The sequence below is a fragment of the Mesorhizobium sp. M0833 genome (assembly GCF_040319905.1).
GTDB lineage: Bacteria > Pseudomonadota > Alphaproteobacteria > Rhizobiales > Rhizobiaceae > Mesorhizobium.
On the sequence record NZ_JAMYOQ010000001.1, the window covers coordinates 228,350 to 283,584 of the forward strand.

59 protein-coding genes and 2 tRNA genes (2 of these 61 running past the window's edge) are annotated in these 55,235 nt (G+C 62.0%); 28 read left to right on the forward strand and 33 right to left on the reverse strand.

Features of this window, described 5'->3' with window-relative positions; genetic code table 11:
* From NKH98_RS01045 to ggt (NKH98_RS01055), 3 genes are all read left to right on the forward strand, one after another.
* A protein-coding gene (locus NKH98_RS01045) for a bifunctional rhamnulose-1-phosphate aldolase/short-chain dehydrogenase (RefSeq protein ID WP_352895995.1) crosses the window boundary here: on the forward strand, positions 1 to 2,078 show its 3' portion. 25 nt of this gene lie to the left of the window's left edge; 2,078 of the gene's 2,103 nt are visible here — the last part of the coding sequence; the start codon falls outside the window, past its left edge; the stop codon is at positions 2,076 to 2,078.
* Positions 2,079 to 2,192: 114 nt separating this feature from the next.
* The gene (gene rhaI, locus NKH98_RS01050; protein WP_352895998.1) at positions 2,193 to 3,485 is read left to right on the forward strand and encodes an L-rhamnose catabolism isomerase; all 1,293 of its coding nucleotides are present in this window, start codon (positions 2,193 to 2,195) and stop codon (positions 3,483 to 3,485) included.
* A 282-nt stretch (positions 3,486 to 3,767) separates the two neighbouring features.
* A complete protein-coding gene (gene ggt, locus NKH98_RS01055) occupies positions 3,768 to 5,504 on the forward strand; it encodes a gamma-glutamyltransferase (protein WP_352896000.1) in 1,737 nt (578 codons plus the stop codon).
* 88 nt (positions 5,505 to 5,592) lie between these two features.
* Here the strand turns inward: ggt (NKH98_RS01055) and NKH98_RS01060 are convergent, their stop codons facing one another.
* The 3 genes from NKH98_RS01060 to NKH98_RS01070 form a co-directional block, all read right to left on the reverse strand.
* Entirely contained in the window at positions 5,593 to 5,937 is a 345-nt protein-coding gene (locus NKH98_RS01060; protein WP_254820014.1) for a hypothetical protein, read from the reverse strand.
* A gap of 175 nt (positions 5,938 to 6,112) precedes the next feature.
* Entirely contained in the window at positions 6,113 to 6,562 is a 450-nt protein-coding gene (locus NKH98_RS01065; protein WP_352475897.1) for a hypothetical protein, read from the reverse strand.
* A gap of 138 nt (positions 6,563 to 6,700) precedes the next feature.
* Positions 6,701 to 7,000 (reverse strand): DUF1236 domain-containing protein, encoded by a 300-nt coding sequence (locus NKH98_RS01070; protein WP_352475896.1) that lies wholly within the window; start codon positions 6,998 to 7,000, stop codon positions 6,701 to 6,703.
* 418 nt (positions 7,001 to 7,418) lie between these two features.
* On the opposite strand from NKH98_RS01070, the gene NKH98_RS01075 reads away from it, so the two are divergent.
* From NKH98_RS01075 to ggt (NKH98_RS01110), 8 genes are all read left to right on the forward strand, one after another.
* A complete protein-coding gene (locus NKH98_RS01075; RefSeq protein ID WP_254820019.1) occupies positions 7,419 to 7,610 on the forward strand; it encodes a DUF3606 domain-containing protein in 192 nt (63 codons plus the stop codon).
* A 102-nt stretch (positions 7,611 to 7,712) separates the two neighbouring features.
* Complete coding sequence (locus NKH98_RS32975) at positions 7,713 to 7,979, forward strand: DUF6894 family protein (RefSeq protein ID WP_502894180.1); 267 nt, start codon at positions 7,713 to 7,715, stop codon at positions 7,977 to 7,979.
* 638 nt (positions 7,980 to 8,617) lie between these two features.
* A complete protein-coding gene (locus tag NKH98_RS01085; RefSeq protein WP_352800556.1) occupies positions 8,618 to 8,995 on the forward strand; it encodes a VanZ family protein in 378 nt (125 codons plus the stop codon).
* 543 nt (positions 8,996 to 9,538) lie between these two features.
* Positions 9,539 to 10,210: a GntR family transcriptional regulator gene (locus NKH98_RS01090; RefSeq protein WP_352475893.1), complete on the forward strand. Its 672-nt coding sequence runs from the start codon at positions 9,539 to 9,541 to the stop codon at positions 10,208 to 10,210.
* Positions 10,211 to 10,293: 83 nt separating this feature from the next.
* Positions 10,294 to 11,139: a transporter substrate-binding domain-containing protein gene (locus NKH98_RS01095; RefSeq protein ID WP_352896005.1), complete on the forward strand. Its 846-nt coding sequence runs from the start codon at positions 10,294 to 10,296 to the stop codon at positions 11,137 to 11,139.
* Positions 11,140 to 11,208: 69 nt separating this feature from the next.
* On the forward strand, positions 11,209 to 11,922 hold the full coding sequence (locus NKH98_RS01100; protein ID WP_352644271.1) for an ABC transporter permease: 714 nt from the start codon (positions 11,209 to 11,211) through the stop codon (positions 11,920 to 11,922).
* Positions 11,919 to 12,638: an ABC transporter permease gene (locus tag NKH98_RS01105; RefSeq protein ID WP_352896324.1), complete on the forward strand. Its 720-nt coding sequence runs from the start codon at positions 11,919 to 11,921 to the stop codon at positions 12,636 to 12,638. Before NKH98_RS01100 ends, NKH98_RS01105 begins: the two co-directional genes overlap by 4 nt.
* 21 nt (positions 12,639 to 12,659) lie before the next feature.
* Positions 12,660 to 14,252, forward strand: coding sequence for a gamma-glutamyltransferase (gene ggt, locus NKH98_RS01110; RefSeq protein ID WP_352896008.1), 1,593 nt, complete (start codon positions 12,660 to 12,662; stop codon positions 14,250 to 14,252).
* Positions 14,253 to 14,402: 150 nt separating this feature from the next.
* Here ggt (NKH98_RS01110) and NKH98_RS01115 read toward each other — a convergent pair whose 3' ends face one another.
* On the reverse strand, positions 14,403 to 15,287 hold the full coding sequence (locus NKH98_RS01115) for a sigma-70 family RNA polymerase sigma factor (protein ID WP_352896011.1): 885 nt from the start codon (positions 15,285 to 15,287) through the stop codon (positions 14,403 to 14,405).
* Between the two features lie 106 nt (positions 15,288 to 15,393).
* Between NKH98_RS01115 and NKH98_RS01120 the strand changes: the two genes are divergently transcribed.
* Positions 15,394 to 15,867 (forward strand): hypothetical protein, encoded by a 474-nt coding sequence (locus NKH98_RS01120; protein ID WP_352800565.1) that lies wholly within the window; start codon positions 15,394 to 15,396, stop codon positions 15,865 to 15,867.
* Between the two features lie 74 nt (positions 15,868 to 15,941).
* Here the strand turns inward: NKH98_RS01120 and NKH98_RS01125 are convergent, their stop codons facing one another.
* Complete coding sequence (locus NKH98_RS01125; RefSeq protein WP_352896014.1) at positions 15,942 to 16,307, reverse strand: VOC family protein; 366 nt, start codon at positions 16,305 to 16,307, stop codon at positions 15,942 to 15,944.
* A 120-nt stretch (positions 16,308 to 16,427) separates the two neighbouring features.
* Between NKH98_RS01125 and NKH98_RS01130 the strand changes: the two genes are divergently transcribed.
* Positions 16,428 to 16,622, forward strand: a complete 195-nt coding sequence (locus NKH98_RS01130) for a hypothetical protein (protein ID WP_352896017.1) — start codon at positions 16,428 to 16,430, stop codon at positions 16,620 to 16,622.
* A 29-nt stretch (positions 16,623 to 16,651) separates the two neighbouring features.
* Here NKH98_RS01130 and NKH98_RS01135 read toward each other — a convergent pair.
* The 10 genes from NKH98_RS01135 to NKH98_RS01180 form a co-directional block, all read right to left on the reverse strand.
* Positions 16,652 to 16,727 (reverse strand) — tRNA-Phe (locus NKH98_RS01135).
* Positions 16,728 to 17,046: 319 nt separating this feature from the next.
* Complete coding sequence (gene yacG / locus NKH98_RS01140; protein ID WP_352475887.1) at positions 17,047 to 17,235, reverse strand: DNA gyrase inhibitor YacG; 189 nt, start codon at positions 17,233 to 17,235, stop codon at positions 17,047 to 17,049.
* Positions 17,232 to 17,861, reverse strand: a complete 630-nt coding sequence (locus NKH98_RS01145; RefSeq protein ID WP_352475886.1) for a Maf-like protein — start codon at positions 17,859 to 17,861, stop codon at positions 17,232 to 17,234. The genes yacG and NKH98_RS01145 overlap by 4 nt, the downstream gene beginning before the upstream one ends.
* Positions 17,862 to 17,886: 25 nt before the next feature.
* Positions 17,887 to 18,105 (reverse strand): translation initiation factor IF-1, encoded by a 219-nt coding sequence (gene infA / locus NKH98_RS01150; RefSeq protein ID WP_006200926.1) that lies wholly within the window; start codon positions 18,103 to 18,105, stop codon positions 17,887 to 17,889.
* 89 nt (positions 18,106 to 18,194) lie between these two features.
* Complete coding sequence (locus NKH98_RS01155) at positions 18,195 to 18,662, reverse strand: arsenate-mycothiol transferase ArsC (RefSeq protein ID WP_292663983.1); 468 nt, start codon at positions 18,660 to 18,662, stop codon at positions 18,195 to 18,197.
* A 1-nt stretch (position 18,663) separates the two neighbouring features.
* Positions 18,664 to 19,149 carry a UPF0262 family protein gene (locus NKH98_RS01160; RefSeq protein WP_352475885.1) on the reverse strand — a complete coding sequence of 162 codons (486 nt, stop codon included), beginning with the start codon at positions 19,147 to 19,149 and terminating at the stop codon, positions 18,664 to 18,666.
* 2 nt (positions 19,150 to 19,151) lie between these two features.
* Positions 19,152 to 20,444, reverse strand: coding sequence for a histidinol dehydrogenase (gene hisD, locus NKH98_RS01165; RefSeq protein ID WP_352475884.1), 1,293 nt, complete (start codon positions 20,442 to 20,444; stop codon positions 19,152 to 19,154).
* Between the two features lie 4 nt (positions 20,445 to 20,448).
* Positions 20,449 to 20,880 carry a DUF2948 family protein gene (locus tag NKH98_RS01170; RefSeq protein WP_254820565.1) on the reverse strand — a complete coding sequence of 144 codons (432 nt, stop codon included), beginning with the start codon at positions 20,878 to 20,880 and terminating at the stop codon, positions 20,449 to 20,451.
* 93 nt (positions 20,881 to 20,973) lie between these two features.
* A complete protein-coding gene (gene murA / locus NKH98_RS01175; RefSeq protein WP_352475883.1) occupies positions 20,974 to 22,266 on the reverse strand; it encodes a UDP-N-acetylglucosamine 1-carboxyvinyltransferase in 1,293 nt (430 codons plus the stop codon).
* Between the two features lie 157 nt (positions 22,267 to 22,423).
* Entirely contained in the window at positions 22,424 to 22,624 is a 201-nt protein-coding gene (locus NKH98_RS01180; RefSeq protein ID WP_352475882.1) for a hypothetical protein, read from the reverse strand.
* A gap of 175 nt (positions 22,625 to 22,799) precedes the next feature.
* Here NKH98_RS01180 and NKH98_RS01185 point away from each other — a divergent pair.
* A tRNA-Thr gene (locus tag NKH98_RS01185) sits at positions 22,800 to 22,874 on the forward strand.
* 144 nt (positions 22,875 to 23,018) lie between these two features.
* Here NKH98_RS01185 and NKH98_RS01190 read toward each other — a convergent pair.
* On the reverse strand, positions 23,019 to 24,116 hold the full coding sequence (locus NKH98_RS01190) for a tetratricopeptide repeat protein (protein WP_352896022.1): 1,098 nt from the start codon (positions 24,114 to 24,116) through the stop codon (positions 23,019 to 23,021).
* A 301-nt stretch (positions 24,117 to 24,417) separates the two neighbouring features.
* Positions 24,418 to 24,801 carry a hypothetical protein gene (locus NKH98_RS01195; RefSeq protein ID WP_352644254.1) on the reverse strand — a complete coding sequence of 128 codons (384 nt, stop codon included), beginning with the start codon at positions 24,799 to 24,801 and terminating at the stop codon, positions 24,418 to 24,420.
* A 220-nt stretch (positions 24,802 to 25,021) separates the two neighbouring features.
* Between NKH98_RS01195 and NKH98_RS01200 the strand changes: the two genes are divergently transcribed.
* Positions 25,022 to 25,297 carry a hypothetical protein gene (locus tag NKH98_RS01200; RefSeq protein ID WP_352644252.1) on the forward strand — a complete coding sequence of 92 codons (276 nt, stop codon included), beginning with the start codon at positions 25,022 to 25,024 and terminating at the stop codon, positions 25,295 to 25,297.
* Positions 25,298 to 25,969: 672 nt separating this feature from the next.
* Here NKH98_RS01200 and NKH98_RS01205 read toward each other — a convergent pair.
* Positions 25,970 to 26,587 carry a cupin domain-containing protein gene (locus NKH98_RS01205; RefSeq protein WP_352896025.1) on the reverse strand — a complete coding sequence of 206 codons (618 nt, stop codon included), beginning with the start codon at positions 26,585 to 26,587 and terminating at the stop codon, positions 25,970 to 25,972.
* 1,136 nt (positions 26,588 to 27,723) lie between these two features.
* Positions 27,724 to 27,906 (reverse strand): hypothetical protein, encoded by a 183-nt coding sequence (locus NKH98_RS01210; RefSeq protein ID WP_352475879.1) that lies wholly within the window; start codon positions 27,904 to 27,906, stop codon positions 27,724 to 27,726.
* A gap of 135 nt (positions 27,907 to 28,041) precedes the next feature.
* On the opposite strand from NKH98_RS01210, the gene NKH98_RS01215 reads away from it, so the two are divergent.
* A complete protein-coding gene (locus NKH98_RS01215) occupies positions 28,042 to 28,587 on the forward strand; it encodes a group I truncated hemoglobin (protein ID WP_352896028.1) in 546 nt (181 codons plus the stop codon).
* Between the two features lie 97 nt (positions 28,588 to 28,684).
* Here the strand turns inward: NKH98_RS01215 and NKH98_RS01220 are convergent, their stop codons facing one another.
* The 5 genes from NKH98_RS01220 to NKH98_RS01240 form a co-directional block, all read right to left on the reverse strand.
* Positions 28,685 to 29,278, reverse strand: a complete 594-nt coding sequence (locus NKH98_RS01220; RefSeq protein WP_352896031.1) for an SOS response-associated peptidase — start codon at positions 29,276 to 29,278, stop codon at positions 28,685 to 28,687.
* Between the two features lie 83 nt (positions 29,279 to 29,361).
* A complete protein-coding gene (locus tag NKH98_RS01225; RefSeq protein WP_352803997.1) occupies positions 29,362 to 29,619 on the reverse strand; it encodes a hypothetical protein in 258 nt (85 codons plus the stop codon).
* A 270-nt stretch (positions 29,620 to 29,889) separates the two neighbouring features.
* Positions 29,890 to 30,417: a hypothetical protein gene (locus tag NKH98_RS01230; RefSeq protein WP_352803999.1), complete on the reverse strand. Its 528-nt coding sequence runs from the start codon at positions 30,415 to 30,417 to the stop codon at positions 29,890 to 29,892.
* Positions 30,418 to 30,922: 505 nt separating this feature from the next.
* Positions 30,923 to 31,123 (reverse strand): CsbD family protein, encoded by a 201-nt coding sequence (locus tag NKH98_RS01235; protein ID WP_023677416.1) that lies wholly within the window; start codon positions 31,121 to 31,123, stop codon positions 30,923 to 30,925.
* A gap of 191 nt (positions 31,124 to 31,314) precedes the next feature.
* Positions 31,315 to 32,598, reverse strand: a complete 1,284-nt coding sequence (locus tag NKH98_RS01240; RefSeq protein WP_352896033.1) for an ROK family transcriptional regulator — start codon at positions 32,596 to 32,598, stop codon at positions 31,315 to 31,317.
* A gap of 196 nt (positions 32,599 to 32,794) precedes the next feature.
* Between NKH98_RS01240 and NKH98_RS01245 the strand changes: the two genes are divergently transcribed.
* The 4 genes from NKH98_RS01245 to NKH98_RS01260 all read left to right on the forward strand — a co-directional run bounded on the left by NKH98_RS01245 (position 32,795) and on the right by NKH98_RS01260 (position 38,237).
* Positions 32,795 to 35,353, forward strand: a complete 2,559-nt coding sequence (locus NKH98_RS01245) for an ATP-binding cassette domain-containing protein (protein ID WP_502894181.1) — start codon at positions 32,795 to 32,797, stop codon at positions 35,351 to 35,353.
* The gene (locus NKH98_RS01250) at positions 35,350 to 36,339 is read left to right on the forward strand and encodes an ABC transporter permease (RefSeq protein ID WP_254820554.1); all 990 of its coding nucleotides are present in this window, start codon (positions 35,350 to 35,352) and stop codon (positions 36,337 to 36,339) included. The genes NKH98_RS01245 and NKH98_RS01250 overlap by 4 nt, the downstream gene beginning before the upstream one ends.
* 46 nt (positions 36,340 to 36,385) lie before the next feature.
* Positions 36,386 to 37,387 carry a rhamnose ABC transporter substrate-binding protein gene (locus NKH98_RS01255; protein WP_352896039.1) on the forward strand — a complete coding sequence of 334 codons (1,002 nt, stop codon included), beginning with the start codon at positions 36,386 to 36,388 and terminating at the stop codon, positions 37,385 to 37,387.
* 88 nt (positions 37,388 to 37,475) lie between these two features.
* Entirely contained in the window at positions 37,476 to 38,237 is a 762-nt protein-coding gene (locus NKH98_RS01260) for a glutamine amidotransferase (protein WP_352896042.1), read from the forward strand.
* A 113-nt stretch (positions 38,238 to 38,350) separates the two neighbouring features.
* Here the strand turns inward: NKH98_RS01260 and NKH98_RS01265 are convergent, their stop codons facing one another.
* The 4 genes from NKH98_RS01265 to NKH98_RS01280 form a co-directional block, all read right to left on the reverse strand.
* Entirely contained in the window at positions 38,351 to 39,232 is an 882-nt protein-coding gene (locus NKH98_RS01265; RefSeq protein ID WP_352896045.1) for a YihY/virulence factor BrkB family protein, read from the reverse strand.
* Positions 39,233 to 39,434: 202 nt separating this feature from the next.
* On the reverse strand, positions 39,435 to 39,788 hold the full coding sequence (locus NKH98_RS01270; RefSeq protein ID WP_254820550.1) for a TadE/TadG family type IV pilus assembly protein: 354 nt from the start codon (positions 39,786 to 39,788) through the stop codon (positions 39,435 to 39,437).
* A 40-nt stretch (positions 39,789 to 39,828) separates the two neighbouring features.
* A complete protein-coding gene (locus NKH98_RS01275; protein ID WP_254820549.1) occupies positions 39,829 to 40,248 on the reverse strand; it encodes a TadE/TadG family type IV pilus assembly protein in 420 nt (139 codons plus the stop codon).
* Positions 40,249 to 40,274: 26 nt separating this feature from the next.
* Positions 40,275 to 41,507, reverse strand: a complete 1,233-nt coding sequence (locus NKH98_RS01280) for a pilus assembly protein TadG-related protein (RefSeq protein WP_352896048.1) — start codon at positions 41,505 to 41,507, stop codon at positions 40,275 to 40,277.
* 379 nt (positions 41,508 to 41,886) lie between these two features.
* Between NKH98_RS01280 and NKH98_RS01285 the strand changes: the two genes are divergently transcribed.
* The 3 genes from NKH98_RS01285 (at position 41,887) to NKH98_RS01295 (ending at position 43,937) form a co-directional block, all read left to right on the forward strand.
* Positions 41,887 to 43,200, forward strand: a complete 1,314-nt coding sequence (locus NKH98_RS01285; RefSeq protein WP_352896051.1) for an NAD(P)H-dependent oxidoreductase — start codon at positions 41,887 to 41,889, stop codon at positions 43,198 to 43,200.
* Between the two features lie 102 nt (positions 43,201 to 43,302).
* On the forward strand, positions 43,303 to 43,545 hold the full coding sequence (locus NKH98_RS01290; protein ID WP_254820546.1) for a type II toxin-antitoxin system VapB family antitoxin: 243 nt from the start codon (positions 43,303 to 43,305) through the stop codon (positions 43,543 to 43,545).
* Positions 43,545 to 43,937 carry a type II toxin-antitoxin system VapC family toxin gene (locus tag NKH98_RS01295; RefSeq protein ID WP_352896054.1) on the forward strand — a complete coding sequence of 131 codons (393 nt, stop codon included), beginning with the start codon at positions 43,545 to 43,547 and terminating at the stop codon, positions 43,935 to 43,937. Before NKH98_RS01290 ends, NKH98_RS01295 begins: the two co-directional genes overlap by 1 nt.
* A 14-nt stretch (positions 43,938 to 43,951) precedes the next feature.
* Here the strand turns inward: NKH98_RS01295 and proC are convergent, their stop codons facing one another.
* Entirely contained in the window at positions 43,952 to 44,767 is an 816-nt protein-coding gene (proC, locus tag NKH98_RS01300) for a pyrroline-5-carboxylate reductase (protein ID WP_352896056.1), read from the reverse strand.
* A gap of 224 nt (positions 44,768 to 44,991) precedes the next feature.
* Here proC and NKH98_RS01305 point away from each other — a divergent pair, with 224 nt between their 5' ends.
* The 4 genes from NKH98_RS01305 to NKH98_RS01320 all read left to right on the forward strand — a co-directional run bounded on the left by NKH98_RS01305 (position 44,992) and on the right by NKH98_RS01320 (position 49,621).
* Positions 44,992 to 45,726: a hypothetical protein gene (locus NKH98_RS01305; RefSeq protein ID WP_352896058.1), complete on the forward strand. Its 735-nt coding sequence runs from the start codon at positions 44,992 to 44,994 to the stop codon at positions 45,724 to 45,726.
* Positions 45,727 to 45,927: 201 nt separating this feature from the next.
* Positions 45,928 to 46,827, forward strand: coding sequence for a bifunctional methylenetetrahydrofolate dehydrogenase/methenyltetrahydrofolate cyclohydrolase FolD (gene folD / locus NKH98_RS01310; RefSeq protein WP_352896061.1), 900 nt, complete (start codon positions 45,928 to 45,930; stop codon positions 46,825 to 46,827).
* A 16-nt stretch (positions 46,828 to 46,843) separates the two neighbouring features.
* The gene (locus tag NKH98_RS01315) at positions 46,844 to 47,842 is read left to right on the forward strand and encodes a GlxA family transcriptional regulator (RefSeq protein WP_254820541.1); all 999 of its coding nucleotides are present in this window, start codon (positions 46,844 to 46,846) and stop codon (positions 47,840 to 47,842) included.
* A 111-nt stretch (positions 47,843 to 47,953) separates the two neighbouring features.
* On the forward strand, positions 47,954 to 49,621 hold the full coding sequence (locus NKH98_RS01320; protein ID WP_352896064.1) for a vWA domain-containing protein: 1,668 nt from the start codon (positions 47,954 to 47,956) through the stop codon (positions 49,619 to 49,621).
* A gap of 50 nt (positions 49,622 to 49,671) precedes the next feature.
* Here NKH98_RS01320 and edd read toward each other — a convergent pair whose 3' ends face one another.
* From edd to zwf, 3 genes are all read right to left on the reverse strand, one after another.
* Positions 49,672 to 51,495 (reverse strand): phosphogluconate dehydratase, encoded by a 1,824-nt coding sequence (edd, locus tag NKH98_RS01325; protein ID WP_352896067.1) that lies wholly within the window; start codon positions 51,493 to 51,495, stop codon positions 49,672 to 49,674.
* 71 nt (positions 51,496 to 51,566) lie between these two features.
* Positions 51,567 to 52,280 carry a 6-phosphogluconolactonase gene (gene pgl / locus NKH98_RS01330; protein ID WP_352896070.1) on the reverse strand — a complete coding sequence of 238 codons (714 nt, stop codon included), beginning with the start codon at positions 52,278 to 52,280 and terminating at the stop codon, positions 51,567 to 51,569.
* Positions 52,262 to 53,731 (reverse strand): glucose-6-phosphate dehydrogenase, encoded by a 1,470-nt coding sequence (gene zwf, locus NKH98_RS01335; RefSeq protein WP_352896072.1) that lies wholly within the window; start codon positions 53,729 to 53,731, stop codon positions 52,262 to 52,264. The genes pgl and zwf overlap by 19 nt, the downstream gene beginning before the upstream one ends.
* A gap of 272 nt (positions 53,732 to 54,003) precedes the next feature.
* Between zwf and NKH98_RS01340 the strand changes: the two genes are divergently transcribed.
* Positions 54,004 to 54,750, forward strand: a complete 747-nt coding sequence (locus NKH98_RS01340; RefSeq protein ID WP_352896075.1) for an SDR family oxidoreductase — start codon at positions 54,004 to 54,006, stop codon at positions 54,748 to 54,750.
* 63 nt (positions 54,751 to 54,813) lie between these two features.
* On the opposite strand, the gene NKH98_RS01345 is transcribed toward NKH98_RS01340, so the two are convergent.
* Positions 54,814 to 55,235, reverse strand: partial view of an SH3 domain-containing protein gene (locus NKH98_RS01345; RefSeq protein ID WP_352896077.1) — the final stretch only. 430 nt of this gene lie beyond the right edge of the window; 422 of the gene's 852 nt are visible here — the last part of the coding sequence; its start codon lies off the right edge, out of view; it ends in the stop codon at positions 54,814 to 54,816.

A 55,235-nucleotide genomic window follows, 5' to 3' on the forward strand; every position in this document is an offset into this window, starting at 1 on the left:
GCCTCGCCAATCTTTGGGATGACGCAAAAGCGCAAGCAATGAGCGAACCGGAACGTCTGGTCTATCGCTCGAACGTCCTTGGCTCCGACAAGCGCGTCACCAATTATGGCGGCGGCAACACCTCCTCCAAGATCTGGCAAAACGATCCGCTCACCGGCGAAAGCGTGGAAGTGCTGTGGGTCAAGGGCTCGGGCGGCGACAGCGCCTCGATCAAGCTCGACGGCTTCGCCACGCTCTACATGGATAAACTGCGGGCGCTGAAGGGTCTCTATCGCGGCCTCGAACATGAAGACGAGATGGTCGGCTATCTGCCTCATTGCACCTTCAATCTCAACCCGCGCGCGGCCTCGATCGACACGCCGCTGCATGCCTTCGTGCCGAAGCCTTATGTCGATCATATGCATCCCGACGCCATCATCGCCATTGCCGCCGCCAAGGATTCGCAGGCGCTGACCAAGGAGATCTTCGGCGACACGATCGGCTGGCTGCCATGGAAACGTCCGGGCTTCGAACTCGGCCTGTGGCTGGAGAAATTCTGCCTCGAGAACCCCGACGCCAAGGGCGTCGTGCTGGCCAGCCATGGTCTGTTCAGCTGGGGCGACACGCCGAAGGAATGCTACGAGACGACGATCTCGGTGATCAACCAGGCAATCGACTGGTTCGAGCGCAAGAGCCAGGGCAAGCCGATCTTCGGCGGCGAAGTCGTCAAATCGCTCGATGCGCCGGCGCGTCGCGCCGTGGCCGCAAAACTGATGCCGAGGATCCGCGGCCTGATCTCCGAGAACAGCCACAAGCTCGGCCATTTCGATGATTCCCCTGCCGTGCTCGAATTCGTCAATTCCAGGGATTTGCGGCCGCTGGCGGCACTCGGCACGTCCTGCCCGGACCATTTCCTGCGCACCAAGATCCGGCCGCTGGTCATCGAGTTCGACCCTCAAAATCCCGACGTCGATGCCGTCATTGCCCGTCTTGCCGATGACGTGGCGGAGTATCGCGTCGGCTATCAGGCTTATTATGACCGCTGCAAGCACCCGGATTCGCCGCCGGTGCGCGATCCCAACGCCGTCGTCTATCTGGTGCCCGGCGTCGGCATGTTCACCTTCGCCGGCGACAAGGCGACGGCGCGCATTTCGGGCGAATTCTACGTCAACGCCATCAACGTCATGCGCGGCGCCTCGACGGTGTCGGCCTATGTCGGCCTGCCCGACCAGGAAGCCTTCGACATCGAATACTGGCTGCTCGAAGAGGCAAAGCTGCAGCGCCTGCCGAAACCAAAGGCCCTTGCCGGCCAGATTGCGCTGGTCACCGGTGGCGCCGGCGGCATCGGCCGGGCCACCGCCAACCGGCTGCTGCGCGAAGGCGCCTGCGTCGTGCTGGCCGACATCGACGAAGCAGCCCTTGCCAGCGCCAATAACGAGCTTGCCAAGGCCTATGGCAAGGATTTCGTGCGGCCCGTCGTCATCAACGTCACGTCCGAGGACCAGGTGATCTCCGGTTTTGCCGAGACGGCTGTCGAATTCGGCGGCATCGATATCCTCGTGTCGAATGCCGGTCTGGCCTCCTCGGCGCCGATCGAGGAAACCACGCTGGCGCTGTGGAATAAGAACATGGACATCTTGTCGACCGGCTACTTCCTCGTTTCGCGCGAAGCGTTCCGGCTGTTTCGGGCGCAGAAGATCGGCGGTAACGTCGTCTTCGTCGCTTCCAAGAACGGGCTTGCCGCATCGCCCAACGCCGCCGCCTATTGCACGGCCAAGGCCGCCGAGATCCATCTGGCACGCTGCCTGGCGCTGGAAGGCGCGGAAGCACAGATCAGGGTCAATGTCGTCAATCCCGACGCCGTGCTGCGCGGCTCGAAGATCTGGAGCGGCGAGTGGAAGGAACAGCGCGCCGCCGCCTACAAGATGTCGACCGACGATCTCGAGGAGCATTACCGCTCGCGTTCGATGCTGAAGCGCTCGGTATTCCCAGAGGACATCGCCGAAGCGATCTATTTCTTCGCCTCCGATATGTCGGCAAAATCGACCGGCAACATCATCAACGTCGACGCCGGCAACGCGCAGAGTTTTACGCGATAAGCGACCGTCTTTGAGGGGTTGGCGCCGAGGCCGGAGCTTTACCCTTCTCCCCGGGGAGAAGGTGCCGGCAGGCGGGTAAGGGGCAGCGCCAATCGAACGCATTTGGGAGGAACCATGTCCGAAACCATCATCTCCGTCGACCTCGTCGACAAGCATAATGCCGCACGCAACGCCGACCTCAAGCGCGATTACGACTCTCTCGGCGAGCGCCTCGACCGCCGCGGCATCGCCATCGACGCTGTCAGAGACAAGGTCGAGAAATTCGCCGTGGCGATCCCGTCCTGGGGCGTCGGCACCGGCGGCACCCGCTTTGCCCGTTTTCCCGGCACCGGCGAGCCGCGCGACATTTTCGATAAGATCGAGGACTGCGCCGTCATCCGGCAACTGACGCAGGCGACGCCGACCGTCTCGCTGCATATTCCCTGGGACAAGGCCGATCCGAACCGGCTGAAGCAGGCGGCATCCCGCTTCGGTCTCGGCTTCGACGCCATCAACTCCAACACCTTCTCCGACGCCAGCGACCAGAGGCTTTCCTATAAATTCGGCTCGCTGTCACATGCCGATGCAGCAACACGCCGGCAGGCGGTCGAGCACAACCTCGAATGCATCGAGATCGGCAGGACGCTGGGCTCGAAAGCGCTGACGGTGTGGATCGGCGACGGCTCGAACTTCCCCGGCCAGGTCAACTTCGCCAAGGCATTCGAGCGCTATCTCGACGCGATGAAGGAGATCTATGCCGGGCTGCCGGACGACTGGAAGCTGTTCACCGAGCACAAGATGTACGAACCGGCCTTCTATTCGACCGTCGTGCAGGATTGGGGCACCAACTACATCATCGCCAAAGAGCTTGGCGACAAGGCGTTCTGCCTGGTCGACCTCGGCCATCACGCCCCCAACGTCAATATCGAGATGATCGTGTCGCGGCTGATCCAGTTCAAAAAACTCGGAGGCTTCCACTTCAACGATTCGAAATATGGCGACGACGACCTCGACGCCGGCTCGATCGATCCCTACCGCCTCTTTCTGGTCTTCAACGAACTGGTCGATGCCGAGCTTTCAGGCGCCGAAGGCTTCGATCCGGCCCACATGCTCGACCAGAGCCACAACGTCACCGATCCGATCGAAAGCCTGATGCTGTCGGCGATAGAAGTGCAGCGCGCCTATGCGCAGGCGCTGCTGGTCGACCGCAGGGCGCTCGAAGGCTTCCAGGATACCAACGACGCGCTGATGGCGACGCAGACGCTGAAGATAGCCTATCGCACCGATGTCGAGCCGATACTTGCCACGGCACGGCTGAAGACAGGCGGCGCCATCGATCCGGTCGCCGCCTACCGCGCCGCCGGCTACCGGGCGAAGGTTGCAGCGGAACGGCCGGCGGTGGCGAGCGTCGGCGGCGGGATTGTTTGAAGGAACGGGTCGAAAAAGAAAAACCCGCCTGAGGCGGGTCGCGGTGCGATTCAGCACCATAGTTGGATTAGTAGCATAGCTGCCGGCACAAAGCAAGAACAAAATTGCTTGTCAGCGTTGGATCGTGGCTTCATTTCAGCTTGGGTTCCTCTCCGCCATGAATGGGTGCCATGAATGGTGTCGATAGAAGGTGCAAGCCTCGCCGTATCTTCCCATTAATGTCAGTAGACTCAACCTCTCCAAGCGCGTTTCCTAGGCCTACCCACGCCTCGGAGAACGGCCATGCACAACACCCGCCAAACCCTAATCGCCGTCACCCTTTCCCTCACCCTGACCTTCGTGCCGTTCCTCGCCTTTGCCGCCTCGCCGCAGCCGGCGAAGGGCGAGCACGGCATGGTGGTGACCGCCCAGCATCTGGCGTCGCAAGTCGGCGTCGAGGTGCTGAAGAAGGGCGGCAACGCGGTCGATGCAGCGGTCGCTGTCGGCTACGCTCTGGCTGTCGTCTACCCGACCGCCGGCAACATCGGCGGCGGCGGCTTCATGACCATCCGCTTCAAGGACGGCCGTTCGACCTTCCTCGATTTCCGCGAGCGCGCGCCGCTCGCCGCGACCAAAACCATGTATCTCGACAAGGACGGCAAGCCGGTAAAGGGCGCCAGTCTCGACGGCTATCTGGCGGTCGGCGTGCCCGGTTCGGTGGCCGGCTTCGAGATGGCGCGGGAGAAATACGGCACGCTGACGCGGCAGGATTTGCTGGCGCCGGCTATCCGCTATGCCAAGGACGGTTTCGTGCTGGAGCAGGGCGATGTGGCCTCGCTCCTGGGCGGCGCCGAGCGGCTGGCCAGGGACCCAGCGGCGGCCGCCATTTTCCTCAAGCCGGACGGCAAGCCCTATGCCGTCGGCGAGCGCCTCATCCAGGCCGATCTCGCGGCCTCGCTTGCCGCGATTTCGGAACGCGGCGTGGATGCCTTCTACAAAGGTGCGATCGCCGACGCCATCGTCAAGGCGAGCGGCGAGAAGGGCGGCATTCTGGCCAAGGCGGATTTCGAAAATTATGCCGTGCGCGAGCTCCAGCCGGTGACCTGCAATTATCGCGGCTACGAGATCATTTCCTCGCCGCCGCCAAGCTCCGGCGGCGTCATCATCTGCGAGATCCTCAACGTGCTTGAGTTCTACCCGCTGTCCTATCTAGGTGCCGGTTCGGCCGAGACGGTTCACGTCATGGTCGAGGCGATGCGCCACGCCTATGTCGACCGCAATTCGGCGCTCGGCGATCCCGGCTTCGTGGACAATCCGGTCGCAAAACTGCTCGACAAGAATTACGCCAGGGAAATCCGCGAAAAGATCGATCCGTTCCGGGCCGGGGTGTCGCAGGAACTGATGCCGAAGGGCTTTGGCGAGAGCAGCGAGACGACGCATTATTCGATCATCGACAATGACGGCAACGCCGTCGCGGTGACCTACACGCTGAACGGCTCTTTCGGCGCCGGCGTTGTCGCCGCCGGCACCGGCTTCCTGCTCAACAACGAGATGGACGACTTCACGCAGAAACCCGGCGTACCCAATCTCTATGGCCTGGTCCAGGGCGAGGCGAATGCGATCGCGCCGAAAAAAACGCCGCTGTCGTCGATGAGCCCGACCATCCTCGCCAAAGACGGCAAGCCGTTCATGGTCATCGGCAGCCCCGGCGGTTCACGCATCATCACCATCACGCTGGAGGCGATCGTCAACGTCATCGATCACGGCATGAACATCCAGGAGGCGATCGACGCACCGCGCATCCATCACCAATGGCTGCCCGACACGGTCTATATCGAACCTTTCGGCCTGTCGCCGGATACCGAAAAGCTGCTTACCGGCATGGGCTACCGCCTCGATCTTGCCGACACGACCTGGGGCCAGGCGGCCGGCATCCTGGTCGGCGGCAAGAGCCTGGCGGAAATCGAGAAAGGTGGCGGCGCCCGCTACAATGGCGCTATCGACAGCCGCGCCGCAGCCGGCGAGGCCATCGGGTATTAGACGATGATCCCGAACCGAAGGTCAGCGCAGCAAAAAGTGGAAACCAATTTCGGATAAATCATGGTCGATAGGAAGATTTCGCCTTGCTTCAGGTGACCAGCGCGATCGTCGACGCAATCAGCATCAGCGCCGCGATGCCGACGAACAGCGCATAGATGCGCGGCCGGTCGAGCAGAAGCGCATTGCCCGAGATCCATGCCGCGGTGGCGCCGCCAAGCGCGAAAAAGAAGGTGCTGCGGCGCCCGAAGCTCAAGCCGGCAGCCATCAGGCCGCCGATGATCAGTGCGCCGAACACGATGATCACGGCGACTGCGTATTTTTCGAAATCGTTGCTGCCGGCGCTCGGGCCGATTGCGTTCAACCTCGACAGATCGTCCGGATCGAACGGGCTGGTCGACCCATATTCGTCTTGACCGACAGGCTCATGCATCATTCGTTCTCCGCAAACCGACAGCAAATCATCAAGCCTCGCCGAGCGCAACCGCTCGCCGAATGTGATTGGCACGGTGTTCAACACTTTCTCGCGGCGGCTTGCCAGAGATTTTTGGGTGCGTGCCTTGATCGCCCCGCTGTGCGGTCTGGTCAAGCGCTTTGCAGGAGTTGAATCTTCAGGCCGCCCTGGCCAAAGACTGCATCGCCTGAACGGAAGCTCCAAGCACCGCCTGTGCGGCGTCGGCCTGTCTTTCATCGACATGCGCCAGCACCAGGATCACACCCTGTTCGGCATCCCGCCGGCCTGGCTGCTTGCCGCTAGCGGACGATGTGTCGAAAAGCCTGCCGGCAACGCAGCCCAAGGCTGCGCCGACGAGGGCCGATGCCAGCCATCCCGCGCCGACGGGATCGATGCCTGGGATATCAAAGGCGCCGAGGCCGGCCAACAAACCCGCCGCTGCGCCAAGGGCGGAACCGCTGCCTGGACCGCGCAAGACGACGCCGATTTCATCATCGTAGGGTCCGATGACGCTGATCTGGTGGCGCGCAATTCCTGCTGCCTGAAGCGTTTCGACGGCACGCGCTGCCTGGTCATGGGAATCGAAAAGTCTGCTGATTGTTCGCATTGAAACTGCCTGTGAGGCCCCCCGGCCGTCCACGGTACGGCGGGTTCCTGACGAGCGACGACGCCGCGGAGCCGCCTAACGCAAACGTCACCCGCCGCTCATTCTGAGCGGCGGGTGACGGCTGCCCGAGTTTTCACGTCACTCGACGATCTTGACGATCTTGCGCGTGCCGGGGTCGACGACGACGGTGCGGTTGTCGATGACGACATAGCGGTATTTGACGTTGGGGACCTCATGAAGCTCGACGGTATCGGGAAGCGTTGAGCCGATATTGAGCTCCACCCCAGGGATTTTCACCGAGGCCAGCGGCTGCTTCTTCACATACTCCTTGATGACCGTTTCCTGCTCCGGCTCGATGACGACGTCTTGCGCCGCAACGGCTCCGACGCCTGCCAGTAGCAGAAATCCCGCCACTGCGGTGGATAAATGCATTCTCATGGTCGTCTCCTTTGCGAACTCGGTCCGCTCTTCGCGCCAAGGCTCACTCGAACGTAAGGCAGCTGAAAACGTTCCGTCGACGGGGCTTCGGTCCCGCCCGGCAGGGACCAACCGACGTGTTGCCGCAGGACCTAAGTCTGATCCTTGCGCGCAAAGGGTGGGTTTGCCGCGTGACCCGGAACCGTGGCGGCGCGTAGCCGTTGCTGGCTGCACGTTCCGGGAGGATTCCATGGAAAAGTCGACGGTTGCTCGCACGGATCTTGGCTGTTTCCATTCCGATCCAACCCGGCAGCTGCGCAGCCTGTCCCTTCCTGCGCCGATAGGTTCGCCCGTCACCTTGTGGCGAGCGAACCCTCAAATTGCTGCGTGCATCAAAGCTGACCCCCTGAAGCGAAGAGAAGGGGCGAGGAGAACAGAAATGGCCGACGACAAGAGCAAGCGAGACTTCAGCGACCGCAAGCGTGTTTCGGTGGATGAGTATTACGAGGTCGAATATTTCGCGCGGGAAAATGGTGTTTCGCCCAGCCAGGTGAGCAAGCTGATCAAAAGGACCGGCGGCGACCGGATGATCCTCTCGCAGGCGGTGAAGGCATTGCGCGAGCGCAAGTGAGATGGTGGCGAAGCCAACGGTGGAGAGGCACTGATCGCGATTGGCCGAGATCGCGGCGATCTGCCGACAACGTTCCCGGATGCCGAACTTCGGCCAAGCGCAATGCCCCACTGCTTCTTTGATTCCGATGAAGACGGAATCGTCTATTCCGACGATCAGGGAACGTTATATGACGATTTCCCGCTGGTCAGGAAAGAAGCCCTTCGCACATTGGCCGAGATGGCCAGGGATGGCCTTCCTCACCGCAGGATTGCAGTCAAGGTCCGGGACGACCGTGGCGGCCTGATCCTTGAAGTGGCTTTGACCTTTGCCGTCGAAACGCGGCATTTCGACGAGCGTATTTTCCAGATCGACTTGCGCACGAACTGACGCCTCGATCGTCATCGCGCCGACCATGAGGTTTCTGGCGCAGCCGCATCTTCCTTAGACCGGAACATTAGTAGTCTCTAATTGTTATCCTAAGCAGCGGGAACCTCCCGGGTTTCTGCTGCAGATCGGGTGCAAACCCGGTCGGCCCGCGCCCTCCGCCAGAGGCGCGGGCTTCGTTTGTTTAGCCGATGCGCAACGCCGTTCGGCAGCAGCATATTGGAGACCTGCGGGAGCATTCGTACCATCGGTCGCTACCGCGGCGCCCTGGCGCCCAGGCAACGGAGCCCGTCGTCCGACAGGGCGGCGGGCTTTTAACCCCTTTGCGCAATCGGTGGAATTCTGGCCGGCGCCGATTCGTGTGGCATGGGTAAGGTGCCCCGACGCAGCGCCGGCCAAGCGGAAGTCAGGTCCGCCGCAGCCAGATAGTAGCCGGGTCAGCGCGGCAGGGAATTGCGTGATCGCGGAAGCCACCGCTGGCCTATTGCACTCGCCACGAGCCCGGCCTGTGCGGCGGCTGACCCGAGGCATTCATTCATTCTGACGATGCACCGGACGCCCGGACGGCGGAAATTGGACGCCGCGCTCGCTCTGGCCGGTGGTGTTCCCCCGCAGATTTCGGACGAAAGGCCATTTTATCCTTGTTGCGCCTGGATTCCTATCAGATCGTGGCAAGGATTGCCTTTCCGGCCGCGTTTGCCGGCGTTCTGCTGTTCGCCCTTTTGCCGGAGCAGCTCCTGCTGGGTCTTGGCCTGGCTTTCACGTTTGATCACGACAAGCTCAATCACGCCGCCGCCTTCGTCGTCCTGGCGGCTCTCGGAAGTCTCGGCTGGCCGGAACGCAAGGCGAAGCTGATCGTACTGCTCGTTATCACGGGCGCAGCGATCGAGGGGCTTCAGGCCGTGCAACTGATAGGGCGCGACCCGGATCTGTTCGACTGGATCGCCGACTGCGTGGGAATTGCGTGCGGACTGATGGTTGCAGGCTGGACAAAGCGGCTCGCTGGCGGATTGCCATAGGTGCTGAGAGCCTAACGGCGCCGGCCCACCCGCGCTCCAAGGTTGTGAAAATGGCCGGCGCCACTGGGGGGCGCGTTGGGGTAAGTTGCCTGATCGAGCGCCGGCCAGGCGGAAAAATCAGGTCCGCCGCAAAATGACGTAGCAGGAATGGCAATGCGCGGCAGTAGCGTGATCGCGGAATGTCCGCGCTCGCGCCTCCGGTGCGGTGACCCGTTTTGGGTCAACAATTCTGGCACCTGAATTGCACTGGAAGCAATGCCGGGGAACACTCCGGCGATCGTCCCCGAATATGGGGCCTCGCCGCTTCGCAAATGGAGCGGCGGGCCTTTTTGTAAAGTTCGGTGGCGTTGAAGGTTTCCGACGCCGGGCGTCGAAAAGCGGCCGATCAGCGGCTTAGCTCACCACGGTGCGCTTGCCCGATTTCCCCGATCAAGTGCTTATTCTCACAACAGAAATTCTAACGCGCGCAAGCTTCGGTGCTTGACACAGGTCTCAACAACTGGATAAGTGGATACACAGATACGCTTTGAGCGGACCAAGGACGTGGCAGCAGACGCAATCGAGCCGTTGGGTATCACGACCGCCGAGGAGGAGGCTTATCGCCACATTCAGCGGGCCCTGAGGATGGGGCGTTACCGGGCCGGGGACCGGCTGATCCCGGAAGAGATCGCGACGGAAATCGGCATGAGCCGCATGCCGGTTCGCGAAGCATTCCGCCAACTGGCCGCGGAAGGTCTTGTGGTCATTCGCCCGAACCGTGGCTGCATCGTCGCCGGGCTTACCCTCGATGAGATCTACGAAACCTTTGAAATACGCTCAGTGCTCGAAGGGCTGGCGGTGAGGCTTGCCATGCCACACATCGATGTCGAAGTGCTTGAAGAACTGGAACGCCAGCTCGACCGGATGGAGCGCGCCAGCCAGACCGGCAGCAGCGACTGGGTCGTGCGCCATCAGGCCTTCCATCTGCAGATTTGCCAATTGAGCAACAGACCCAAGCTGGTCCGGCAGATTGCCAGCCTGCACGTCGTGATCGAGCCCTACCTGCGCATCTGGTTCGACTATGTCGACAAACCCGCCAGCGCGCGCGCCGAGCACGAGATCCTGATCGAGGTGTTGCGATCAGGTGATGCCGGCAAGGCAGAGATCGTCATGCGGGATCATATCGTCGAGACAGCGCCGCTTCTGGCTAGCTTTGCAAGTCCCGGCCGCCGCTAGGAATACCATCTAAATCGTTGAAGCCGGAAGATAATCCGGCACGACGAAAGGGAACTGCCATACCGGCAAAAGAGGAGATTGACATGAAAATTAGCCGCATCGCAGCCATTGTGTCGGTCCTGTTCGGCCTGGTCCAGGCCGCTGTCGCACAAGAAACGCCAAAGGCAATTACCATTGCCACCGAAGGAGCCTACGCGCCTTGGAACTTCACAACGGCCGACGGCAAACTGGACGGCTTCGAGGTCGATCTCGCCAATGATCTGTGCGGGCGAATGAAGATCGAGTGCAAGATCGTCGCACAGGACTGGGACGGCATGATCCCCGCGCTGACCGTCGGCAAGTTCGACGTGATCATGGCGAGCATGTTCATCACTGAAAAACGTCTGAAGGTCATCGATTTTACCCAGCCATATGCGGTGGATCCCTCAGGTTTCGCGGTCGCCAAGGATAGCGAACTGGGCAAGCTCGGCATTTCCAACGAGCGCTTCAAGCTGGACAATGAAGCCTCTGCGCAGGCGGCAATCGACAGGCTCAAGCCATTGCTGAAGGGAAAGATCATTGGAGTTCAGGCTGCGACGGCAAACCTGGAATTTGTGAAAAAATACTTCTCGGACGTCGCCGAGATTCGCGAATACAAGACCACCGAGCAACACGATCTTGATCTCGCCGCGGGTCGCATCGACGCGCTCTTCGCACAGCAGACAGCGCTGGCTGCCACGCTGAGCAAACCGGAGTTCAGCGACTATACGCTTGCAGGACCAGGATTTGTCGGGGGTCTCTTCGGTCTTGGCTCCGGGGCCGGTATCCGCAAAGAGGACAGCAAGCTGAAAGACATGCTCAACGGCGCCATCGACGCCGCGACCGCCGACGGCACGATCAAAACCCTGTCGCTTAAATGGCTCAAGAGCGACGTCACTCCAGTCAAGTAGGCGCTTGCCGGCGAACGGCCATTCCTGACCCGATCCGGAGCTGAGCCGTTCGTCCTGCCGGGGGTATCAATGGTTGACGCATTCCGGCTGCTTGGTTTCCAGAACGGAGGTTGGGGGGCTGCTCTTCTCATGGCGGCCTCGGTCACAGTGCTCCTGTCTGTGCTGGGCTTTGCGCTTGGCGCTGTATTTGGCGGGCTGGCAGCGGCCGGGCGTCTCCACAACTCCCAACTGCTAAGGTTCTTGGCCCTTGGCTATTGCACGGTTTTCAGGGGCGTGCCCGACCTTCTGACCATTTATCTGCTTTACTATGGAGGTAGTGTCGCCCTGACCTCGCTTGGTCATAGCCTGGGCGGGTCCGGATTCGTTGGCGTTCCGGCCTTTGCCACTGGAACCTTGGCTATCGCAATCATCTCGGGCGCCTATCAAGCCGAGGTCTATCGAGGGGCTTACGTCGCCATCGACCAGGGACAGCACGATGCCGCTTGCGCGCTTGGTCTCAACCGGCTGCAGCGGCTGCGCCAGATTATTTTTCCCCAGCTCCTGAGATACGCGCTGCCAGGCCTCGGCAATGTGTGGCAATTGGTTCTGAAGGACTCGTCGCTGATATCGGTAATCGGCCTCGTTGAACTGATGCGCCAGGCACAGATCGCCGCAGGTTCGACCCGTGAACCGTTCATCTTCTACATTGCTGCAGCCTTGCTCTATCTGGCTATCGCTTCCGTCACGGGCAATGCCTTTTACCGTCTGGAACGAAAGGCGCCGTGGCGCGTCCGGTCGGCATGATAGATTTCAGGTTTTTCCTCGAAATCCTGCCGAAACTACTCGCCGGCCTGCCGCTTACGATGGAACTGGCCCTGACTTCCATCGTTGCCGGCTTCGTTCTTGCCGTCACATTGGCGCTTGCCCAGCAATCGGAATCGCCCTTCGTCGTCCTGCCGATCCGTGGCTTCGTTGCCGTGTTCAGGGGGACGCCCCTGCTGGTGCAGATTTTTCTGACCTATTATGGCCTTGGTCAGTTCCGGCACCAACTGTCGGCAATTGGATTATGGGCCGTTTTCCGCGAACCCTACTGGTGCGCAATCATCGCGCTGACACTCAACACCACCGCCTATGGCAGCGAAATCCTCCGCGGCGCGATTCAATCGGTGCCACACGGCCTTGTCGAGGCGGCCCGGTCTGTCGGCCTGTCCACCTGTTTGACCTATCGGCACGTTATCCTGCCGCTGGCCTTTCGCCAGGCGCTGCCGAGTTACGGCAATGAAATCATCCTGATGATCAAGGGCACGTCTCTGGCTTCCATCGTGACCTTGATGGAGGTGACTGGAATTGCCCAGGGATTGATCTCCCAGACCTACCGCGCCTTTGAAGTCTTCATCTGCGCGGGCGCCATTTATCTCATTTTGAACTTCGCGATCATCCGTGCCTTGGCGGCACTCGAATACTGGATGTCGCGGCATCTGCGGCACCGCCCCTCGACGATGAGCGACGCCGCCTCTTGAGCACGACCAGAAGGGCATAGCATGCGAAATTTTGAGAAACCAACGCGCTCGGTTGTCGTTTCACGCGAGGCCATGGCCGCCACCTCTCATCCGTCGGCGACCCTGACGGCGGTGGAGATCATGGCGGCCGGCGGCAACGCCATGGATGCCGCCATCGCAGCCTGCGCGGTGCAATGTGTCGTCGAGCCAGCCTCGACCGGCATTGGAGGCGACTGCTTCGCTCTTCTGTCGCGAAACGGATCCGGCGAGGTCATCGCCTACAACGGATCGGGCAGGACACCCGCCGCCCTGACACTTGACTGGTTCCTCGAACGTGGCATGGCGGAGGTGGCCCGTAATTCTCCTGGCTCCGTCACCATCCCGGGGGCGATCGATGCCTGGACCAGATTGCACGCTGATCACGGGCATATGCCCTTCGATCAAATCCTGGCCCCTGCTATACGTTTCGCCGAGGAAGGCTACGCCATTTCACCGCGGGTCCATCGTGACTGGGCGTTGGAGGAAGAACTTCTGGCCTCTGATGTTACGGCGAAACGGATTTTCCTGCCAAACGGCCGCGCGCCAGGCGTTGGCGAAGTGCATCGCCAGCCTGAGTTGGCTGCAACGCTGCGGCTGATCGCCAAGAAGGGACGAGAGGCCTTCTACACTGGCCCTGTGGCCGAAGACATGGTCGCCTATCTTCGTGGGCTCGGCGGATTGCACACACTCGAAGATTTCGCCTCGGCAACAGGCGAGTACGTGACCCCGATCAGCGCGGCGTTTCGAGGCTGCGATGTGTTCGAATGTCCGCCGAATGGCCAGGGTGTGATCGCGCTGCTCATTCTAAACATCCTCTCGCGCTTCGAAGCCCACGGCGACCCGCAATCCGCGGACCGGCTTCACCTGGAAATCGAAGCGACACGCCTCGCTTACGCCGCGCGTGACCTGCTCGTCGCCGATCCCGACATGTCCGAGGTGCCGGTGGCCGACATGTTGTCGAATGCCTGGGCCGATCGTCTGGCCGGCATGATCGACCTAAAGCGCGCCCGCGCGGATCTGCCGGCGTTCGATATGCCGCTGCACAGCGACACGGTCTATATTTCCGTTGTCGACAAGGATCGCAATGCGGTCAGTTTCATCAACTCGGTCTTCGACAGCTTTGGCTCGGGCCTGGTCTCGCCACGCTCCGGTGTCGTCTTGCACAATCGCGGGCAAAGCTTTTCGCTTGACCCCAGGCACCCTAATGCAGTGGCGCCGAACAAGCGACCTTTGCATACCATCATACCCGGGATGCTTGCGAGAGGCGGCCGGGCAGAAATGGCTTTCGGCGTCATGGGTGGCTACTACCAGGCAATGGGCCATGCGCACCTGCTGACGAAAGTGCTCGACTTCGGGATGGATCTGCAGGAGGCGATCGATCTGCCGCGGATCGCCCCCGTCAGCGGCACGATGAAGGTCCAGGCCGAACACGGGCTCGCCGGCGAAACCCTAGCTGAACTTAGCCGACGCGGTTTCGAAATCATTCCTGCCACGGACCCGATCGGCGGTGCGCAGGCCATTCGCATCGATTGGGCAAACGGGACCCTGCTGGGCGGTTCTGAACCGCGCAAGGACGGCTGCGCCCTCGGTCTGTAGGTTGTGGCCAGAGCGGGATCCGAGATGCCGAAGACGTTTTTCATCGACATTTGACCGACGTCGCCGGCGCCATGGTCCAGATAATTCTCGCACGCCATCGACAACGGCAGGCAGCTGGATGTAGCGACAAATCATAAGTCGCGACTTGTGCTAATCTGGTGAATTGAGCGTGGCAAAATCGATCTGACTCAGGCGAGCGGGATCGCCGATCACTTCAATGGCTCGGATTTTCTCCCCTGCCGCGTCTATCGTCAGTGCATATCGCGCACGTCCGGTCGGCGCCACAACAATCCCTGGCGCCCCGTTCAGAAGCATTGGCGTCGCGAATTGCGTACGTGCCGCAAAGGCAAGAGCCCCCCTCGCAACTGTTGTGGACCCATGTGCTTCGACCGCTCTTCCGTCAGGAGCCGCAGACGAATCAACACGGATAACGACGTCCGGGTCGAGGAGGGCCACGATCGCATCAATGTTGCCGGAACGAACTGCGTTAAGAAACTCATCCACAAGCCGCCGCCGCCCGTTCAATTCAGCAGCGGAAACAGTGGGCTGACCCCGTATGCGACGACGAGCTCGGCTTGCCAGTTGCCGCGCCATGACCGGGGTGCGGCCGACGATAGGGGCAATCTCTTCGAAGGGCACATCAAAGACGTCGTGCAGCACGAAGGCGACACGTTCGGCAGGAGCAAGCTTTTCGAGTACGACACTCAACGCAAGGCCGACCGAATCGGCAATCGCTAATTCCTTGTCGAGGTCCGCGGCGTCTCCCGAATCCGCGCGCCACTCGGAGAGCGCCTGCAGAGTCTCCGCGCGTGATTTGCGCGCCCGCAGCATGTCGAGGCAGACGCGCGCAACGACAGTAGTGAGCCAAGCGGTAAGATTGTCGACGCTCCGGGCATCTGAGCGGCTGAGGCGCAGCCACGCTTCTTGCACTGCATCGTCGGCCTCTGTCGATGAACCGAGCAGGCGGTATGCAACCTTCCGCAGACGCGTGCGGTCAGCTTCGAAGCGCTCTGCCAGCCATTGATCCGGTTCCATCTGTCACATTTTCCCATCGCTGTCCGTCACAGTGATGACGGAGGAGGCTCATCCGATGTGACAACTCCATTTCAACGGCCTGGGGTGAGACAAAGGAGATATCATCATGGAACCGACCAACCCACTGATTCCGATCTTTGTTGCCTTGCTCGGGACTTGGTTCGGCGCAGCCGTGTTTTATGTGGTGGTCATAGGCCCCGCCGTCGTTCAAGCGGGGCCGTCCGGCGTCGGATTCCTGCAGACGCTCGCGCGGCGCTACGGCACCGGCCCCTTCTATGCTGTCTTGGCCTTTCTGACGGTTGCGACCCGCGTGTGGATGTACGTGGCCGGTGCCCGCGGCGTGTGGACAACGCTGAGCGTAGGCTTGGCAATACTGGCGCTGTTTCTCGGTGCATCGGCCAATCGGATCGCCGAGAGGAAGTGGGTCCACCTGGTCGGGAATATCCGGGGCTCTGCAACAGGAGACCAGGGCAGCGACGTGGCGACAGCAATCGCCAAAGCCGAAAGGGTCAACCTCGTGACAACGGTCGTGCTTGGGCTCGCGCTCCTCTGCGTGGTTCTGAGTCGAACTATGGCGTAACAACTCGCAAACGCGCGGCAATCCACATTGATCGCGGGAATTCGTATTCCCTCAACCACCAGCTTTGTTCAAGCTCAGTCCTTCTTGAACTCGAATAGCTCGATCACGTTGCCCGATGGATCCTCGAGCAAGATGGCGCGACCGGCACCGCCGTCGCTGATGTCGCCGCGGAATCTTGCATCAGCCCGACGCAACCGCTCAATGAGCACATCGAGTCCCTTCGTAACGATCATAAATCGGTTCCACCCGCCCGGCTTCGGATCGCCGCCCGCCTGACCACCGCTCCCCGCACCTGGGGCGCTGAGATACAGCGTCAAGTCGTAACGCAGCAGCGCGGCGAACTTGCCCGGATTGTGCATTTCGATCTTGAAATCGAGATAGTCTCGATAGAATGCGGCCGCCTCATCGACGTCTGCAACGATGTATCGGACGGAAGCCATTCAACCTTCTCCTCTGTCTTGGAGCTACAACAGTCAACTTCGGCAAAGGTTTCCCTGTCGGTCGAGCTGAGTGCCGAAGCGGGCCTTCTGGATGCCAGCCGAAAAAGTCGGATGAGGTTTTTGGACAAAAAGATCAACCTCAGCCAGGTCTTCGCCGGCCAGACCGTCGGCATCAAACAGGGCGAGGACCATATCTGGCTGGTCAGCTTCGTGGACATGATCTGGGCTATTTCGACGATGAGACATGTAGGCTCGAACCACCCCAAAAACCCTTTCGGGCCAAAGGGTTACCTATGTCTCTGGTATAAACCGTAACCTATGTGTCCAGAATGGACCGAGGTGGATGGTGCCCAGAGGCGGATTCGAACCACCGACACGCGGATTTTCAGTCCGCTGCTCTACCAACTGAGCTATCTGGGCCTGCCCCAGTGGGCGGCAATCTGCACACCGGGTTCATGAAAGCGCCGTCGGCACCCCTTGAAAGCGCGTGGGTTATAGCACGGGAATTCGGCCTGTCCAGCGCTTAGAGCAGATCCCGAAAAGTGGAATCCGGTTTTCGGAAAAGATCATGCTCAGACAAAACGCCGGAACCTGTTCTGTCCGATACTACCCGGAATGGAATAGGTTCTGGACATTGATTTCAGTCGGGAAGCGACAGGCAGTCCGCAAGGCCGATCACCGGTCACGATCGCGGCTGCGAAACCGTCCCAGGCCTGTGCAAAACCGCAGGTGGACGGTGCTATTTCTGGTCGTCGTTCTCATCCTCGTCGCGGCCCGGGATGACGTAGACCCCCTTCAGCCAGCGGTTGAGGTCGATGTCCTTGCAGCGCGTCGAGCAGAACGGGTAAGTTTCGCGCGCCGATGGCTTGCCGCATTCCGGGCATGGCCGCTTGGGCCGCAACGGCGTGACCTTGTCGTCCGGGCTCATAGCCGCGTACCCGACAGCCAGTTGGCCTGCACCTTGAAGCCTTCGCCGCTGAGCAGCGCCACCGTCTCGTAGAGAGGCAGGCCGACGACGTTGGTGTAGGAGCCGACAAGCTTGACGACGAAGGCACCGGCAAGCCCCTGGACGGCATAGCCGCCTGCCTTGCCGCGCCATTCTCCCGACGCGATGTAGGCCTCGATCTCCTCGCGCGGCAGCCGCTTGAAGCGCACCCTGGTTTCGACCAGCCGCAAGCGCTGCTTGCCGCCTGGCGTGATCAGGCAGATGCCGGAATAGACGCGGTGCGAACGGCCGGACAAAAGCCCGAGGCAGTTGGCGGCGTCGTCGAGCGTCTCGGCCTTGGGCAGGATGCGCCGCCCGACGGCGACCACCGTGTCGGCGGCCAGCACGAATGTCGGCACGTAGTCGGTCTCGGTCTTCAGCGAGGCCAGCGCCTTCTCGGCCTTCTGCGTCGCCAACCGCTTGGCCAGCGAGCGCGGATGCTCGGCACGCAGCGGCGTCTCGTCGACATCGGCCGGCAACACACGGTCCGGCTCGATGCCGGCCTGCTGCAGCAGCTCGATCCGGCGTGGCGAACCCGAGGCAAGCACGAGCTTCTGCAAAATGCCCATCGCGATCCCGGCCGGGTCCTTGAACTTACTTGAAGCGGTAGGTGATGCGGCCCTTGGTCAGGTCGTAGGGCGTCATCTCGACCAGGACCTTGTCGCCGGTCAGAACGCGGATGCGGTTCTTGCGCATGCGGCCGGCCGTATGGGCGATGATTTCATGTTCGTTTTCGAGCTTGACCCTGAACATCGCGTTGGGCAGCAGTTCCGTGACGACACCCGGAAACTCGAGGACTTCTTCCTTCGGCATTCGATACCTTTGCTTGGATGGGTACTTCCAGCGCCCCGGCCGGAAAGTTGCGCGGAACCTATATGATAAACGTCCGCTTGTGAACATGCTTAATCCGCGGCGTTTTCAGCCCCGTTGCCGAGAAAACGGCGGCCGATCCGCGCCTTCAGCCGCTCGCGCACGTCGCGATAGGCAGCCATGATCTGCTCGCGCGTGCCGCTGACGCCGGTCGGGTCGGGCATCGGCCAATATTCGACTTCGACGGCCAGCGAACGGGTGAGCTCGAGCGCGGTGTGGTGGGCTTCCGGCGCCAGCGTCACGATCAGGTCGAAATAATCGTCCTCGAGGTCGTCCATCGTTCTCGGGTGCCGTTCGCCCAGTGAAAGGCCCTCTTCGGCCAGCACGGCATCGACGAACGGATCGCGTTCCCCGCCGCGCACCCCGGCCGAGGCGACGAAGGTGGTGGGCGGGAGCACCTTGCGTGCCAGCAATTCGGCCATCGGCGAGCGCACTGCGTTCATGCCGCAGACAAACAGGATCGAGCGGGGCAGGATCGGGCGGGGCAGCGGGGCGGCCAGTTCAGCCTCGCCAGTGCAGCACGCAAACCAGCGTGAACAGCCGGCGCGCCGTGTCGAAGTCAATCTCGATCTTGCCGGCAAGCCGGTCCATCAGCGTTTGCGAGCCTTCATTGTGCAGGCCGCGCCGGCCCATGTCGATCGCCTCGATATGGCTGGGCGTCGCGGTTCGGATGGCATCATAATAGCTTTCGCAGATCATGTAGTAATCCTTGACGATGCGCCTGAGCGGCGTCAGCGACAGAATGTGGGTGACCACGGCTGCGCCGTCCTCGCGCGTCACGGCGAAAACCAGCCGGGATTGGGCCAGCGACAGTTTTAGTCGGTACGGCCCGGCGCCATCGTCATTGACCGGTTGAAAACGGTTCTCCTCGATCAGGTCGAAGATCGCCACCGCCCGCTCATGCTCGACATCGGGCGTCGAGCGGCCGATCGTCTCGTCGAGCTCGACATCGATCAGCCTGGCGCGGGTTTGGTCGTAGTCGGACATGTCTACATGTTCAGCCGGATGCCGACGGAGCGTCCATGCGCATCGAGGCCTTCCGCCTTGGCGAGCGTAATCGCCGCCGGCGCCAGCGCCCGCAACTGCTCCGGCCCGAGCTTCAGGACCGAAGTGCGCTTGACGAAATCGAGCACCGAAAGTCCGGACGAGAAGCGCGCCGAGCGCGCTGTCGGCAGCACGTGGTTGGAGCCGGCGACATAGTCGCCGATGGCCTCCGGCGTGTGGCGGCCGAGAAACACCGCACCGGCATTGCGCATTCGCGCCAGGAAAGCTTCGGGGTCGTCGATGGCAAGCTCGACATGTTCGGCGGCGATGCGGTCGACCAGCGGCAGTGCCGCCTCGATCGTCGGCACCAGGATCACCGCGCCGAAATCGCGCCAGCTCGCCGCCGCCGTTTCTCCGCGCGGCAGGTTCTGCAACTGCCGCTCCACCGCCTGTTCGACCGCCTCGCCAAACGCAGAATCGTCGGTGATCAGGATCGACTGCGACGATACGTCGTGCTCGGCCTGGGCGAGCAGGTCGGCGGCGATCCAGTCCGGATCGTTGCTGCCGTCCGCCACAACCAGCACTTCCGAAGGCCCGGCGATCATGTCGATGCCGACCGTTCCGAACACCTGGCGCTTGGCCGCCGCGACATAGGCATTGCCGGGGCCGACGATCTTGGCGACAGGCTTTATCGTTTCGGTGCCAAAGGCAAGGGCGGCGATCGCCTGGGCGCCACCGACGCGGTAGATTTCTGAGACGCCGGCAAGGTCCGCTGCCACCAGCACCAGCGGCGGCACGTCGCCGCCGGAGGCCGGCACCACCATGGCGATGCGCTCGACGCCGGCGACCTTGGCCGGCACCGCGTTCATCAGCACCGAGCTCGGATAGCTCGCCGTGCCGCCCGGCACATAGAGCCCCACGGCCTCGATCGCCGTCCAGCGCGAGCCGAGCTCGACGCCGGCGGCATCGGTGTAGCGGTCGTCCTGCGGCAGCTGCCGCTGGTGATGGGCGCGGATGCGCTCGCGGGCGAATTTCAGCGCCTCGACCGTTTGCGGGTCGGCTGCATCGTAAGCCTTGGCAATGTCGTTCCTGGAGACGGCGATGCCGAGCTCGGCCAGGTCGCCGCCGCCGAATTTCTGCGTGTACTCGACCAGCGCGGCGTCGCCCTCGGCGCGCACCTTGGCGATGATCTCGCGCACCACGGCGTCGACATCGGCCGAGACTTCCCGCTTGGTCAGCAGGAACGCGGCAAAGCGCTGCTCGAAATCGGCGTCGGACTGGCGAAGCGTGATGGCCATCGGCTCAAACCCTGTGGGCCGGGCGCGACGTCGCTTCCCAGGCGCCGCCGACATCGGCAAGCCGCGCCTCGATGCATTCGACATCGAGCATGATCGCGCCGCCGCCCGAAAAGATCAGCTCGACGATGCCGGCCGGCTTGTCGAGCGCGAGAAAGCTGATCGCCAGCAGCGACAGCACTTCGTCGGGCTTGTCGCGGGCAATGCCGCTGGTCTTGGCGCCGAGCACCCGGTCGAAATGCAGCACAGCCTGCCGCCGCTCGTTGTGCTGGCGAAAGAAGCCGGATTTGGCCTCCCAGACGAAGCGATTCATGGTCAGCACGAAGCGCTTTACCGAAGGCAGGTATTCGAGATCGCTGACCTTCATGACGGCATCCTGGACATGCGCCGAGATGATGCTCAGATCCTGATCGTCGAGCGCGACAAGCTTGAGGGCCATGCGGATTTCACACCTGAAGGTTGGACTATTCAGCCTTCTGTTAGGCGGTCTTTCCGGTCCGTGCAACCGCGCCACAAGCCCTGCGGAAAGGCTCTAGCCCGAAATGCGCTCGATCTCCGCGCCGCAGCCGGACAGCTTTTCCTCCAGCCGCTCGAAGCCGCGGTCGAGATGGTAGACACGGTTGACCGTGGTTTCGCCTTCGGCCGCGAGGCCGGCGATGACCAGCGACACCGAGGCGCGAAGATCGGTCGCCATGACCGGCGCGCCCTTCAGCTTCGCCACCCCGTCGACGATCGCGGTCTGGCCGGACAGCGTGATGTGGGCGCCGAGCCGGGCGAGTTCCTGGACGTGCATGAAGCGGTTTTCGAAGATCGTCTCGGTGATGCGCGACTTGCCCTTGGCCATCGTCATCAGCCCCATGAACTGCGCCTGCAGATCGGTCGGGAAAGCCGGGAAGGGCGCCGTCGTCACGTCAACCGGTGAAATGCCGGCGCCATTGCGCCTGACGCGGATGCCGGAATTGGTCTGCGTGATCTCGGCGCCGGTCTGCGAAATGATGTCCAGCACCGTCTGCAACAGGTCGGGCCGCGCGCCTTCCAGCACGACGTCGCCGCCGGTCATCGCCACCGCCATAGCATAGGTGCCGGTCTCGATACGGTCGGGGATCACCCTGACGCGGGCGCCCGACAGCGCCTCGACGCCGTCGATGGTGATGGTCGCCGTGCCGGCGCCCGAGATCTTCGCGCCCATGGCGTTGAGGCATTCGGCGAGGTTGACGATCTCCGGCTCGCGGGCGGCGTTTTCGAGCACCGTCTCGCCCTTGGCCAGCGAGGCCGCCATCATCAGCACATGGGTGGCGCCGACCGAGACTTTCGGGAACACATAACGGTTGCCGACAAGCCGGCCGTTCCTGGTCTTGGCGATGACGTAGCCGGTGTCGACGTCGATATCGGCGCCCAGCGCCTGCAGGCCTTCGAGGAAGAGGTCGACTGGGCGCGTGCCGATGGCGCAGCCGCCGGGCAGCGACACCTTGGCTTCGCCCATGCGGGCCAGCAGCGGCCCGATCACCCAGAACGAGGCCCGCATCTTCGACACCAGCTCGTAAGGCGCCGTCGTGTCGACAATGTTGCGGGCGGAGAAAGTGATGGTGCGCGAATAGCCTTCCTGCTGCTTTTCGCGGCGGCCATTGACCGAGTAGTCGACGCCGTGATTGCCGAGGATGCGGATGAGCTGTTCGACATCGGCCAGATGCGGCACGTTTTCCAGCGTCAGCGTGTCGTCGGTCAAAAGCGAAGCGATCATCAGCGGCAGCGCGGCGTTTTTCGCGCCCGAGATCGGGATGCTTCCGGCAAGCTTGTTGCCGCCGACAATTCTGATGCGATCCATGAAGAGCGTCCCCTCGGCTAAAAGGCCGGTTTAAATCGGTTGAGTCTGTTGCCGCCATCTAGACCATTGGCCGGCTTGGTTCAAGAAACAGGCTATTCCCCACTTTGGCCCACGCTGATTTGGCCAAAGTACCGGCGACCAACATAGCCGATTCGCGTTAATCTTTTTTCATCGCCGCCTGCAGCCCGTCCGGCCGCTGGTCGGCGTCGCCGGTCCTTCGTGAGCGCAATTGCGCCTTGCGCTTCTGCAGATTGGCGCGCAACTGCTCGGCCAGCCGGTCCTTGCGGCCAGTTCCTGCCTTTTTCGCGGAACCATCCTTCTTCGGTGGCTTGTTCGGAGAAACTGCCTTGTCGTTCATCGTTCCGTCCCCGGCCCGGCGACCCGCCGGTACGGATCAAGGGATAGCCAACATTGTGGCACGGCCATGTCCGCAACGATCGCCTGGTGCGGCCTTTCAACCCGGCCCCCGTTTGTGCCCCTTGTCTTGGCCTTGCGCTTGCCGGTTCGATATGGCAGAAGCCCCGCCATCGGCGGCTGCGGTAGCTCAGTGGTAGAGCACTCCCTTGGTAAGGGAGAGGTCGAGAGTTCAATCCTCTCTCGCAGCACCAGATCACCTACCCAGCACACGTCAGGCCAACGGCGAAGGTGGGTCTTTGTCAGCAGGGAGGCGCCGTTCCTGGGCGACACGCGGCTGACCCGACCGACTTTGTTGCCACCGACAGAGCCCCGGAACATAATACCCGCAGCGCACCCTATGGAGTTACGCCCAGGGCGCGCAGTGCCTTGCTTGCCGCGACATATTCGATGAAATCGCGGGGGCAGTCGCGGACGGCTAGCCGGTAAAGTCGCAAGGCCTTGTCGGGATGGCCCTTGAGTTGGTGGAACTCCGCGGCATAAAAATCGGCCTCACACACATTTCCCCGGTTCCTGCTCGGGACCGGGTCGTCTGCTTCGGCGAGTGCCGATTCGGGCGTCTGCTCGCCAAGGAACATGCGAACGAGCGGGGCAGGCCATTTGGTCATGTCCAACTTACTGGTAGCCTCACGCAAATTGCTAACGCCGCTATTGCGCTGCTCCGCCAGATCCGCCCAAATCGCATAATAGGCATTGTCGGGTGCTAGTGCTGCCGCCGTGGCAAGATCGGCTTGCGCTTTCGCCGGATCTCGGCCGTAGAAATAGTAAATTCCCCTGCTTCCATACGGGTTGACATAAGTCGGATCGAGCCTGATCGCATGGCTATAGTCGGCGACCGCCCGCTCTGCATCACCCTTTGCACCCCAGGAAATGGCCCTGTTGTTATAAGGGAACGGGTGTTGGGGATTGAGGCGGATCGCCTCATCGAAGTCGGTGATGGCGCGGTCGAATTCGCCAATCCTGTTGAAGACGAAGCCGCGGTTGTTGTAGGCCTGCAAATATGCTGGATCGAGTTCGATGGCTTGGGTGTAGTCGATGATGGCGCGAGCGTCGTCGCCGTTGCGAGCCCAGCCTAAGCCTCTGTTATAGAACGCCCTAGCTTTTTTGGGATCGACCTCGGCCGCCCGGTCGAAATCGCGGATGGCGCGGTCGTTCTCGCCCTTGTCGAGCCATAGCAGCCCACGCTCGTTGTAAGCATCGGTATCTTTCGGATCGAGGGCGATCGCGTTGCCGTAGTCCGCTATGGCTCGGTCATTGACACCGCTATCAGCCCAGGCGATTGCCCGGCTGTGGTAAGCTTTGGCGCGACTTTCCGGGCTTCGCGCGCCGTCGTCGATGATCCGCGTGCAGGCGGCGATCCGCTGTGAGCCTGCAGCGGCGCCGGCGCAATCTTCGCTATCCTCAGCCAAGGTCGGAGCGCCGAGCGCAAGCAGCACAGCAAGACCGGCCAGCACCCGCTGTGCCGCCTGAACTGAACGTTCGATTGGCCGACTTTCAAGCATCATATCAGCAGGTTTCCGATCACAATTGCGGGTTATTGGTCTCCCAAACAAATTCTGGTTCTGCGCAAGGCATCGCCGAAGAAAATGGTGGGTAAATATTGAATTGAGCTGATCGCGAGGTGTGGGCTTGCTCGCGCTCGAGTCCGCGCTCCAAAGGAGGCTAGGTCGTAAACTCATAAATGCGGAATGACCAAGATCGGTGAAATGGGAAGCTGTCCTTAAAGGTTGCGGAGGTTCAGCCGGGGATAGGGGTGCGGAAGCCGTGAGTGTCGCAAAGCTTTTTGGCCCTGCCATCGACTTTGGAGTCACTATCAATTTCTTCGACTTCGACAGCCCCATCCGTCTTATGCGCAAAGAAGAGAATGGAGGTCGACATGCTGCCACCATCCGTAAGCCCACAAAGGTAGACAACCCCACTTTCTCCCATGCGAGCCATCGCGATCCACACTGTTGGTTCCGTCGAGATGGCAAGGTGCTTCCGGATTGCAAGCTTCAAGGGAGCTACATCGCTAAGCGTGGTGTCGTGGGGAAAGGTTTTCTCGGTGGCGTCTTGAGCTAATGCCGAACTAGTCCACGCTCCGACGACAATCCATGCAAGAAGAATCAAACCTCGCGTCATCCGAACTCCACCGATGCAAGTTGCCTTTTGTGATTAGGATCTTTGCGAAGGGAAGGTATACAAGTCGGAAAGCGTCCGCAATGCGTCGGTGTGACCACATGGCACGCGATGCTCCCAGTGAAACTCTGGCAAGAAATAGATCGCTTAGGGCACTTAGCTAGGCCTCGATACCCTGCTTACTGTCGTCTACGTGCCGAGTCAGTCCTGGTGGGGTATCAAAATGAAAGACCGTAACTCGGCGATCCTGCATCGGCTCAGTTCCATCGCAAAGAAACAGGCACTGAGCACCACGACACGGCGCCGGACCACAGGTGGACTGCTCATCGGATTCGTGGCTGTGTTTTTCATCCCGGCCATGGGTTTGGCAGTAGCTGGCACTGCGGTCGCAATTTGGGGCTGGGTGGCTGGAGGCGTCGTGGCTATTGGAGGCTTGATCGGGAACGCCTTGGGAGCGAATAAACAGAATCGAACGCCTCATAAGGAAAAGGCCAAATAGGTCTATGGTGCAACGCCCGGCAAGGTGCTTGGCCGGTCACTTTACGGTCCGTGACAATGTTACAAACTGGGCGCTTAAGCATTTTGATCTAATTGAAGTAAGCCAGAGTTCAATCCTCTCTCGCAGCACCATCGAATTCAGCATGCACCTGTCAGCGTCAACTGGTCGCTAGTATCCTGGGCAGACTCCCGCATCATTCGAACCACACTGAAGCGATCGATGACAATCGCACCCTGGTGCGCTTCTCGTGTTTGGGCCGTACTTCACCAGACGACCGTGAATGCCGACGAGGAGTTGTCTTTGCCATTGGCTTAGGTGGCCGCGACCCAGCGCAATCTCGATGCGGGGTCTGAGGCCAGGGACCATGGCGAGGGCTGAGGCGACCAAGGCCAAGGCCGTTGTGGAGGTCAAGCAGCTCACGGCCGTCATTGGGCCGCTGAAGGGGCCGGTCGGAACCCCAGTCAGATCGCGCGGCAACGCTCGCTGGCATGGGAGTGGCGACGCCCCCGAGCGGGAAGTGGACGGCTATGGGTCAGGCGAACCCAATCCGATGGCGTTGGGGCCAAGACCCAACACCCTGAAGGACCCGAGTTCGACCCCAGGGCAGACATTCTCAGCTTGTTGACCGATTGTCTGCAACAGAGCGGAAGTACCACCCTGGGAAATGTCGCCTCAGTCGAGGCTGGCCGGCGACGAGAACGGCTGATTGGCGTCGACCACGAAGATCGCCAGCTCATCGAGATCGGTTGTGCCGGCGCTGAACACCTCCATCGGCGTGTTGGCCCCGTGTCCGATCATGGCCGTACCAGCTTCAGCATAGGTCACTCCGTGGGGCGTTCTCTGGCCGAGCTTGCCGGTCAGCACATAGAAGGCCTCCGGTCCCGGATGCGTATGGATCTTCGTCTTGACGCCGGGCGCTCCACCGGCGCGGTTCACGCGCAGCAAATACTCGCTTGCGCTGATCGGAGGGACCGGTCCGATCTCGACGACCTTGGTTCCGCCGGTCGTAGAGCCATCCTTCGGTCCAAGCGTGAACAGCCAGACCTTGCCTGCGACCTCCGCCGCAAGCGAGGTCGGGCCCGCAGCGCTTTGGGCCTGCGCCAGCGTTGGGAAATTTTCCAGCCGCCAGTACAACGGTCCGGAGGGCAGTTCCTTCACCCTTTTCTCAACCACCGGCTCGACGGCGAATTTGCTGTCTGCGGGCATTGCGGCTGACGTTATCAGCCCGAAAGCACACACCGAGAATATAAGCAGGCCAATACGGCGGGCGCTGAGGGAATGCGGCTTCATGGTTGGTCCTCCCTTTCATGGTCGCCCCCTCGACCCAATATTAGCTATAGCATATGTACCGCCTTACAGCACTGACCAAGTTTCGGGTCACCCTAGAGCGCCTGCCGCCAAAGAAGACTGTTCATGATGCCAAACCGTCTAGGGAGAGTTTTCAAATAGTTTTCAAATATTGGAACTCGGTCGTCGCGGTGGCACTGGCTGCGATGGCGATTGTCAGGGCGGAAGGCGTGGCTCCTCAGCGTCGTCAAATGGATAGCCGACGGCCCCGTTTAGGGTTCGAAGCAGTCTTTGCCCCCAGGCTACTGCGTCTGACGTGAGCCCAACGGTCCAGCCGTCCAAAATCGGCCCGCGCATGGCGGCCAGCGCCGTTCGGGCGGACGTCCGAAAATGCCTGAATGCCAAGCATCTCGCCATGATAGAAAATGCCAAGGTCGAGCCACAGCTCGCGCTCGCACGCGCCATGATGCGCAGTGGGGAAGCGTTCTGATCTGCCCCCGCCGCAGGCGGCTTAACAAAGCTTGTAGCCGGGAACAATCGCTCAATGACTCGCGTTTCTTGCGAAGACCCGCTTCTTTTGCACGGGCAGCGGCCTCGAAGGCTCGCAAATGTCGCGCCGGCGTTTCAATCGCACCCGCCTCAGCCCTCACGATTTGGCTATTTGTGAACGCGTGTTCGATCAGGTTTGCGCAGATGAGCACATTGACCCTCTAAGCCTGGCTGCTGAAGCCTTGGCGGTGATGATTGTCGCAATCTTCCGAAACGTGACTACCAATGAGCGCGAACTGCTGGAGGAAGTTAGGTCTCTTCGTGGCTCAAAAGGCACAGAGAAGGCGCACTAGCTTCGCAACGTTCTGGGGCGAATTGGCCTAGTCCCGCTTTGGCACAGCTATTTGGTATCTGAATTGCTCATTGAGAATCGCCAGAGTGTAGCCACCGAGCTTGCGAAGGGGATGGAAATGGGCTTAGCCGAAGACTTATCAGATGTCGCGCTCACATTCGAATGTCCGGATTGCTTGCATCCGGCGGTAAGAAAGGGCTCTGCACTAAGAACAATCGCGCACTTCAAATGCGACGGGTGCAACGCAAAGGTGCGGATCACCTACCCGCAGAAGCTAGCGATCTTCGAAAAGCACAGGCTATTGGCCGCAGGCGACCGCCGCCAGCAAGGCCAGGAACACTACGGTGCCCGCAACAACATCGATCGGGCCGCCGATGCGGCCGAAGTGGCTTCGCGACCGCTGCCGCGCGCGGCGACGCGTGCTTAAGCCTTCCTCATCCGCGCGACCTTCACGCATGTTGACCACGGCAATGCCGTCCATCGGAATAATTCGGGCGAAGGGCGCGTTAGTTCATTAGACGATGCTAAAAATACGGCAACGTGTCCGAATGTCACTTCATGAAGCCCGCCAGACAGGCTGCGGCTTGCTCTGGCCTAACCTCGAAGGGAACCAGGGATGAAAATTTCGACCTCTTTGACAAGACGAAGTGTTGTCGCCGGGCTGGCGCTGGCCGCCGCATCGACGTCGGTATTGCCTGCCGACAACGCACTCGCCCAGGCTAAGAAAGCCACATCGGGGAAGACTCTATATGAGCGCCTGGGTGGTGTGTTCGCCATCGCAGCGGTGATCGATCATTTCAGCGACGCCGTCGTGATGAACCCGATTGTCGGCAAGAAGTCCAAGAACCCACAATTGCGCAAATGGCACACCAAGAACCTTGAAAGGTTGCCCGGCCTCAAGTTCATGCGGACGCTGTGGGTCTGCGACGTTTCTGGCGGGCCCTTCAAGTTCGTCGCCACCAAGCCCGGCACGACGCCGCTCGGCCTCGAGGAGGCGCATCGCGGCCTGCGGATTTCCCCCGCGGAATTCGATGAGGTCGCAGCGGAACTCGGGCGGACCTTGGATCATTTCAAAATTCCGAAGCCTGAGAAAACCGAAGTCCTGGAAGCTTTCGCCGCTCACAAGGACGAGGTCACCGCCGGCTACGTCAAGCCGGGCTGAAGCGCTTATATCGCGCGGGCATTCGTTCTGAGCATGGGGCGCGGCGCCGTGGCTATGCGGCGCGGCCGCAGCTCAGCGAGCAATTTTCCCATGGTTCCTACTCCGAACCCACCCGAGCTGTCTCCACTCTGAGCGACCCTTCCGGCAACGGGCGCAGGAGTTCAGCCTCGGACCTCGTCAAGTGGATCCAGGCCGCCCAGTCCGATGGCCGCAGCACAACCACTTGCCGGTTGTGATATGGCGCCACGTCCGGCCCCGGCTCGCTCGTCAGCATCGTGAACGTCGGCGGCTTGTTGCCGATAGCCTCGCGCCACAACCCGGCAATCGCCATGAACGAATGGCCATTCAGCGTGAACCTGTGCTTGGTTTTTGGATATTTCGTTCCAGTGAATTCGAAGAATGCCGACGCCGGAACGAGACAGCGCTTGCTGTTGCCGAACTGTCGGCCCTCCGAGCGAAAGTTGAATACAGGTCCGCCTTTTGGCCCGGCCGGGGGAAAGCCGAACGTCATCGACGCCAGTTCGATTGCGTCGCCGGCGGCGCGCATTACAGGCCCGGGGTCGTTGATGTGGATGTCATCCGCCTGCGGCAGATCCAGTTCGGTTTGATGGCTGGGGATTTTTAGCGCCAGCGATTCCATCATCCGGCAGTATTCGGCCCAGGCGATGTGCTGCTCGTAGTCATTGCACATGGAAAGGCTCCGTACGCTCGACCGAGATCAGGTCAATCCATAGCGTTTGGTTGGCGCTGATTGCCGGCGGATTTGATATAAGCCTATTTGGGCCGGCGTGCGGCAGCGATGGTCTGCAACAGATTGATGCTGTTCACGTCAGGTTGACTGGATGCGGCGACGGCAAGTGCGGCGGCCTCGGCTATTTTCGCGACGTCGTCGCTGCTGATCAATCCGCGCTTTTCCAGCAGATTTACAAGTTCGACAACGAGAAGAAAGGCGTTCACACCATATCGTTCGGCTCTGAGCTCGAACTCGCCTCGGGCCAACTTCTCCCTGTCTCCTTCAGCCCGTTTGTCCACGTCGGCGTCCTCTCCTATGGCTACAAGCTATTAACGCTTAGCACGAATGGTTTAATCCTTCGAACTGGCCACAACCTTCGCCAATTGCCGGGCATAGTGTCGCCGGTGGCTAGGGCATGGGTTCGGTTCAGCCAAGGATGAGACCAGCCAACAGAACGGTAAGAATAAAGGACAACACGACGGTAAGTAGCCCGCATGCTTCCAAAGTGTTGGTTTGCCAAGCTTTCGTCGGGCGCCTCCGGTTTGAATTGCTGTTTCGCGAACCAAACTTCATCGGGCACCAGATCGGACGCGGAGCCGGCTTGAATTTGGCAAAGCGCTCCTCTTCATCGGCCCGGAAGGCATCTCCGCGAAACTCCGGAGCACCGTATGCGCGGCGCCGGCCTGCCTTTCATCGACCCGGGCCATCACCAGTATGACACCTTCTGCGATCTTCGGCTTGCGCGGCTTCTGGGCGAAATTGGCGAAAGTTCCGAGAAGCACGCCGGCAAAGCCGCCCCACGCCGCACCGACCAGAGCCATGCCGGTCATCCCCGCAGGATCAACGTCTTGAGCTCCAAAAGCGCTGAAACCGGCTAACAGACCAGCCGTGGCGCCAAGTGCGGCACCGGCGACGGCGCTCCGCCAGAGAGCGCTCATCTCATCGTCGTAATATCCAGCAACGCTGATCGGTTCATCGTTGTCGTTGTAAGATCCGACCACGCTGATCTGGCGACGGCGAATCCCGGCAGCCTGAAGCGCGGCAACGGCACGTGCTGCCTGGGCATGGGAATTGAACAGTCTGCTGATTGTTTGCATTTACGCCCACGCCCGACGCTCGTTAGCAGCGTCGGGCCTCTCCTCCCTGGCTTTGAACTCTTCCGCCCGGACGCATCTTCGTCGCGCCAAAGCTCACCACAACGTGAGCCAGCCGGCTACGTTCCTCAGCCGAGGCTTCGGTCCAACCCCAGAGTGTCTTGCTTGGGACCTAAGTCTGACCAGCTTGGGCGTGCTGAGGCCATGCCGCGCGGGGACGGTCGCCAGCTCGAAGAGAGGGTTCAGATGCTATCGCAGACCCAAAAAACTCAAAATGGCTATTACGATCACTATCGCGCCGACCAGCCAGATAATGTTGTTCATGATTGCACTCCTTCGCCTCCGGGCGGGGCGCACGCCGGGGCGAAGCCCGCCACGCAAGTAGAACATTAGATACGGCTAAAGGTTCCTCGCGGGGCCTCGCTGTCGAAAGAGCCCACCGCACCAGTCGGCACGGCGGGCGACGCGAGTTCACCCCGGTCGGAGAAGACGGCGTTGCGTCCAAGGCTCAGCTGATGCTTCTGGACCAGTCATCAACCTGGCGCTCCGCCTCTTCCTTGGCGATGCCATATCGCTCCTGGATACGCCCCAAGAGCTGGTCCCGGTTGCCCTCGATCCGATCAAGATCATCGTCGGTTAAGTCACCCCACTGCTCTTTCGCCTTGCCTTTGAACTGCGTCCATTTTCCCTTGATTTGATCCCAGTTCATATGTTCCTCCTTGCTTCCTGGGCCCGCACTGAAGCGGAGCGCGGACCGATCGGCATTTCAATGTCGGTGACGAATGAAGATTAGCGGCCGCTAAAAGTTCCGGTGCCGGCGCAAAAAGCCTGCCGTGCCCGTGCCGGACTGCGAGCTGATGTTGATGATGCCTGGAGCTTGATGCTCCTTGCAGCGCCACCCTATCCTGTTGAAGTCGCTGAGCTTCTTCCTGATTGGCTTTGGCTGGCAAGTCTCGACAGGCTGCCCAGCAGCATCGTTCTGTCCTTGCCGATCATCAGCACGCCGCTGTCGGGCGCCAACAGTGCCGAGAACGGCAGCATCGCCGCGCCGATCGGCGAGGCCTCGGGGCCGAATTGTCCCGAGACGATTTCCGGCGCCACGATGCCGATGGCGCTGATCCTGTTGAACTGGGTCTGCACCTTTGCCAGCAGCTCGAGATGGATCGGCCGCGGCAGGATGCTGTCGAGAACGATCGCCTCGATGTCGATGACGGAGGTGATTGCGATGATCGCCTCGACCAGCGCATTGGCGCAATCGTCGATCCATTCGGACAGCGGTTCGCGCGCCCCCGGCGGCAAGGGGTCGAGTTCGCGCACGCGATTGATTTCGATGCCGCGCGATTTGAGATGATTGACCAGCACATAGATCGAAGCGCGATGCAGCAGGCTCTGGTAGCGCGCCGGCTTGGCCGCCACCGAATCGAGGCTTGAAGGCGAGACCGGCAAAGGACCGAGCGCGGCGCTGTTGCCGTGCGGCCCGGTGTGGACCTTGCCGCCTTGCACCAGTCCGCCGCCGACAAAGGTGTCGATCGAGATATGCATGAAGTCGCGGAACCGCGCGCCGGTCCCCTGGATGAGCTCTGCGAGTGCAGCCGATGACGCGTCGTTTTCCACGAAGACCGGGGTCTTCGGCTTTGTGGCGAAGAAAGTCGTCAGATCGATTGCTTCCCAGCGGCTGCCAAGGTCGTCGGGAAAGCCGAGCTCCTCGCTCCAACCGCCAAGGAAATATGGCGAGGCGACGCCGACGCCGACGATGCTGGCATCGCTAAGCCCCTCGACCAGCTTGTCGAAATTGGCCAGCGACATGTTGCCGGCCTTAAGCACCATGTCGGGATCCGGAAAGCGATATTCGTGCGACTCGCGCGAGCGGACCTCGCCGGCGAAGTCGACGAGCACGGCTTCCAGCGCGCGCCGGCCGATCTTGATGCCGACACTGTAGATGCGCTCCGGTGCAAGTCGGTAGAGAGTGGACGGCGATCCGCGTTGTCCGAACCTTTTTCCCACTTGCTTTACAAATCCTGACGATTCCAGCCCGTCGACAATAGTGGCGACCGCGGCCGGCGTCAGATTTGCGGCGCGCGCCAGATCTGACTTGGATGCCTCCTTCAGGCGGCGGATGGCATCAAGCACGAAACGCTCGTTATAATGCCGTACCTTGACCGAATTGCTGCCTTTTCCGGACAAAACCGGCGCCTCCCCATGCATTCCCGCAGAGCCACTCCAGCCGCTTGCAGCTTTGGGGCTGCCGCGGGAGAGAGCACTCCAATCGCACCCGTGCGCGACGCGACAGTGCCCTTCGCGGCCATGGAAGTCAATTTTCCAGTTGCGGCATTCAGTCATTTAATATAGCAAACTGAAAAAAAGGGACCAGGGAGGAGAGGTGCTGCACTTGGGCGCATTAGGCGAAGCCGACGCCATGGTGAAGAGCGACACGGCTGTCCCCGTTGCCCTGGTTCATGCGACAAAAGCCTTCGGCGGCACGATTGCCCTCAAGGACGCGTCCTTTGAATTGCGCTCAGGCGAGGTGCTGGCTCTGCTTGGCGAAAACGGCGCCGGCAAGAGCACCTGCGTAAAGCTGCTGGCCGGCGTGTATCTCCCGACCGGCGGCCATGTCGAAATCGATGGCAAGCCTGTGGTCTTCCATTCGCCGCACGACGCCCAGGCTGCCGGCATCTCGGTCATGCACCAGCACCCCGGTCTTTTCCCTGATCTTTCGGTGGCGGAGAACATCTATCTCGGCCATATGCCGCGCGACCGCTTCGGCGGCATCGACAACGCCGCCATGCTTACCGGCGCGCGCAGGGTGCTGTCGACAGTCGGCCTCGACGTGCCGGCCGAAACCCGGCTCGGAACGTTGCGCACCTCCGAACAGCAACTGGTCGAGATCGCCCGCGCCCTGTCGCTCGACGCGCGGGTGCTGATCATGGACGAGCCGACGGCCGCCCTGTCGCAGCGCGAGGTCGAGCGGCTGTTCACTGTCGTCGCCGACCTGCGGCTGCACGGCGTGGCGATGATGTTCGTCGGCCACCGCATGGACGAGATCTTCCGCATCGCCGACCGCATCGCGGTGCTGCGCGACGGACGTCTCATTGGCGTCAAGCCGAAGGCCGAGCTTGGCCGCGCCGCCGCCATCGGCATGATGGTCGGCCGCGAGGTGACCGACCTCTATCCGCAACGAAGCCACGCCACCGGCGCACTGGTGCTGGAGGCGAGGGGGCTTTCGCACGCCGGTGGCTTTTCCAATATCGACCTCAAGCTCCATGCCGGCGAGGTGCTCGGGCTCGGCGGCCTGGTCGGCAGCGGTCGGACCGAGATCGCGCGCGTGCTGTTCGGCATCGACCAGCCCGATGCCGGCGAAATCCTGATCGACGGCGAAGCTGTGCGCTTCGCCTCGGCACGCGACGCCATGGATGCGCGCATCGCCTATGTCTCGGAAGACCGCATGGGCCAGAGCCTGGTGATGGATTTTTCCATCCTCGACAACGCGGTGCTGCCCGTCCTCGACAAGGCAGCCCGCTCCGGCTTCTACGGCACGAACCGCGCGATCGATCTGGTTTCGGACTGGCTGAACCGCATGAAGCTTCGCTTTTCCGGCTACGCGCAGCCGGTGAAGGAACTGTCCGGCGGCAACCAGCAGAAGGTGGTGTTGGCCAAATGGCTGCGCACCGAACCGCGCGTCCTCATCCTCGACGAGCCGACGCAAGGCATCGATGTCGGCACCAAGGCGGAAGTGCATGCGATGATCGCCGACCTTGCCGCGCAGGGCATGGCCATCATCCTGATCTCCTCCGAAATGCCCGAACTCATCGGCATGTGCGACCGCATTATCGTCCTGCGCGAAGGCCATCGGACGGCCGAATTTGCCAGGGGCGAAGCCACCCAGGAAAAGGTGCTGGAAGCAGCGACGAAAGCCGGCGAAAGCGCCGATGCGGCGGCACAGGCCGCTGGCGAGGAGAAGAGAAAAGGGGCGCTCGACATACTGAAGCGGCGGGAGTTCGGCCTGCTCGCCGCGATGCTGGCGGTCGCGATCCCGGTCACCATCATCAACCCGCGCATGGTGAGCGCGGCAAACCTGACCGCCGTGTCGATGGATGCCGCGCTGATCGTGGTTGCAGCACTCGCGCAGATGCTGGTGCTGATTACCCGCAACATCGACCTTTCGATCGCCGCGGTGATTGGCCTGTCGGCCTACATGGCGGCCAGCATGGTCCAGGCCTATCCAGGGCTCGACATCGGCATCGGGCTGATGACCGCATGCGCCGTCGGTGGCGTCGCCGGCCTGATCAACGGCCTCGTCGTCACCAGGGGAAAGATCCCGGCGATCGTCGTCACGCTGGCCTCGATGTCTATCTTCCGCGGCTTCAACTCGATCTGGGCAGCCGGCGACCAGATCAGCGCCGACGAAGTCACGCAAGCCTGGCTCGACATGACCGGCCTGAAGATCGCCGGCGTGCCGCTGATCGTCATCATCGCAATCGTCATCCTGTGCCTGGGCTACGTGCTGCTCTATCGCACCGCCTTCGGGCGCGAACTGTTCGCCGCCGGCTCCAATCCCGACGGCGCGCGTCTGATCGGCATCCCCGTCGACCGGCGCATTCTGCTGGCCTTTGGCATGGCCGGCCTGCTCGGCGGCTTGTGCGGCGCGCTGTGGGCATCGCGCTATGCGACCATCGACGCCCGCGTTGCGCTCGGCTTCGAACTCACGGTGATCGCGTCGGCAGTGGTCGGCGGCGTCGCCATCCGCGGTGGTTCGGGCACGCTGCTCGGCATCATCCTCGGAGCCCTCACGCTGCTGGTCATCAAAAACGGGCTGACGCTGGTGCGCGTCGATCCGCTCTGGCTGCAGGGCGTCTACGGCCTGGTGATCCTGGTCGCCATCGGCATCGACACCTTCATCGTACGGCGCGCCGAGCAGGCAAGACAGGCGAGGGCGCGGTGAAAAAGTTCCTCCGTTCGATCGACTTCTGGGATCTGCTGCTGGCGACCTCCTGTGTAGCCATCTTCCTCTATGCCGCGATCTTCGTGCCGAATTTCGTTTCCGGCTTCAATCTCTCGCAACTGGCCGCCAGCGCCTCGGAAAAGGCATTGCTGATCCTGCCGATGACGCTGCTCATCATCACCCGCGAGATCGACCTGTCGATCGCCTCGGTGCTGGCGCTGACATCCGTCGTCTTTGGCTTGCTGGTCCAGGCCGGTGTGCCGACGCTTGCCGCAATCCCGCTGACACTCGTCGCCGGCGGCCTGCTCGGCGCCTTCAACGGCTATCTGGTCTCGGGCCTTGGACTGCAGTCGTTGGTTGTGACGCTCGGCACCATGGCGCTCTATCGAGGCATTGGCTACATCCTGCTCGGCACCGGCTCGGTCAACATCCTGCCGCCCGCGGTCGTCGATTTCGGCATCAACAACCTGCCTGGCACCGAGATACCGTGGACCATAGTGCCCTTCCTGGTACTGGCGCCGGTGTTTGCGGTCGTGCTGCAGAAGACGCCGACCGGCAAGCGCATCTACGCGCTCGGCGGCAGCCCCGAAGTGGCGCGCTATTCGGGCATAAACACGCGGCGGATGGTGCTGAACCTATTCGTCGTCTCGGGCGTCGTCGCCGCCATAGCCGGCATCGTCTATACCGCGCGCCTCTCCAACGCCCGCGCCAACAATGCGCTCGGCATGGAACTCGACGTCATCACCATCGTGCTGCTCGGCGGCGTCAGCGTCTTTGGCGGCAAGGGCCGCCTGACCGGCGTCATGCTGGCACTGGTCCTCATCGCCATCATCCGCAACGTGCTGGCGCTGAACCAGATCGGTGGCGACGCCCAGGGCATGATCATCGGCCTGCTTCTGATCGGTTCGCTGCTGGTCGGCAATTACTGGCGCTCCACACAGGAGATGCTCAGCAGATCCCGCGCAATGCGCGAGACAAAGGGGTGATCTCGGGCCCCTTCCTTCAAGCCCGAATTTTGACGGAGGAGTCACAATGAAAGCGTTTAGATTAGCCCTGCTCGCATCCGCGGTTCTGCTTGCGCCAACGTCGCTGGCCTTCAGCCAGGAATGCGCCAAGGAACCCGTAACGGTCGGTTTCCTGCCCAAGCTCGACACAGATCCCTACTTCAAAGTGGCCTTCGGAGGCGCACAAGAGGCGGCCAAGGAAATTGGCGGCACCGCCACCCAGGTCGCTCCGTCGCAGGCGACTGCCGAGGCGCAGATCGAATTCATCAACAGCCTCGTCTCGCAGAAGGTCGGGGTCATCGCGATTGCCGGCAATGACGCCAATGCGGTCGCGCCCGCGCTGAAGCGCGCCGTTCAGCAGGGCGTCAGGGTGATTTCGTATGACTCCGATGTGGCTGCCGATGCCCGCGCGGTGTTTGTCAATCAGGTCAAGGGCGACAGTCTGGCAGAAATGATGCTGGAAAGTGCATTCGCCCTCAGCGGCGGTGAAGGCGAATTCGCGATCCTGTCGTCGACGCCGACGGCGACCAACCAGAATGCCTGGATCGACTTCATGAAGGCGAAGATGGCGGCCGAGCCGAAATTCTCCAAGATGAAGCTGGTGCAGGTGGCCTATGGTGAAGAAAGCGAACAGATCAACCAGCAGCAGGCATTGGCGCTGGTCCAGGCGTTTCCCGATCTCAAGGTGATCATCGTCCCGGCAGGCATTGGCCTTCCGGCGGCCGCGCGTGCACTCGAGGAAGCGGGCATGATCGGCAAGGTCAAGCTGACCGGCCTCGCGCCGGCCACTCTGATCTCGAAATACATCAAGGACAAGGCGGCTCAGGATATCTGGTGGAACGTCACCGATCTAGGCTATCTTACCTATCAGACAGCCCAGGCGCTTGCGCAGTGCAAGATCACCGGCAAGGAGGGTGAGAAGTTCACGGCAGGCAGGCTCGGCGAATACACGATTGGCGCCGGCGGCGAACTGATCCTTGGTCCGGCCAAGATCGTGACCCCCGAAAATCTGGCCGAGTTCAAGTTCTAATTCTATGGAGCTCAAGCTCCAGAGGGGCGCCGGGGTCCATCGGCGCCCTTCCTAAACCATCTCGAATGAAAACAGTGCGGGGGCGGCAATGAAGATCTTGCTTGCAGGCGAAACCTTTGTAGCGACGACCTCGGTTGCCATCGGCAGCGACGTGCTTACAAGTGCGGCCTCGACAAATGGCGCGACGGCCTTCAATGCCGCGCTTGCTACTGAAGGCATCGCCGTCACGCAGATCGGCGGCGAGCGTTGCAGCGCGGAGTTTCCCTATGATCTCGATGGGCTCGCCCAATATCAGGCGGTGGTGATCTCCGACGTCGGCGCCCTGACATTGCTGGTCACGCCGGATGCCCGCGCCGGGCGTGTCGGCGTCAACCGCCTCGATGTGCTCAAGGCCTATGTCGAAGCTGGCGGCGGGCTGATGCTGGCCGGCGGTTACATGGGCTTTCAGGGCATGTTCGGGACGGCGCGTTTCCACGACACCCCGGTCGAGGACATCCTGCCGGTCCGTTGCCTACCCTACTGCGACGGCATGGAGGTGCCGCAAGGCCTGCAGGCCTCCATCCTGCAGTCGTCACATCCGATTTTTTCCGGGGTGGAGGGCCCGTTGCCGCCGATCCTCGGCATGAACAAGCTGGAATTCAGGCGCGATGGTTCGTCCCGGCTTCTGGCGACCTGCCACCATCGCGGCACCGACTGGCCGCTCCTTGCCGTCGGCAACTACAGCCGCGGCCGCACGATTGCCTGGGCAACCGATATCGGCCCGCATTGGCTCTCGCAGGATTTCCTCGCATGGCCGTTCTACGGAAGACTGATGGCGAACATGGTCCGTTGGCTCGCCGGCGATGAATGAGGAAGCCGGACAACCAGGTTTCACCCAGTGCGGTTGTCCTGGCGCGGCCGCTGCCGCGCGAGGCGCCTGTGACAGCACCACCTTGCCTGGCGAGGTGGAATTTCGGCGTGAACTCATTTGCCATGCAATTCCACCTTGTTCTTCAAATCGGTCCGGCTGCCGTGGCGGACCGAATAGGCTCGCGTGAATTCTGCGCCCAGCAGAAATATCTCCGCCGAATAATAGACCCATAACAGCACGACGAGCAGGGCGCCGGCCGCGCCGTATGACGATGAGATGGCGCTGGTTCCGATATACCAGCCAATCAGCGACTTGCCGATGGTGAACAGAAACCCGGTGACCACGGCGCCCAGGCCGACATCGTGCCATTGCAGGCTGCGGTCTGGCAGCACCTTGTAGATCGCGGCAAACAGCAGCGTGATCAGGGCAAACGAGACAATCCCGTTGATGGCGCTGAGGATGATGGTGCCGAACGGCAGATAGGCGTTGATGACCTCTCCGAGGGCCGAAATTGCAGCGCTTACGACCAGCGACACCAGGAGCAGGAAACCAAGCGCGGCGACCAGGCCCAGGCTTGCAATGCGTGCCCGAACCAGCCGCGAGATCGTTGCCCCGCTCGGTTTGACTTTCCAGATTTCGTTCAGCGCCAGCTGCATTTCGCCGAACACGCCGGATGCGGCGACGAACAGCGTGACCAGCCCCAGAATGCTGGCAAGGGTTCCCGCTTCCTTCTGCGAGGCGTTCTCGATCGTCGCCTGCAGCAGCTCGGCACTTTGCGGCCCCATCAGGCCGGCGATCTGTGCCGAAAGGGCGAGTTGCGCCGCCTCGTGCCCGAAGGCCATGCCGGCGATAGCGACAACGATGAGCAGGATCGGCGCAAGCGACGTCGTGGCATAAAACGCTATCGCCGCCCCATGGCTCAGCGCATTGTCGTTGACGAAGCCGAGGATGCTCTGCCTGAGGAGCACCCAGCCCTCCGTCGCCAAGTTCCACATGTGGGCCTCGCATACTTGTCATTAAACAAGTAGCGGCGAGATAGAAGTGGGCGAGGGATAGTGGACGACCTGGCCGCCGGCTCTGAAAAAACCTCGCCGAGACGCAGGTCTTGCTGGCCGAATTGCGGGAGCCCGCGGGAAAACCGACGCAGCCACTTTCGTTGAGCCGCTCACCCTTATTGCGTAAGGAAATTGGACGCGCTCATGATCCAACCAATGGAACTGCGACAGTCGTCCCATAATTTATCGGATACCGATCGAAGTACGGGAACTCGATAACGAAAGCATACCTGGCCGTGAGATGTGCCATTCGAAAGCCGCCGTTGGGGGCGTCGATTGCTATTGTTACGTCTACGTCTTTCAATCCCAAAGTCAGCAATTTTGCCGTGGCTATGGCTTCTATCTCGGCCTGCGTCAGCGAGTTCTTCATCTGCAGCGCGCGCGCGGACGTTTCCAGCGTATACCGAACACTGGACATGGCATTCAAGGCCCAGCCGAATGCGAAGACGCCGATCAAGACCATTATCAGAACAGGGGCGATCAGCGCGAACTCCAACGCAGCTCCGCCTGATGCTCCCCGTATGAAGGCCCTCGCTTTAGCGAACACGGATCACCTGTTGGTGAGTGAGCGCGCGCGAGAGCGAAAACGCGCCGAAACTGAAGGGCGGTGACCAGGTGGCTGTCGCTTGGATTTCGACGAAAACCGCGGGAGCTTTCAAACTGTCGCACAGGACAGATGGATCGACCACGGTGGTCCCGCACATATATTTCCGGCTCAGCGTCACCTGCGCGTCGCCGGGATGGTTTTCCCAGCCTGAAAGAGCGACAGCTTGGATAGTCGCATCCTCGGCTGCTCCTTGCATCACGAGATTCGCCGCCGTTTTGACGCCTGCACGCATCGACAATGCGTTCGACACAAAAGACCAGCCGTCAATGATGCCAAGGAGTACCAGGCAAAGGATCGGCACAATCAGCGCAAACTCTACCGCGGCAGCACCCGAATCGCTACGGAACATCCGGACTGCTGACCCTGTCACGAAGATTACTCGACAAGCTTTATGGATTGCGTGGCCGGAATGTCTCGCATTCCAAGGCTCGTGCAGTCCTGATTGACGTTCGCGTTGCCGGACCACTGCACGGTACTGGCGATGACCTGAGTGCAACCGCCTTTGCCCGAGAAATTGCCGAGATAATTAACGTCTTGCGTTGGAAAATACAAAGCGCCGGTCAAAAGCGAATCTGCGGTCCCATTAACCGTGTTCGATCCAGTCAGGTTGGCTTTGTCGCCGTAAAACAGCACCCCCGAATAGGTGCCCGACGTTGGTGCGCTGAGCTTGACGGTGGCCGTGCCGTTCATGCTGACGCCGGAGCTACCGGCCAGATAAATGATGACTCCGTCGCCGGAAATATTCGCGTTCGAGTTCGCTTTGAAATCACCGCCTTGAATGACGTATATCCCGGGCGAAAGCGTTACATTGCCGCTCAAGCTGAGCCCCCTGCAGTATGTTCCAGGTTGCAACACCGACTGATTGCTGTTTCGACAGGGGTTCGTGGCCGGTGGCGCCGGCAAGTCGGCAAAAGGATCGGCAGCGGGCAACGCCTGGGTTATCGGCCTGGCGCACACGGTCGTCACGGGGTTGCTCAACGAAACACCGCCTGCCGATACCAGGCAATCGACCTGAAGGCTTGCCGATCCCTGAAGCTTGATGGCGTCCGCGGCTATCGAATTCGACATCACGACGCAGCCGTTCAGTTTGAGATTCGAGCTGCCGGAAAAGAGCGCCGCTTTCGGAGCGGAATGATTGAGAGCTAGAGCGCAGGCCTTTGAGGCGTCGGTGATAAGAGCCACCGCTCTTGCCTGTGCGCCGACCGCATTTTGCGTGAATATCGATGTAAAAAACCGATCGAGGGTCTGATGAACGATGACCTCGACAGCCTTTTGGGCCACATTCGGGCCGGAGGACGGGGGCGTGAAGATTTCGATTGTGCCTGTCGACGGGTCCCAGCCATTCGTTGTCGCAGACAATGTCGCGGCGGAGACTATCGTTGGTTTGTCGGATCCTGAAACCTTTTCCAAAGCGCCAGCATAGGCTGCCGCATCCGCCACCGCTTGTAGCTTCAGGCCGCTGTAATACCAGTAGGAAGTCTCAACGCCGAGACCCGCGCCGCCGACGACGATCGGCAACGACAGGGCAAAAATAGTGGCAACGTTGCCACTCTTGCCGATTCGTCGCATGCAGAAAAAACGCCTGAAGATACGGGCACGCCAGTCCATTCCTCATTTAAGCCGGGATGCATAAAGGAATAACTAAGAATTTCCGTCCATTTCTTGGCTGTGATCCATTCAAACGGCGCTTAGCGGTTCTGCTGCACCCGTTCGCCGGTTGTGCCCTGAGAGGCATTTTCTAATATCTGAGAACGCGGACGTTGGGCCCACAGGACCGTCGGTAACACTTTGGCCGGGTGCATTGTCTTCACAGAAACCAATCCGATTTTGGGGCCAAGCGCAAGAAAACACCGCCGGCGGCCGGTTTCGTTGGCAAACCGTTACCGTTCCCTGCTATTCCCGCGTCCTGATGCATGTTGCCCAAGTGTGCCGCGGTTTTGGGACAGCGACATGCACAACAAAGACTTAAAGCAATGGACGCTATCGCATGACCAATGTCGCCTTGACCGGGCTTGCCCGCGATCTTGCCAAGCGCGCCGCACAAGGCCGCCCGGTGCGCATCGGCGTCATCGGTTCCGGCGAGATGGGAACCGACCTGGTGACGCAAGGCATGCTGATGCCGGGCATTTCGGTTTGCGCGATCTCGACGCGCCGCCCGCATACGGCGCGTGATGCCATCCGCATCGCCTATGGCGACGAGGCGATGGCACGGGAGGCCGATACGCCGTCGAAGCTCAGCCAGGCGATCGAAAGCGGCAAGATCGCCATCACCTCGAACGAAATGCTGGTCACCAATCCGCTTATCGATCTCGTCATCGATGCTACCGGCAAGCCCGGCGTCGCCGCCGATTTCGACCTGATGGCGATGCAGCACGGCAAGCATCTGGTGATGATGAATGTCGAGGCCGACGTCACTATCGGCTGCTATCTGAAGCAGCAGGCCGACCGGCTCGGCGTCGTCTATTCGGTCGGCGCCGGCGACGAGCCGTCGAGCTGCATGGAGCTGATCGAGTTCGCCTCGGCGCTCGGCTACACCATCGTCTCCGCCGGCAAGGGCAAGAACAACCCGCTCAACCACGACGCCGTTCCCGACGACTATCGCGAGGAAGCGCTACGCCGCAACATGAATCCGCGCATGCTGGTCGAGTTCGTCGACGGCTCGAAAACCATGGTTGAGATGTGCGCCATTGCCAACGCCACCGGGCTGGTGCCCGACGTTCCCGGCATGCACGGCCCCAAGGCCGATCGCGACGAGCTGGTCAAGGTGCTGATCCCGCGCGAGCAGGGCGGCATCCTGTCGAAGAAGGGCGTCGTCGACTACACCGTCGGCAAAGGCGTGGCGCCCGGCGTCTTCGTAATCGTCGAGGCGACGCATCCGCGCATCATAGAGCGCATGGACGATCTGCATATCGGCCACGGCCCCTATTACAGCTTCTTCAGGCCCTACCATCTGACCTCGCTGGAAGTTCCGCTGACGGCCGCTCGCATCGCGCTTTATGGCAAGCCCGACATGGTGCCGCTGCCACGGCCGGTGGCCGAGGTCTGCGCCGTGGCCAAGCGCGATCTGGCGACGGGCGAGACGTTCGATGCGATCGGCGAGACCTGCTACCGCTCCTGGACCATGACCGTCGAAGAAGCCCGCGCCAATCGCGCCGTGCCCGTCGGCCTGCTCGAAGGCGGCAAGGTGCTGAAACAGGTGCGGAAAGGCGAATTGCTCACCGCCGACAATGCCGCGCCCGACCCGACGACCAGGCTGTTCGCCTTGCGCCGGCTGCAGGACGAGATGCTGTATGGGGCGTAAGGCTCTCGACTGGTGAGCCGTCGCAATGGTCTCCGGCCGAGCACTGGCGTTGTCATGACGAATTCTCTATATTGTAGTGACGATGAAGGCGGAGGCGATTACATGAATCTTCAGATCAGGGATCCGCGCGCACGCGAACTGGCGCGAGAGCTTGCTGCCAAACGCAAGATTTCGATGACGGAAGCGGTCATCGAAGCGCTTGAATCCGAGTTGAAGCGGGAGAGCGGACGCATTCCCTTGGCCGAGCGGCTTGCTGCCATTGCCAACGACTTCAAGGCCAAGGCAGGCCAAGATGGTCGGGCTATGACGAAGGATGAGATCGATGAGATGTGGGGCCATTCCTGATGTTCGTCGACACCTCCGTGGTTGTCGCGATTCTTTCAGGCGAAGAGGATGCCGGCGAGTGGGGCAACCGCATCGAGGCAGCGCCCGCAAGAATAACTTCGGCGTTGGTGGTGCTTGAAGCGGCGATGCGGCTTTCGACGATGCTTGCCGTGCCGCCGGTTGTCGCCGGAGATGCGATAGAGGCGTTTCTTCGCGAGGCTGAAATCGAAATTGTGCCTATCGATGCCAACGATGCCAAGCTCGCAATCCATGCATTTTCAGATTACGGAAAGGGGCGCGGACATCCCGCCCAGCTCAACTTAGCCGACTGCCTTTCTTATGCTTGCGCAAAAAGTCATGGCTCCGCACTGCTCTACAAGGGCAACGACTTTTCGCATACCGATCTCGCGTAATCCGCAATCGGCTGTTACTTCCCCAGCTCGATCGACCGCAGCCGTGCCGCTTCCACCGCCTCGGTGAGCAGGCGCGTCAGACGGTCCTCGCCCATCATCACGGCAAGCGCGGCAGCCGTGGTGCCGTTGGGGCTGGTCACCTGTTGTCTAAGCACGCCGGGCTCCTCGCCGCTTTCGGCGGCAAGCGAGGCGGCGCCGTAGACCGTTTGCATGGCCAGCAGCTTCGCGACCTTGCCAGGCAGGCCGGCCTTCTCGGCGGCCACGGTCAGCGCTTCGATGAAGTGGAAGATATACGCCGGCCCCGACCCGGAGACCGCCGTCACCGCGTCCATCAGGCCCTCGTCGCCGATATCGGCCACTTGCCCGTTTGCCGAAAGCAGGTCGGCGACAAGGCGTTTGGTGTCTTCGGAAACCAGCCTGTTGGAAAACACCACCATCATGCCCTTGCCGATCGCCGCCGGCGTATTGGGCATGCAGCGCAGGATCGGCGCGCGATCGCCGAGAATGCCTTCGAACGTAGCGACCGGCGTCCCGGCGGCGATGCTGAGGAAAGTGGTTCGGCCATCGTTGAAGCGGATGTAGCCAGCGGTGACGTCGCGGATCACCTGCGGCTTGACCGCTATGACGACGAGGGCCGGCACGGCGTCCGCCGGGATGGCGCCGGCGTCCGCGGCAGCAGAGCAGCCCAGTGCTTCGGCACGCTTGCGCAACTCGGCATTGGGCTCGACCACGAACACCGCAGCCGGAGCGAGCTTGCCGGCTTTCACCCAGCCCGAAAGCATGGCGGAGCCCATATTGCCGCAACCGGCGAGAACAAGCCTGATCGTCATCGAAAGCCTCCCATAGAGATGGCTTCCCATAGCCGTTCGCGGCAGGGCGGGGAAGCCCCGTTGGGACTGTGATCAGGCGGAAACCCGGACCGTGCGGTTGGATGCGCATGTAGTCGCGCAGGCGCGCGGCGATCACATTAACCTTTTATTTTCTATGCGTGTTTAGCATCGCTTAACCAGTGGCGGTCGCGACGTCCCAGCCCGAGGGGGAAGCTCCAGAAACCATGGCTTATAGAAATAATCGTGAACACTGGAGGAACGAGCAGTCCCTGCTGTCGTTCGTCGAGGCAGCGCGCGACGAAGACGAAGCAGCGCTGGTTTCCCTGGAGGACCGTACAGCCCCGTCATGGCGCGAGGATGCCGCCACACGCCATCGTCTGGCCCGCTCGCGCCGCGAAGCGCGTGCCAGCCCGATCCTGTTGGCAGCTGCCGACATAAGCCAGCCCCATCCTGATGAGCCAAAGGCCGGCACCATGCTGATGGAAGAGGCTACAGCTGCCGATGCATTTTTCGACCCCGTAGGCTCCCTTGACGGCCCCGATTCCGGTTCCGCCGATCGCGCCGCATACCCGGCAACGCCGCCTACCGCTCTGCTCGAGGTCGCGCGCACCAAACGGCCGGGTCCAATCGGTGCCGTGTTGTCGGCGCTGAGCCGGCTCATGCCCGGCAGAGCGCCGGCGGAGAGGGCATCCGGTGAAATTTCCGCCGCGACAAATTCAAGCGCAGCCATGTCGCCTGCCTTCTACCCGCAGCCGCTCTATGCCGGTCGGGCACCGTACCCGCAGCAACCCACGCCGCCGCATTCGGCCCATACTCAGGCCTGGTCGAGGGACGCAATTCAGGCCTCGGAAGCCGCCGATCTGCAAAGCCAGATCGAGGAAATCCGCGCCAGCCTGCGCGAATTCCGCGAGGCGGTTCGCGAGCTCACCGAAAACCGCACGCATCGCTGCTATTTCTGAGCGTCGAATAAAACATGCCGGTTTCGAGTTAACGGCATGGGACGGCGCATTGACGGGATTGCCCGGCTCGATTTTCGTGAAAATGCCGCGCTGCATGTCCGCCCGCCCGCGCATGGTTCTGGGCAACGACCTGCACAAAAACATATCTGGAGCACGCCGCATGGATGCGGCAGGCTTAGCAATAGGCGTCGAGGGTGGTTCATGGCCGAGTTGATTGACGGAAAAAGCGTCGCCGAAGACGTGGTGCGGCGGGTCAAGACACTGACCGCCGAACTGGCGGAAAAAGGTGGGCAGCAGCCCGGTCTCGCGGTGGTCATCGTCGGCGAGGATCCGGCGAGCCAGGTCTATGTCGCCTCCAAATCCCGTACCGCCAAGGAATGCGGCTTCCATTCGGTTCAGCACACGCTGCCGGCCGAAACCTCCGAGCCGGACCTTTTGAAGATCATCGGCCAGCTCAATGCCGATCCGGCCATCAACGGCATCCTTGTGCAGCTTCCGCTTCCCGGCCATATCGACGCCGGCAAGATCATCCAGACCATAGCGCCGGAGAAGGATGTCGACGGCTTCCACTTCATCAATGTCGGCAAGCTCGGCACCGGCGAGCTCGAGACCGCCTTCGTGCCTTGCACGCCGGCCGGCTCGATGCTGCTGATCGAACGGGTGCGTGGCAAGGACCTGTCCGGCCTCAATGCGGTCGTCGTCGGGCGTTCGAACATCGTCGGCAAACCGATGGCCAATCTTCTGCTTGCCGCCAACTGCACCGTCACCATCGCACACAGCCGCACCAGGGACCTGCCGGCGCTTGCCCGCACCGCCGATATTCTGGTTGCAGCCGTCGGCCGGCCTGAAATGGTCCGCGGCGACTGGGTCAAGCCTGGCGCCACCGTCATCGATGTCGGCATCAACCGCATCGCCGCACCTGAAAAGGGTGAAGGCAAGACCCGTCTCGTCGGCGACGTCGCCTATGCCGACGCGGCGACGACGGCCGGCGCCATCACGCCGGTGCCTGGCGGCGTCGGGCCGATGACCATTGCCATGCTGATGGCCAACACGCTAGCTTCCGCCTATCTCGCGGCCGGGTTGAAACGGCCTTCCTTCTGACCAGAAAGCAGCGTCCTTGCCGAACCTCACTGTTCCCTTAGAACGGCCGGTCACCAATGATCCCGTTCAGGGCGGCCGGCAGTTCGGGTTTCTGCTGGTCGACAAGTTCTCCATGTTCTCGCTGGCCGCGGCAATCGACACGTTCCGGTCGGCGAACCGGCTGCTCGGCCGCGATTTCTATGGCTGGACGACGGTGTCGGCCGACGGCGATGCCGTCATGGCGTCCAACGGCCTGCCGCTCAAGATCGACTACGCCGTCGCCGATCTGCCGCCGGTCGATATCCTGTTCGTCTCGGTCGGGCTGACGACGGAATTTCCCGGCAAGAGCAAGGTGCTGGCGGCGCTGCGCAGCTGGGGCCGGCGCGGTAATGCGCTCGGCGCGCTTTCGGTCGGCTCCTATCTGCTTGCCGAGGCAGGCCAGCTCGATGGCTATCGCTGCACCATCCATTGGGAAAACCGCGCCGGTTTCCTCGAACGCTTTCCGGATATCAACTGCACCGGCAACGTCTTCGAGATCGACCGCAAGCGCTACACTTGCGCCGGCGGCACCACCTCGATCGACCTGATGCTGGAGATCGTGCGCGGTGATTTCGGCTCGAGCCTCGCCAATGGCGTCGCCAACCAGTTCCAGCATGAGCGCATCCGCTCGGCCGGTGACCGCCAGCGCGTCGGCCCGGAGCGCGACCTGACCGGCAAGTCGGAGAAGCTGCGCCGCATCGTCGAGCTGATGGCCGACCATCTCGACGAGCCGCTGTCGGCGGTGCAGCTTGCCAAGTCGGCGGGCCTGTCGGTGCGCCAGGTCGAGCGCCTGTTCCTGCGCCATCTCAGCGTGACGCCCGGGCGCTACTATATGCGGCTTAGGCTCGAGCGGGCGCGCGAACTGCTGCGCCAGACCAACATGCCGATCCTCGACGTGGCGATCGCCACCGGCTTCACCTCGCATTCCTACTTTGCCCAGAGCTATCGGCTGCAGTTCGGCCGGCCGCCTTCCGAGGAACGCCGCACGACCTATTGAGGGTTTTGCACAGCGGCGGCGCAGCTTCGTGCTCGAGCCGGGCTTGTGTCGCGACGCGGCGTCAAATAGCTTTCCGGCGCCGAGCGGCGGCGACTGATGGGGAAATATTCGATGGTGGGATTTGTGCGGAGCGCCGCGGCGGCGACCCTGCTGCTGTGGATGACGGGGTTCGGCTTCGCCGCCGATCGCGTCATTATCGTTCTCGATGCCTCCGGCTCGATGTGGGCGCAGATCGACGGCAAGCCCAAGCTCGAAATCGCCCGTCAATCGCTGCGGAACGTACTGCAATCGGTCCCGGACGACGAGGAAATCGGCCTCATGGCCTATGGCCATCGCGAGAAGGCCAGTTGTGACGACATCGAACTCATCGTGCCACCGCAGGCCGGCTCGGCCAGCGCGATCTCAGCCGCGGCCGACAGCCTGAAATTTCAGGGCAGGACGCCGCTGACCGCCGCCGTCAAACAAGCGGCGGAGGCGTTGAAATACACCGAGGGCAAGGCGACGGTCGTTCTCATCACCGATGGCATCGAGACATGCAACGGCGACCCCTGTGCGCTCGGCAAGGAACTGGAGGCTGCCGGCGTCGACTTCACCGTCAATGTCGTCGGCTTCGGCCTGACGGCGGCCGAAGGCAAGCAGGTCGCTTGCCTCGCCGACAACACCGGCGGCAAATATATCGAGGCGTCGGATGAAAAGGCATTGCACGACGCCTTGGTCGAGACCGTCGCGCCTCCGCCGCCCGCCCCTGAACCGGCTCCCGCCCCGCAGCCTGCTCCCCAGCCGGCGCCCGCGCAGCCGGCGGGGTCCAATTTCGTGCCCACCGTCGTGCTTGCCGAGGGTGGCGATCCCGTCACCGACGGCAATGCCTGGGAGATCTACAAGGCAAATTCCGACGGCACGCGCGGCGATCCCGTCACCACTGAATATGGCGCCTACAAGGACAATCTTGAGCCGGGCGACTATATCGTCGTCGCACGCGCCGGCGAGGCCAGGGCCGAACAGAAGATCAAGATAGAGCCTGGCCAGGCCGCCAAGCCGCACTTCAACCTGAATGCCGGCACGCTGGTCATCCACCCGCGGCCAAGCGAAGGAGCGGACGTTGACGGCGGCGCGGCTGTCGTAGTCGGCTATCCCGGCGTCGACACCCCGCGGACCTATTACGGCGACACGAAAGTCGTGCTGCCGGCCGGCGACCAGAAGGTTACCGTCACGATCGGCCAGGGCATGGTTACCGAGACGATCCCGCTTGCCGCCGGCAGGGTCATCGATAAGGACGTCATCGTCGGCGTCGGGCGTATCGTCGCCAACGCCTATTATGCTGCCGGCGGCGACAAGGCCGAGGGTTCGGGCGTCGGCTTCAAGGTGCTCCAGGCGAAAAAGAGCGTCGACGGAACCAGGCGGGAGGTGACTTATGCCTACGGTCCGGACAGCAAGTTCGATCTGCCGCCCGACGATTATGTGCTGGTCGCGACGGTCGACCTTGCGGTTGCCGAGCAGCCGTTCAGCGTCAAGGTTGGCGACCATCAGGATCTGAAGATCGCGATGAACGCCGGCATGCTGACGATAACCGCGCCAGGGGCCTCGAAGATCGAGATATTCGAGGCCAGGAAGAACATCGACGGAACCCGCAAGTCGGTGGGCTACGCCTATGACCAGAAGTATGAAGCCACCCTGTCGGCCGGTGACTACGCGGTGGTTTCGGAGAAATCGGACAACAGCTCGAAGGAAGGCACGGTAACGGTCAGGGCCGGCGCGCGAGCCGAACTGACGGTTCAATAGATCCAGGGGAGAGCAGCCGTCAGCCGCTCTTCCTTATTGCCGAAAAAAGGTCACGCTGTACCGAAGGCGCTGGCGCCATGGTCGGCGCGGCCCACCAACTGCCGGAACCCGGCGAAAAGCTCGCGGCCGAAGCCGAATTCATTGCCTATGAGGTCGCTGTCGGCGGGCCGGCGCAGGGCAAAGTCGCCGGCCGGCACCAGCACTTCGAGAGTTCCGGCCTCGGCGTCGAGCCTGATGATATCGCCGTCATGGATCCTGGCGATCGGCCCGTCCTCTGCCGCTTCCGGCGTCACGTGGATCGCCGCCGGCACCTTGCCTGAAGCGCCCGACATGCGGCCGTCGGTGACCAGCGCCACATGCTGGCCGCGGTCCTGCAAGATGCCGAGCACGGTGGTCAGCCTGTGCAATTCCGGCATGCCGTTGGCCTTCGGACCCTGGAACCGAATGACGGCGATGAAGTCGCCGGTCAGCGACCCCGCCTTGAACGCCTCGTTCAGCCCTTGCTGGCTATCGAACACCTTGGCCGGCGCCTCGATGATGCGCCGCTCCGGCTTGACCGCCGATGTCTTGATGACGGCGTGGCCGAGATTGCCTGAAAGCACTTTCAGCCCGCCGCTCGGCTGGAACGCCTTCTTGAACGGTGCCAGCACCTTCTCGTCGCCGCTTTGGCGCGGGGAGGCCTCGCGTACGACGCCGCCGTCTGCACCGAGCTTGGCCTCGACCGCGTAGGGGCGCAGCCCTTCGCCCCACACAGTCTGCACATCCTCATGCAAGACGCCTGCGTCGAGCAGTTCGCGGATCAGGAAGCCGAGCCCGCCGGCGGCGTGGAAATGGTTCACATCGGCAAGGCCGTTCGGATAGACCCGCGCCAGCAGCGGCACCGCTTCCGAGATATCGGAGATGTCCTGCCAGGTAATGGCGATGCCGGCCGCCGCTGCCATGGCGATCAGGTGGATGGTGTGGTTGGTCGAACCGCCGGTGGCGTGCAGGCCGACGATGCCATTGACGATCGAGCGCTCGTCGATCATGCGCCCGACTGGCGTGTAGGCGTTGCCGAGCGCGGTGATCGCCAGCGCCCGCTTCGTCGCTTCCCTGGTTAGCGCGTCGCGCAACGGCGTGCCGGGATTGACGAAGGAAGCGCCAGGCGTGTGCAGGCCCATGATCTCCATCAGCATCTGGTTGGAATTGGCGGTACCGTAGAAAGTGCAGGTTCCCGGCCCGTGATAGGATTTTGATTCCGCTTCGAGCAGTTCGGCCCGCCCCGCCTTGCCCTCGGCATAGAGCTGGCGGATCTTGGCTTTTTCGTCGTTCGGAATGCCGGTCGTCATCGGCCCGGCCGGGATGAAGACCGCCGGCAGATGGCCGAAGGTCAGCGCCGCGATCACCAGCCCCGGCACGATCTTGTCGCAGACGCCGAGATAGACGGCGGCATCGAACATGTTGTGCGACAGGCCGATTGCCGCGGCCATGGCGATCACGTCGCGCGAGAACAGCGACAGCTCCATTCCGGGTTGGCCCTGGGTGACGCCGTCACACATCGCCGGCACGCCGCCGGCCACCTGGGCGATGCCGCCGGCCTCGCGCGCCGCGTCCTTGATCAGCGCCGGGAATGTCTCGAAAGGCTGATGCGCCGACAGCATGTCGTTATAGGAGGTGATGATGCCGAGGTTCGGCACCCGGTCGCCGCCAAGCGCCACCTTTTCGGAAGGGCTGCAGACGGCAAAGCCGTGGGCCAGGTTGCCGCAGGACAGCACGGCCCGGTTGGCGGTGCGGTTCGAGGCTTCGGCGATGCGGCCAAGATAGGCCTCGCGACCGGGCTTGGAGCGCTCACGGATGCGCCGGGTGATGGCTTCGATGTCACGTCTTGCGGTCATGGCGGTCGGTCCTTTCAGGCGAGGTCCCGCAAATACCTTCCGGCTTGCCGGGACCTGCAGCCAAGTTGAGATCAGGGTGCCCAGAAAACCTCTACGGGCTTTTGAGTGGCATCGAGCACGGCGCGAATGGGCTTTCGTGCTCCAGTTCCAAGCGCGGCCTCGAATGCGGTGCGTTTTTCCGCGCCCTCGATATGCAGCGCGATGAAGGCGGCATCGATGATCCGCGCCAGTGACAGCGTCAGCCGTGGCTCGCCGGCGCTTGCCGCGTGAACCGGAAGCACGATCCTTTGCGACGACGGATCGAGCAATCTTGCCAGGTTGTCGGCATCCGGAAAGAACGAGGCGGTGTGGCCATCAGTTCCCATTCCGAGCACAACGACGTCGAGTGGCCAGGGCAGCACTTGCAGCGCCTCACCGTCGGAGACCGCTGCACCCTCGATACTTGCCGCGGCGTGGTAGAGCGGCACGAAATTTGCGGCGGCGGCCGCGTTCTGCAGCAGGTTGGCGGCAACCAGGCCGGCATTGGAGCGCGGCGATGAGGGCGGCACGAAGCGCTCGTCGACCAATGTTATCGTCACCTTTTCCCAGGCGATCGGAACAGTCGAAAGCGCCGCGAAGAATTTCGCCGGCGTCGTGCCGCCCGAGACCGCAAGCAGTGCCGTGCCGCGCTCGGCGATCGCCTTTGACAGGCGGCCGGCGACGTGGCCGGCAAGCGCTGTCGCCAACTCCTGGCGTCCGGCAAATTCGTGCCAGTTGTAGGCGCCGCCTAATTGCTCTCGTGCCATGTCCGCCCGTCGCGTTCGATCAGCGCAATCGAGGCCGAGGGGCCCCATGTGCCGGCGGTGTAGCCTTGCGCCTCTTGCCTTCCGCTTTCCCAGGCATCCTGGATCGGGTCGATCCATTTCCACGCCGCCTCGACCTCGTCGCGGCGCATGAACAGCGTCTGGTTGCCACGGATGACGTCCATGATCAGCCGCTCATAGGCATCGGGGGCGCGGCCGTCGAAGGATTGCGCAAAACTCATGTCGAGCGGAATCTGGCGCAGCCGCATGCCGCCCGGCCCCGGATCCTTGATCATGATGAACTGCTTGACGCCTTCGTCGGGCTGCAGCCTGATGACCAGCTGGTTGGCGGAGATCGGCCCGGCGCTCTCGCCGAAGATCGAGTGCGGGATCGGCTTGAATTCGATGACGATCTCCGAAACGCGGGTAGCCAGCCGCTTGCCGGTTCGGAGGTAGAACGGCACGCCCGCCCAGCGCCAGTTGCCGATCTCGGCCTTGAGCGCAACGAAAGTCTCGGTGTTGCTGTTCTTGCCGAGTTCCTCGATATAGCCTTTCACCGGCCCGCCGGCCGAGGCGCCGGCACGATATTGCCCGCGCACCGTGTGCTTCGGCGCTTCGTTGCCGTTGATGCGCTTCAGCGCCCGCAGCACCTTCAGCTTTTCGTCACGGACAGCATCGGCGTCCATCGACGACGGCGCCTCCATCGCGACCAGGCAGAGCAGCTGCAGCATGTGGTTCTGCACCATGTCGCGCAATGCGCCGGCCTTGTCGTAATAGGTGACGCGGTCTTCCAGGCCGACCGTCTCGGCGACGGTGATCTGCACATGATCGACATTGGCGGAATTCCAAAGCGGCTCGTAGAGGGCGTTGGCAAAGCGCAGCGCCATCAAATTCTGAACCGTCTCCTTGCCGAGATAGTGGTCGATACGGAAAATCTGGCTTTCATGGAAGTCGTCGCCGACCAGGTCGTTGAGCGCGCGCGCCGAAGCGAGATCGCGGCCGATCGGCTTTTCCAGCACGATGCGCGAATTCGGCGTGATCAGCCCGTGCTCCTTCAGCTTGTGCGAGATGTCGCCGAACAGCGCCGGCGCCACCGCCAGATAGAAAGCGCGGATGTGTTCGCTGTCGCCGATCGCCTTCTTCAGCCTGTCGAAGCCGGCACCTGTGGTTGCATCCGCCGGGACATAGGAGAGCCGCGCGAGGAACGTCTTTAGTTCCGTGGCGTCGATATCCTCCGGTTTCACATGATCGGCAATCGCCTGCCTGGCGAACGACTGGAATTCCTCGTCGGTCATCTTCGAACGTGATGTGCCGATGATGCGCGTCGGCTCGGAAAACTGGTGGTCGCGCTGCCGGTGGTACAGCGACGGCAGAAGCTTACGTTCCGACAGGTCGCCGGTGCCGCCGAAAATGATGAAGTCGAAGGGGTCGACGGGAATGATCTGGCTGGTCATGGTCTGTCCGCTGTGACGCCGGTCGCGATAACGCGGCTGATATAATCTAATCGATTTAAACTTGCCAGTGCCATTGCGTCACATCCGCGTGTGCTCTTGACACGGGCGCTAGCCGGAGGCTTGTCGGCAAGCGATGCTTCCGGAGCCTTCGCAGGTGCAGCATAGTGCCGGATGGCAGCGAAAGCCAAAGGAGAAATCGTCGATGGACGCACATCTTTCGATGGCCTGGCCAAACGCGTCGTCGATCGCCTTCAACGATGAGTGAGAAAAGCATGCGCCTGCAAAACAAAGTCGCCATCATCACCGGCGCTGCCTCGGGCTTTGGCGAGGGCATGGCCAGGCGCTTTGCCGAGGAGGGTGCGCGGGTAGTCGTCGCCGATCTGAACGCCAAGGGCGCGGAGCGCGTTGCCGGCGAGATCGGCGAAAAGGCGATCTGGACCCAGACCGACGTCTCGTTGCGGTCCGAATTCGACGACATGGTCCATGCCGCAATGAGCGCCTTCGGCCGCATCGACATCATGGTCAACAATGCCGGTTACACTCATCGCAACGGTGACCTGCTGGAAGTCGACGAAGCGACCTTCGACCTGATCACAGCTGTCAACATGAAGGCGATCTACCACGCAGCGCTTGCCGTGGTGCCGGTCATGGAACGGCAAGGCGGCGGCGTCATCCTGACGACGGCCTCCACGGCCGGTATCAGGCCGCGGCCTGGCCTCACCTGGTACAACGCATCGAAGGGCTGGGCGATCACCGCGACCAAATCGATGGCGGTGGAACTCGCGCCGAAGAACATCCGCGTCAACTGCCTCTGCCCAGTTGCCGGCGAGACCGGCATGCTCGCGAAATTCATGGGCGCCGACACACCCAAGATCCGCGAGAAGTTCCGCGCATCGATCCCGCTCGGCCGGCTTTCGACGCCGCTCGATATTGCCAATGCCGCGCTTTGGCTTGCTTCGGACGAAGCGGCTTTCATCACTGGCGTGGCGCTGGAAGTCGACGGCGGACGTTGTATTTGAACGGCCGGGTCCTCAGGCGCAGGACTGGCTGATGGCGAGCCACACGCGATCGCTGTGCCGGCCTTACGCCCCGGTTTTGACGTAGCTCTTGTACACCCAGCCGCGCTTGCCGTTGTAGACGATCTGGCACCATTGCTTGCAGCTCATCACCTGCACCGAGGTCTTGGCAGGCACGGTGAGAATGGCGGCAGCATTCTTCTTCGGGCCGATCCGCATAGTGACGGATCTCAGGATGCGTCCGGTACCCGCAGTATTGGCTTTTCCGGATTTTGCCTTGGCGCCGTCGCCGTCCTCACTCGCGGACTGCGTCGCCGGCAGTTGCGGCTTGGGTGTGGGGATGGCGGCGGTCTGAGCACCGTCTGGCCCTGTGTTTTTCGTCGAGCTGCCGGGAGCCGCCACTTTGGCAAACAGTGCCGCAGCGTCGGGCTTCGCTGCCGGGTCAGCAAACGCCACCGCGGCGGACGATTTATCGGCCGCCTGCTCGG

Bases quoted from the DNA above. Each gene is read 5' to 3' on its own strand.
- infA (WP_006200926.1), bottom strand. From the start codon at position 18,105: ATGCCGAAGGAAGAAGTCCTCGAGTTTCCGGGTGTCGTCACGGAACTG.
- NKH98_RS01280 (WP_352896048.1), bottom strand. From the start codon at position 41,507: ATGGACTGGCGTGCCCGTATCTTCAGGCGTTTTTTCTGCATGCGACGA.
- NKH98_RS01340 (WP_352896075.1), top strand. From the start codon at position 54,004: ATGCGCCTGCAAAACAAAGTCGCCATCATCACCGGCGCTGCCTCGGGC.
- NKH98_RS01305 (WP_352896058.1), top strand. From the start codon at position 44,992: ATGGCTTATAGAAATAATCGTGAACACTGGAGGAACGAGCAGTCCCTG.
- NKH98_RS01075 (WP_254820019.1), top strand. From the start codon at position 7,419: ATGGCCGACGACAAGAGCAAGCGAGACTTCAGCGACCGCAAGCGTGTT.
- NKH98_RS01170 (WP_254820565.1), bottom strand. From the start codon at position 20,880: ATGGCCCTCAAGCTTGTCGCGCTCGACGATCAGGATCTGAGCATCATC.
- folD (WP_352896061.1), top strand. From the start codon at position 45,928: ATGGCCGAGTTGATTGACGGAAAAAGCGTCGCCGAAGACGTGGTGCGG.
- NKH98_RS01235 (WP_023677416.1), bottom strand. From the start codon at position 31,123: ATGAACTGGGATCAAATCAAGGGAAAATGGACGCAGTTCAAAGGCAAG.
- zwf (WP_352896072.1), bottom strand. From the start codon at position 53,731: ATGACCAGCCAGATCATTCCCGTCGACCCCTTCGACTTCATCATTTTC.
- NKH98_RS01160 (WP_352475885.1), bottom strand. From the start codon at position 19,149: ATGTCCGACTACGACCAAACCCGCGCCAGGCTGATCGATGTCGAGCTC.
- NKH98_RS01220 (WP_352896031.1), bottom strand. From the start codon at position 29,278: ATGTGCAATGACTACGAGCAGCACATCGCCTGGGCCGAATACTGCCGG.
- proC (WP_352896056.1), bottom strand. From the start codon at position 44,767: ATGACGATCAGGCTTGTTCTCGCCGGTTGCGGCAATATGGGCTCCGCC.
- NKH98_RS01275 (WP_254820549.1), bottom strand. From the start codon at position 40,248: ATGTTCCGTAGCGATTCGGGTGCTGCCGCGGTAGAGTTTGCGCTGATT.
- NKH98_RS01095 (WP_352896005.1), top strand. From the start codon at position 10,294: ATGAAAATTAGCCGCATCGCAGCCATTGTGTCGGTCCTGTTCGGCCTG.
- NKH98_RS01210 (WP_352475879.1), bottom strand. From the start codon at position 27,906: ATGGACGGCATTGCCGTGGTCAACATGCGTGAAGGTCGCGCGGATGAG.
- NKH98_RS32975 (WP_502894180.1), top strand. From the start codon at position 7,713: ATGCCCCACTGCTTCTTTGATTCCGATGAAGACGGAATCGTCTATTCC.
- NKH98_RS01145 (WP_352475886.1), bottom strand. From the start codon at position 17,861: ATGGGCATTTTGCAGAAGCTCGTGCTTGCCTCGGGTTCGCCACGCCGG.
- NKH98_RS01115 (WP_352896011.1), bottom strand. From the start codon at position 15,287: ATGGAACCGGATCAATGGCTGGCAGAGCGCTTCGAAGCTGACCGCACG.
- murA (WP_352475883.1), bottom strand. From the start codon at position 22,266: ATGGATCGCATCAGAATTGTCGGCGGCAACAAGCTTGCCGGAAGCATC.
- NKH98_RS01205 (WP_352896025.1), bottom strand. From the start codon at position 26,587: ATGAAGCCGCATTCCCTCAGCGCCCGCCGTATTGGCCTGCTTATATTC.
- NKH98_RS01215 (WP_352896028.1), top strand. From the start codon at position 28,042: ATGAAAATTTCGACCTCTTTGACAAGACGAAGTGTTGTCGCCGGGCTG.
- NKH98_RS01100 (WP_352644271.1), top strand. From the start codon at position 11,209: ATGGTTGACGCATTCCGGCTGCTTGGTTTCCAGAACGGAGGTTGGGGG.
- NKH98_RS01060 (WP_254820014.1), bottom strand. From the start codon at position 5,937: ATGATGCATGAGCCTGTCGGTCAAGACGAATATGGGTCGACCAGCCCG.
- yacG (WP_352475887.1), bottom strand. From the start codon at position 17,235: ATGAGCCCGGACGACAAGGTCACGCCGTTGCGGCCCAAGCGGCCATGC.
- pgl (WP_352896070.1), bottom strand. From the start codon at position 52,280: ATGGCACGAGAGCAATTAGGCGGCGCCTACAACTGGCACGAATTTGCC.
- NKH98_RS01320 (WP_352896064.1), top strand. From the start codon at position 47,954: ATGGTGGGATTTGTGCGGAGCGCCGCGGCGGCGACCCTGCTGCTGTGG.
- NKH98_RS01195 (WP_352644254.1), bottom strand. From the start codon at position 24,801: ATGACGCGAGGTTTGATTCTTCTTGCATGGATTGTCGTCGGAGCGTGG.
- NKH98_RS01230 (WP_352803999.1), bottom strand. From the start codon at position 30,417: ATGCAAACAATCAGCAGACTGTTCAATTCCCATGCCCAGGCAGCACGT.
- NKH98_RS01285 (WP_352896051.1), top strand. From the start codon at position 41,887: ATGACCAATGTCGCCTTGACCGGGCTTGCCCGCGATCTTGCCAAGCGC.
- NKH98_RS01180 (WP_352475882.1), bottom strand. From the start codon at position 22,624: ATGAACGACAAGGCAGTTTCTCCGAACAAGCCACCGAAGAAGGATGGT.
- rhaI (WP_352895998.1), top strand. From the start codon at position 2,193: ATGTCCGAAACCATCATCTCCGTCGACCTCGTCGACAAGCATAATGCC.
- NKH98_RS01125 (WP_352896014.1), bottom strand. From the start codon at position 16,307: ATGGCTTCCGTCCGATACATCGTTGCAGACGTCGATGAGGCGGCCGCA.
- NKH98_RS01200 (WP_352644252.1), top strand. From the start codon at position 25,022: ATGAAAGACCGTAACTCGGCGATCCTGCATCGGCTCAGTTCCATCGCA.
- hisD (WP_352475884.1), bottom strand. From the start codon at position 20,444: ATGGCCATCACGCTTCGCCAGTCCGACGCCGATTTCGAGCAGCGCTTT.
- NKH98_RS01120 (WP_352800565.1), top strand. From the start codon at position 15,394: ATGGAACCGACCAACCCACTGATTCCGATCTTTGTTGCCTTGCTCGGG.
- ggt (WP_352896000.1), top strand. From the start codon at position 3,768: ATGCACAACACCCGCCAAACCCTAATCGCCGTCACCCTTTCCCTCACC.
- NKH98_RS01070 (WP_352475896.1), bottom strand. From the start codon at position 7,000: ATGAGAATGCATTTATCCACCGCAGTGGCGGGATTTCTGCTACTGGCA.
- NKH98_RS01255 (WP_352896039.1), top strand. From the start codon at position 36,386: ATGAAAGCGTTTAGATTAGCCCTGCTCGCATCCGCGGTTCTGCTTGCG.
- NKH98_RS01065 (WP_352475897.1), bottom strand. From the start codon at position 6,562: ATGCGAACAATCAGCAGACTTTTCGATTCCCATGACCAGGCAGCGCGT.
- NKH98_RS01105 (WP_352896324.1), top strand. From the start codon at position 11,919: ATGATAGATTTCAGGTTTTTCCTCGAAATCCTGCCGAAACTACTCGCC.
- NKH98_RS01260 (WP_352896042.1), top strand. From the start codon at position 37,476: ATGAAGATCTTGCTTGCAGGCGAAACCTTTGTAGCGACGACCTCGGTT.
- NKH98_RS01290 (WP_254820546.1), top strand. From the start codon at position 43,303: ATGAATCTTCAGATCAGGGATCCGCGCGCACGCGAACTGGCGCGAGAG.
- NKH98_RS01295 (WP_352896054.1), top strand. From the start codon at position 43,545: ATGTTCGTCGACACCTCCGTGGTTGTCGCGATTCTTTCAGGCGAAGAG.
- NKH98_RS01265 (WP_352896045.1), bottom strand. From the start codon at position 39,232: ATGTGGAACTTGGCGACGGAGGGCTGGGTGCTCCTCAGGCAGAGCATC.
- ggt (WP_352896008.1), top strand. From the start codon at position 12,660: ATGCGAAATTTTGAGAAACCAACGCGCTCGGTTGTCGTTTCACGCGAG.
- edd (WP_352896067.1), bottom strand. From the start codon at position 51,495: ATGACCGCAAGACGTGACATCGAAGCCATCACCCGGCGCATCCGTGAG.